Consider the following 57,671-nt stretch of genomic DNA (forward strand, 5'->3'; position numbering starts at 1 on the left):
AAAATTTCAGATCGGTGCTCATTGATATCTCCTTTGTATAACCCTGAAAAGAGTGCGTTGCGGGGATTTTCCCACAACGAGCGACAAAAATCCTCCTGGATTTATGATGATATTAGCTTTCCCTCTTCCACTTTCCTGAAAGATGCGCCAAAATCCTTCGCTAATTTACTGCGTACTCTCAATTCAACGCCCTCCTCCCGCTGTATGTCGACTTCCCGACAGGCCCGCAACTCAAAAAGTTGCCCAGGAGTTAGCGAGCGCAAACGTTTAACAGAAGAATTATCAGGAGTTTATGATATGGCCTGGAGTGATATCTAATGGCGACAATCAAGGACGTGGCGAAGCGCGCAAACGTTTCCACTACAACCGTATCACATGTTATTAACAAAACCCGCTTTGTGGCGGAAGAAACACGCAACGCGGTATGGGCGGCTATTAAGGAATTACATTATTCGCCAAGCGCCGTGGCGCGCAGCCTGAAAGTGAATCACACCAAAACGATTGGCCTGCTGGCCACCTCCAGCGAAGCCCCTTACTTTGCGGAAATTATCGAAGCCGTTGAAAACAGCTGCTTTGAAAAAGGCTACACGCTGATTCTGGGCAACGCGCACAACAACTTTGAAAAGCAGCGCGCCTACCTCTCGATGATGGCGCAGAAGCGCGTAGACGGCCTGCTGGTGATGTGTTCGGAATACCCGGATAGTTTATTGACCATGCTGGAAGAGTACCGCCACATTCCCATGGTTGTTATGGACTGGGGCGAAGCTCGCGCCGACTTTACCGACTCAGTGGTGGATAACGCCTTCCGCGGCGGTTATCTGGCCGGCCGCTACCTGCTTGAACGCGGCCACCGAGAGATTGGTGCCATTCCAGGTCAGATGGAACGTAACACCGGCGGTGGACGCCATGCGGGCTTTATGCAGGCATTGCAGGAAGCCAACATTACCGTTCCTGAAAACTGGATAGTCCAGGGTGACTTCGAGCCGGAGTCCGGCTACCGCGCCATGCAGCAAATTCTCGGGCAGTCACACCGCCCGACCGCCGTGTTCTGCGGCGGCGATATCATGGCGATGGGGGCGATTTGCGCGGCGGATGAGATGGGCCTGCGTGTCCCGCAGGATATCTCTGTCATCGGCTATGACAACGTGCGCAACGCCCGCTATTTCACACCGGCGCTGACCACCATCCACCAGCCAAAAGATTCGCTGGGTGAAACGGCGTTCGGCATGCTGCTGGACCGTATCGTCAATAAGCGCGAAGAGTCGCAGACCATTGAAGTGCATCCGCGCCTCATTGAACGCCGCTCCGTTGCCGACGGCCCGTTCCGCGACTATCGCCGCTAAGCTTCATCAGGAGCCTGGACGCCCGTTTCAGGCTCTTTTAACCACTCCTGGTTCATCGTTTCACTGTCCCCCAGATACTCCAGCAGCCAGCTTAACGCCGGTGAGGCATCATTTTGCCGCCAGGTCAGGCAGCAGGCCGCATCCGGGAAGGGATTCTCCAGCGCCAGTTCGTGCCATCTCCCTGACTCTAACCACGGTTTGGCAATATGTGACGGCACCATGCCGATGCATAGCCCGGCGCTCAGGCAGTCCGATCCGGACTGCCAGTCCGGGACAACCACGCGATGCTGGTTATCCAGCAGCCAGGTAATTCGCTTTGGCAATGAACGAGAGGTATCCTCCAGCACCAGCGACGGCCATGCGCGCAGATCTTCATCGCTCAACGCCCCCTCCCGCTGTGCTAACGGATGGCTGGCAGCCACCACACACCGCCAGTTGAGCGTGCCCATATCACGGAACGCATAGCGCCCCCCGACGGGAATAGCCTGCGTGGCGCCAATAGCCACTTCCACGCGCCCGTCGGCCAGCGCGTCCCACACGCCGTTAAAGACCTCCTGGAAAATACGCAGTTCGATATCCGGGAAGTGACGATAAAAGTCGAGCACCAGCTGGCGGGTTCTCTCCGGCTTGACGATATTATCGACGGCGATGGCCAGGTGGCCGCGCCATCCGTTTGCGATCTGCTGGCACTGCTGCCGTGTCTCCATCATTTTTTTGATAACAGAACGGCCTTCTTTCAAAAAGAAGCGCCCTGCGGGGGTCAGTTCGACATCCCGATGACGACGTTCAAACAGCGGAACGGCCAGCCACTCCTCAAGCTGCCGCACCGTATAGCTGATAGCAGACGGAACGCGGTGCAGCTCCTGCGCCGCGCCGCTGAAACTGCCGTTGCGCGCAACGGCGTCGATAACTTCCAGCGAATATTCAGACCACATAATTTTTGCCTGCAAAATTTTTGAACGCAATCTACAAATATTAGCGTTTCACAAGCCAGTTTGCACTCCGTACACTCCGGCGCTGATTACCTGCAAATCATTCAAGAGATAACTATGCAACCATCAAAAGGATTTCTTATCTGGCTCGCCGGTCTGAGCGTGCTGGGTTTCCTTGCCACCGACATGTATTTACCTGCTTTCGCCGCCATCCAGCAAGATCTGAACACCGAGGCCTCTGCGGTCAGCGCCAGCCTTAGCCTGTTTTTAGCGGGCTTTGCCTTCGCGCAGCTGATGTGGGGGCCGATGTCCGATCGCTTCGGACGTAAGCCTGTGCTGCTTGCCGGTCTAAGTATTTTCGCCGCCAGCTGTCTGGGCATGCTGTGGGTGGAAAACGCCACCACGTTGCTGGTGCTGCGCTTTATTCAGGCCGTGGGCGTCTGTTCAGCGGCGGTAAGCTGGCAGGCACTGGTGACGGATTATTATCCGGCCAGCCGCGCTAACCGTATTTTCGCGACGATTATGCCGCTGGTGGGTCTTTCTCCGGCGCTGGCTCCGCTGCTGGGCAGCTGGATCCTCAACCATTTCGAGTGGCAGGCAATCTTTGCCACCCTGTTTGCTATCACCCTGGTGCTGATGGTGCCGACCCTGCGTCTAAAACCGCGTACCCAGCACCATCCACAGACCGAAGAGAATAAGGTGAGCTTTCTATCACTGCTGCGTTCACGCGTTTATAGCGGCAACGTGCTGATTTATGCGGCCTGCTCGGCCAGCTTCTTCGCCTGGCTGACCGGTTCGCCATTTATCCTGAATGAGATGGGTTACAGCCCGGCGGCCATCGGTCTGAGCTACATGCCGCAGACTATCGCCTTCCTGATTGGTGGTTACGGCTGTCGTAGCGCGCTGCAAAAATGGCGGGGAAAACAGATGCTGCCGTGGCTGCTGGCGCTCTACACGCTCAGCATTCTCGGCACCTGGGGCGTGGCGGTCAGCGGACACGCAAACCTGACTTTGCTTCTGATTCCGTTCTGCATCATGGCAATGGCCAACGGCGCGATTTACCCGATTGTGGTTGCCTCAGCCCTTCTGCCTTTCCCGCAGGCAACGGGAAAAGCAGCGGCCCTGCAAAATACCCTGCAGCTTGGTCTGTGCTTCTTTGCAAGCCTGATGGTCTCCTGGCTGGTCGCAACGCCGCTGTTAACCACCGCCAGCGTCATGCTGACCACCATTGTGCTGGCAACGCTGGGTTACCTGCTCCAGCGCAGCAAAAGCGAAGCGGCCTGGGAAGCTCGGGAAGCCCATCAGCAATCGTAAAATAACCTGGGCGATAATATAATAAACATGTTATTAGCCTGCTAACGATAAAGCGTTGAATCATCTGATTTCCAGGCTTATACTCATTAGCGGCTCGGTTAGCACTATTATAATGAATGTATAACGGGAGCCTTAGTGCTCCCGTTTTTTTATTTGTTTTCTCAATATATTTAGCGGGCATTTGCCCCTTTCTCTTTCCTACGTCGGATATCAGGCACGCGGATTTTTCCGTGAGATTTCTCACATACCCAAAATAGCGTCTACGCTGTTTTAAGGTTCCTCACACAGAAGGTGTTGGAGAAGCTATGAGTTCATCGTGTATAGAAGAAGTCAGCATACGAGATAACGAATGGTATCGTATTGCGAACGAAATGCTCACCCGGGCAGGGATCACCGTTAATGGTCCACATCCCTTTGATATTCAGGTAAAAAACCCCGATTTTTTTAGACGCGTCCTGCAAGAAGGATCGCTCGGCCTGGGCGAAAGCTTTATGGACGGCTGGTGGGACTGCGAACGCCTGGATGCTTTTTTCAATAAGGTCATTCGTGCCGGTCTGGAGCACCAGCTCCCTCGCCATTTAAAAGACACGCTGCGTATTGCCGCCGCCCGGGTATTTAATCTGCAAAATAAGAAACGGGCCTGGATAGTGGGCAAAGAGCACTACGATCTCGGTAACGATCTCTTTAGCCGGATGCTCGATGAGCATATGCAATATTCCTGTGGCTACTGGAAAGAGGCAACTACGCTTGGCGAAGCGCAGGATGCCAAGCTGAAAATGATCTGCGACAAGCTGCATATGGAGCCGGGCATGACCCTGCTGGATATCGGCTGCGGCTGGGGCGGTCTGGCGGAATACGCTGCCCGTCATTACGGAGTGAAAGTGCATGGTGTCACCATCTCGGCTGAACAACAGAAAATGGCTCAGGATCGCTGCGCCGGCCTGGATGTGACCATCCTGCTTCAGGATTACCGCGACCTGAACGAGCAGTTCGACCGAATCGTCTCGGTGGGCATGTTTGAACACGTCGGGCCAAAAAACTATGCCACCTATTTCAACGTGGTAGACCGCAACCTGAAGCCGGACGGTATTTTCCTGTTGCACACCATCGGCTCCAATAAAACAGATAACAATGTCGATCCGTGGATCGATAAATACATCTTCCCGAACGGCTGCCTGCCCTCCGTACGGCAAATTGCCGAAGCCAGCGAAGGTCACTTTGTGATGGAAGACTGGCACAATTTCGGAGCCGATTACGACAGAACGCTGATCGCGTGGGACGAACGTTTCCATGCCAGCTGGCCGGAAATCGCCGATAACTATTCCGAACGTTTCAAACGCATGTTCAGCTACTACCTGAATGCCTGTGCCGGTGCGTTCCGCGCCAGGGATATTCAGCTCTGGCAGGTTGTTTTCAGCCGCGGCGTTGAAAACGGACTGCGGGTGCCTCGTTAGCGTCAGGCCCCGGCGCTAGCCGGGGTTAGATTGCTGACAAAGAAGGAAAAAGCGTGGTTTTTCCTTCTTTGTGATAAGCAGGTGAAAATCAATGAATTGATTTTCCTTGTTATTTATTCGGTGAGATCTTTGCGAAGTGCATTCGCTTTAGGTTTGTCATCAGTCAGGCCCCGGCGCTGGCCGGGTTTTTTAACGTTTTATTGCAGCAAATTCATAACAAACAGTGATCATTATCACGCTTCTTTCGCGTAAAACACCCCGAGTTTGATCCCGCCAGCAATTCTCATCACAAGTCATGGAAACCGGTTTCCGTTTTGTTTCAAAATCGCTGAACTTTTCAAAACATCAGCAAGGATACCGCCATGAGCATGTACCAAAATATGGTCAATGTGATTGAGCAAAAAATTACACCTCTGGCAGGCGCAATGGGCTCACAGCGCCACGTTATTGCGATCCGCGACGGGTTTATCGCCGCCCTGCCGTTTATGATTATTGGTTCTTTCCTGTTGGTTTTTATTTTCCCTCCGTTTTCCCCGGACAGCAGCTGGCGCTTTGCCCGCGGCTGGCTTAGCTTCTCGCAGACTTACCGCGAGCAGCTCATGCTGCCGTTTAACCTCAGCATGGGCGTCATGACGTTCTTTATCTCGGTCGGTATCGGCGCAAGCCTCGGGAAACACTACAAGCTCGACCCGGTTATGACCGGGCTTCTGTCATTTATGGCCTTTCTTCTGGTCGCCGCCCCCTATAAAGACGGGCACATCTCGACGCAGTATTTCTCCGGCCAGGGCATTTTTACCGCGCTGATCACAGCGATATACGCCAGCGAAATGTACGCATTGCTTAAGCGTCGCAATATAACGATTCGTCTGCCAAAAGAAGTGCCAACGGGCGTTGCACGTTCTTTTGAAATCCTGATCCCCGTCGTGGTGATTGTTTTTACCCTTCATCCGCTCAACCTGCTGCTGGAAGCCACCACCGGCATGATTTTACCGGAGGCGATCATGCACCTGCTGGCGCCGCTGGTTTCGGCCTCTGATTCGCTGCCCGCCATTCTCATCTCCGTGTTTATCTGCCAGATCCTGTGGTTTGCCGGTATTCACGGCGCGCTGATTGTCACCGGCATTATGAACCCGTTCTGGATGGCAAACCTTTCGGCCAACCAGACCGCGCTTGCGGCGGGAGAAGCCCTGCCGCATATCTATCTGCAAGGCTTCTGGGACCACTACCTGCTGATTGGCGGCGTGGGGTCGACGCTGCCGCTGGCCTTCCTGTTGCTGCGCAGCCGCGCCGTGCATCTGCGTACCATTGGCAAAATGGGCGTTGTTCCCAGCCTCTTCAACATTAACGAACCCATTCTCTTTGGCACGCCGATTATTATGAACCCGGTGTTCTTCCTGCCGTTCACGCTGGTGCCGATGATTAACGCCACGCTTGCGTACATCGCCACCAAACTAGGCTGGATTGCCCAGGTCGTTTCACTGACGCCGTGGACGACGCCCGCGCCAATCGGAGCCTCATGGGCCGCAAACTGGGCGGTAAGTCCCGTAATCATGTGCCTGATTTGTATGGCGATGTCGGCTGTGATGTATTACCCGTTCCTGAAAGCCTACGAACGTACCCTGCTCAGGCAGGACGAAGAGCGTGGCGCGCAGGAACAAGAAAGCCCGATTACCGCCAACTGAACATTTATTGCCTGCCGGTCTGGCAGGCACGTCCAAAGAGGAAGAAGTAATGAAATATGCATTTCCTGATAATTTCTGGTGGGGCAGCGCCAGCTCCGCGCCGCAGACCGAAGGCGAAACGCTTAACTTTGGTAAATCGGAAACCATCTGGGATCGATGGTTTGCGGAGCAGCCAACACGCTTCCACAACGGCGTTGGCCCGGCGGACACCTCCACCTTTTACCAGAACTGGAAACAGGATATCGCCCTGCTCAAGGCGCTGAACCACAATACGTTCCGCACCTCGATTTCCTGGGCGCGCCTGATTCCACAGGGTCGTGGTGACGTCAATCCGGAAGCGGTCAAATTCTACAACCAGATTTTTGATGAGCTGCACGCACAGGGCATCACGCCGTTTATCAACCTCTTCCACTTTGATATGCCGATGGTAATGCAAGAGCTTGGCGGTTGGGAAAATCGTGACGTTGTCACGGCTTACGGCGAGTATGCGAAAACCTGCTTCGAGCTGTTCGGCGACCGGGTGAAGCACTGGTTCACCTTTAACGAGCCGGTTGTTCCGGTTGAAGGCGGCTATTTATACGACTTCCACTATCCAAACGTGGTGGATTTCAAACGTGCCGCAACCGTTGCTTACCACACGATGCTGGCCCACTCGCTGGCGGTGAAGGCCTATCACGAACGTAACGACAGCGGCGAAATTGGCATCATCCTTAACCTGACGCCCTCTTACCCCCGTTCGCAGAATCCTGCCGACGTGAAAGCAGCCAACATTGCCGATCTGATGTTCAACCGCAGCTTCCTGGACCCGGCGCTGCGCGGCGAATATCCGCAGGAGCTGGTTGCCCTGCTCAAAGAACACGGCCAGCTCCCGGCCTGTCAGCCAGAAGATAAAGCCCTGCTTGCCGCGGGCGTGGTCGATCTGCTCGGGATTAACTACTACCAGCCGCGCCGCATAAAGTGCCGCGACTCGCTAGTCAACCCGGACAGCCCGTTTATGCCGGAGTGGTTCTTTGAGGCCTACGAAATGCCCGGCCGCAAAATGAACCCTTATCGCGGCTGGGAAATCTATGAAGAAGGGATCTACGATATCCTGACCAACCTGCGCGAAAACTATAGCAATCCGCGCTGCTATATCTCTGAGAACGGCATGGGCGTTGAAAACGAAAAGCGCTTTGATGAGAACGGGCAGATTCAGGATGACTATCGTATCGATTTCGTCAGCGATCACCTGAAATGGCTGCATAAGGGCATCAGCGAAGGCAGCAACTGCCTCGGTTACCATATGTGGACGTTTATTGATAACTGGTCGTGGTGTAACGCCTATAAAAACCGCTATGGTTTCGTCTCGCTGGATTTGGCAACCCAGAAGCGCACCATCAAGAAGAGCGGCGAGTGGTTCCGCGAAACGGCAGCAAAAAACGGTTTTGAAGACCGGGGCTAAAAAATTGTGCGGGCCTGTGCGGCCCGCCTTATGTCGTGCAGGTAACAAGAATGTCGAATATCAATGATGTTGCGCGCCTTGCGCAGGTTTCGAAAGCTACCGTCTCAAGGGTACTGAGCGGCAGCCGCGGCGTAAAAGAGGACAGTCGCCAGGCCGTACTGCGCGCCGCTGAAATTCTGAACTACACGCCCAATGCCATCGCCCAGTCGCTGAGCAGCCAGTCGACAAACTGTATCGGGGTGATTTGCGCGACCGAACATATCCAGCAGTCTACCGGTTATCTGCAGGCGCTGGAAAAACAGCTAAAGGAGCATCGCAAGCATCTTCTGCTGCGCTTCGCTAACGACGCGGAGAGCGTCCTGAACGCGGTGGACGAGCTGTCACATGGCCTGTGCGATGCGCTGGTCGTGGTGGGTGCCAGGTTCACTCTGCCTGCGCTTGACGGCGACGTCGTTCTGATCGACAGCCTGAGCGCTTCAACGGCTAACAGCGTGCAGTGCGACCGGGTATTTGCCGTAGAAACGGCCGTGCATTATCTATGTTCACAGCAGCGCAGACATATTGCGCTGGTTAACTTTTCCGGTGGTGATGCGGCTTTACAGACCATTGACGGCTACCGCCAGGCGCTGCATAACTATGCGGTGCCGTTTAATCGCCAGCTGGTTATCGAAAACGAACCGTCGGTGCGTATTGCCCTGCAAAAACTGGTCAACAGCGGGGTGAAATTTTCTGCGCTGCTGGTCACCAACGACAGCCAGGCGCAGGAAGCCATCACGATGCTCAATCAATACCAGCTCTTCGTGCCGGAAAAAGTGCTGGTCTTTAGCCTGGACGGCTCAACTCGCCTGCCGGGGACAAACGCTATTCCGGCCATTGAGTATTCGCTGGAAAATATCGCCCGTCGGGCCGTGGCGTTGCTGCTGGGCGAGCGCCATGAGAGCGATCTGGTGCGGGGAAGTTTATTGCTTGCCTGACTGAAGGCGGGTAAGAGCTTACCCGCCTCAGAAATTATTCTTTTGCCAGCATGGCTTCCAGCGCTGCTTCACGCTGCGCCAGTACGCGCTCAACCGTATCGACTATCGCCTGAGTTTGCGGGTCGATTTCGATATTAATGCGGCTGCCGAGCTTCTTTGCACCCAGCGTCGTGCGCTGCAAGGTTTCCGGAATTAAATGGACGCAGAATCGGGTCGCGGTCACTTCCCCTACCGTCAGGCTAATGCCATCAATACCGATATAGCCTTTGTGCAGGATATATTTCATCAGGCTCTTGTCCTGAATCTTAAACCAGATTTGACGGTTATTCTCTGAGGTTAAAATCTTCGCCACTTCGGCGGTAGTCATGATATGGCCGGACATCAAATGGCCGCCGATTTCATCATTAAATTTCGCCGCGCGCTCAACGTTCACGCAGTCGCCTGGCGCCAGCTCACCCAGATTAGTGATGCGCAGCGTCTCTTTCATCAGGTCAAAGCTCACGTGATTGCCGTTAATCTCCGTAACGGTCAGACAGCAACCGTTGTGGGCGACCGACGCACCCGTTTCAAGGCCAGGCAACATCTCTTCTGGCATCTCGATAACGTGGGTGCGGAAATTTGGTTTTTCATCGATGGAAACCAGGGTCGCGGTACCCTGTACAATACCAGTAAACATCCTAAAGCTCCGGGCAAGTCAATAAGTGGCACCGTTTGCCAGATAAAGCAAACGCATGCATCCGTGAGCAGCACAATAGCAGTTGGAAAAAAAGCTTGCCAGTCATCATCACTGCCCCACCATTATTTGTCTGGCGATTTAATTAACTGCCGCTACAATAGTCTGGATCTTTCCCCTGTTTGTCCTTTTTGCTGCCAACTATGGCGGCCTCTTAGTGTTCCTAATACTAATAATAATCAGGTGTATTTATGCAGAAGTACTTTATAGAAGCTCGCCAGCTTTTAGCGCTGGCGATACCCGTCATCCTTGCCTCCGTCGCTCAGACGGCGATGGGCTTTGTCGATACGGTGATGGCCGGCGGCTACAGCGCCACAGACATGGCCGCGGTGGCCATCGGGACCTCCATCTGGCTGCCCGCAATCCTTTTCGGCCACGGCCTGCTGCTGGCGTTAACGCCGGTTGTCGCGCAGCTCAATGGCTCCGGCCGACGCGAGCGCATTGCGCATCAGGTTCGCCAGGGATTCTGGCTGGCGGGCTTTGTCTCCGTGCTTATCATGGTGGTCCTCTGGAACGCCGGCTACATCATCGGTTCGATGAAAAATATGGATCCGCTGCTGGCAGAGAAAGCCGTGGGCTATCTGCGTGCGCTGCTGTGGGGCGCGCCGGGCTATCTGTTCTTCCAGGTTGCGCGTAATCAGTGTGAAGGCCTGGCAAAAACCAAGCCGAGCATGGTCATGGGATTCATCGGCCTGCTGGTTAACATCCCGGTGAACTACGTCTTTATCTATGGCCATCTGGGGATGCCGGAACTGGGCGGCGTCGGCTGCGGCGTTGCGACCGCCGCGGTTTACTGGGTCATGTTCTTCAGCATGATTTCCTATGTGCGCAAAGCCCGTTCAATGAGGGATATCCGTAACCCTGCTGGTTTCAGCACGCCGGACTGGCAGGTGATGAAACGTCTGACCCAGCTCGGTTTGCCGATAGCGCTGGCGCTGTTCTTTGAGGTCACCCTGTTCGCCGTGGTGGCGCTGTTGGTTTCGCCGCTGGGCATTGTGGACGTTGCGGGACACCAGATAGCCCTTAACTTCAGCTCGCTGATGTTCGTTCTGCCGATGTCGCTGGCAGCCGCGGTGACCATTCGCGTCGGTTTCCGTCTTGGCCAGGGCTCCACGCTGGACGCACAGACCGCGGCCCGCACGGGATTAGGCGTTGGCGTCTGCATGGCCGTCTGCACCGCGCTGTTCACCATTACCCTGCGCGAACCTATCGCCCTGCTCTACAACGACAACCCGGAAGTCGTGGCTCTGGCAGCCCAGCTGATGCTGCTGGCGGCGGTCTACCAGATTTCCGACTCCATTCAGGTTGTCGGCAGCGGCGTGCTGCGCGGCTACAAAGACACCCGCTCGATCTTCTTCATCACCTTTATTGCCTACTGGGTGCTGGGGCTGCCGAGCGGCTATATTCTGGGGCTGACCGACCTGGTCGTCGACCGGATGGGGCCTGCCGGCTTCTGGATGGGCTTTATTATCGGCCTGACCTCCGCGGCAATCATGATGATGCTGCGCATGCGCTGGCTGCAGCGTCAGCCGTCCATCACAATTTTGCAGCGCGCGGCGCGATAAAAATCCGTCAGCCAGCTTTGTCGTGGCTTTTGAATAATATTCGTAGGTCGGATAAGCGCAGCGCCATCCGACACAGCAGCCGTTAACAATGGATGATGTTCACCCGCTGGGCGGCTATTTTTTCGACGTGCTGCGCAGTTGCTCAGTATTCGTAGGTCGGATAAGCGCAGCGTCATCCGACACAACAACCGTTAACGATGGATGATGTTTATGCTCATCCACGGATATCGGCCCGTTGGGCGGCTACTTTTTCAACGGACTGCACAGTTGCTCAGCAATCGAGTGAAAACTTAGTGATAATTAAGGATTTCAGCTTGCAAGCAGCGGGGGCTGCCGCTAATATTCGTCCCCGTTGTCGCCAGACAACATGATGCGTCCGTAGCTCAGTTGGTTAGAGCACCACCTTGACATGGTGGGGGTCGGTGGTTCGAGTCCACTCGGACGCACCATTTAATATTTCATACAGTGCGTCCGTAGCTCAGTTGGTTAGAGCACCACCTTGACATGGTGGGGGTCGGTGGTTCGAGTCCACTCGGACGCACCATGATGAAAATACTCAGCCGCTTTACCACCTCGATTAAAAAAACACCCCCTGCCTGCCCTCTGCTTTCAGTTAATCCGCAAAAGCATAGCCATCTTATTCTCTGTAAAAAACTTTATCTTCCTCCGGTTTTATCGATTGCTCCCGTAACGCCCCCAGGAAATACAACGCTGCATTTTTTATTAACACGGATGCCATAACCTTTCGCTCAACGTAGCCGTCCCCACGCAACATCCTCATTCCATCTGCCAGTTTATGCCCCTGTCGAGTCACTAAGTGCCAATATTTCTGTTGGCTAGTGTGAACCATTAAACCTAATCAACTGATAATAGAGATCTTTTAACTTTGGCACACCCTTTGCTTTCTCAGGATATGACTAGCTGAATGAAAGGGGAAACGAGTGCGCCATGTCTATGTAGCCAGCCACGGCCAGTTCGCGCGTGGCCTGGTTGACAGTTTATCGCTGCTGATAGGTGACGAACACGGCATCAGGCCGGTCTGCGCCTACGGCGATGATATCACCACCACGGAACAGCTTGACCAGACGCTTGAACAGCTTATCGCTGAGGCCAATGGCGAAGAGGTCGTGGTGTTTACCGATCTGCTGGGCGGCAGCGTGAACAACTGTGCCACCAGGGCGCTGATGCTTCACCGCAACGTATACGTTGTGGCGGGCGTCAATCTGACCCTGCTTCTGGAATTTTTACTCTGCGAAGAGGAAAGCACAGAAGCTGCGGTTGTTTATGCCACCCATGCGGCCCGGGAATCGATAGTTTTCATCAACGCATTGATAACACAACAATCTTCTGACTAACGGAGAGAATCACATGATCAAATTAGTGCGCATTGATTACCGCCTGCTGCACGGCCAGGTGGTCTTCGCCTGGACCCGTGCGCTGGATATAGACCATATCATCGTTGCCAATGATAAAGCCGCCGGCGACGCCTTTCTGACTATGTCGTTAAACCTGGCAAAACCGGCCGGCGTAACGCTGGATATCAGCACCGTCGAACAGGCTGCCGAGAAACTGAACGGCGGCAGGCTGGACAATAAAAAAGTGATGGTGGTGCTGGGGAATACGGCTGAGACCCTTGCCCTGGTTGGCAAAGTCACCGGCATCAGCGCAATCAATTACGGCGGCCTTCCCCAGAAGGAGGGAGCCACGCAGTTCGGCAAGGCGATCTATCTTAACGCCGAAGAAATTGCTGACAGCAAGGCACTGAAAGAGAAAGGGATCCGCCTGGAAATGCGTCAGGTCCCTGCGCATTCCGTTGAACTGCTTAACGATAAACTCTGATACAGGAGGTCACTATGTTGCTCACGGCAACGTTACTCGGCCTGATAGCCGCGCTGGGCATCCTTGACGGGCGTTTACTTGGCGTATCGATGATCGACCGTCCGCTGGTGATGTGTACCCTAACCGGCCTGGTTTGCGGAAATCTACAGGAAGGTATTTTAATCGGCGCAACGCTCGAGCTTATTTTTTTGGGCAATGTCGCTATCGGTGCCGCCCACCCACCGGATATCGTCACCGGCTCAGTGCTGGCGACGGCGTTTTCAATTATGTCCGGGCGAGGACCGGAAGCCGCGCTGACCATAGCTATTCCGGTCTCCATGCTGGCTCAGACGCTGGGTATTCTGGTGCGTATTCTCAACGCCCGCTTTGGTCACATGGCCGATCGTTACGCGGCCAAAGGGAATACCCGGATGGTGGCGCTGATGCACCTTGGTGGCCCGACGGCGCTGTATTTCCTTAACGGGTTTTTACCGGTGTTTTTCGCCATTCTGCTCGGCTCTTCCGCCGTGAACTGGTTCCTTGAGGCCATTCCTCCGGTGATCACTAACGGCCTGATTGTTGCCAGTAAAATTCTACCCGCGCTCGGATTTGCCCTGTTAATTAGCATGATGCTCAGCAAAAAGCTGATGCCCTACCTGGGGCTGGGTTTCCTGATAGCGGCCTACACCAAACTGGATATTATCGCCATCGCCCTGTTTGCCGTCGTGCTGGCCTTCATCATTAGCCAGTTTATTAACCTTAACCAACAGGAGAGTTAGCGATGAGCGAGATGACGCAAACCCTGGCTGACGGCCCGAAAGCGCAGGCGCAAAGCGAAGCTCACGACAGAGTCACTCCGCGTGATTTGCGCAGCGTTTTCTGGCGTTCATTTACCCTGCAAGGCTCGTGGAACTATGAGCGGCAGCAGCACATGGGCTATGCCTACGCCATGACGCCCGCGCTAAAACGTATCTATCAGGATCCGAACGAGTTAGGACGCGCTTTGCAGCGCCACCTGGTGCTGTTTAACACGACGCCGCATCTCTCGACGTTTATGTTTGGCCTGTCCATAGCCATGGAGGAAGAGAACCAGCGCAACCCGGAATTTAACGAAGAGTCTATCAATGCCATCAAGACCAGCCTGATGGGGCCGCTTGCCGGTATCGGTGACTCAATCTTCTGGGGTTCGCTGAAGGTGATCGCCGCCGGCATGGGGATCTACTTTGCCCAGCAGGGCAGCATTCTGGGGCCAATCCTCGCGCTGTTTGTCTACAACCTGCCGCATATTCTCTGCCGCTGGTATGGCCTGAAGCTGGGGTACCGTGCGGGGACAACCTGGCTGATGCGTATCTACCAGAGCGGCCTGATGGATAAAGTCACCTATATAGCGTCGATTGTTGGGCTGATGGTCGTTGGCGCGATGACGGCCAGCATGATCGATATCTCCACGCCGCTGAGTTTTACTACCGGGCAGACCACCATGAAAGTTCAGGATTTCATCGACAAAATCCTCCCTTCTTTCCTGCCCCTTCTCTTCACCTTTGGGATGTTCAGGCTCATCCGTAGAGGGGTGAACATTAACTGGATCCTGTTAGGTACGGTGGTGTTTGGCATGGTTGCCAGCGCGCTGGGCCTGCTTTGACGAGAGGTAATAAAAATGCTGGTTAAAGACTATATTGACGACACGCCTTCCCGCCTGCTGGCGATGCTGACGCAGACGCGGGACGATCTCCGGCAAATCGCGCAGGCGCTGCCGGAGGCGGGGGTAACCCGAATCATTCTCACCGGCTCAGGAACGTCTTACCACGCAGCCCTGACCGCCCGGCCATTTATGCAGCGCTGGTGTGGTATGCCGGTGGATGTTTACTGGCCATTCTTGCTAAATGACGCTGCGCTCGCTCTCGGCAGCAAGGCGCTGGTTATCGGTATTTCACAGGGTGGCGGAAGCCTGTCCACCTTTGAGGCTATGAATCGCGCGCGTAAGGCTGGTCATCTCACGGCATCTATGGCTGGCGTTGCCCCAGCGGTCATCGACCGGGCAGCGGATTTCGTTCTGACCGTGCCCTGCGGTGAAGAAAAGGCGGGTGCAAAAACGAAAGGTTACCACTGTACCGTGCTCAACCTCATGCTGCTGGCGCTCGCCCTTGCCGGGCAGCAGGGCCTTACCGCAGATGAACATCAACAGTTGCTGGCCCGCATGGAAGAGACGTTCCGCCACCTCCCCGAACTGATTAAGGCTGCCGGTGAATGGGCCATGACAAAAGCCCGTCCGCTGTTGCAAAGCGCGGATATCCGGCTGGTTGGGCCGTTCACGCTTTTCGGAACCGTGCAGGAAGGGGCACTGAAAATGCTGGAGACATTTCGCTGTCCGGTGTCCGGCTACGAATTCGAGGAGTTTATTCATGGTGTTTATAATGCATTCAACGAGAACGCTACCCTCATCATGCTCTCTCCGTGGCAGGATGAGCGAGAATCAAGGCTGGCAGAAATATTAGGCGGCTGGACCAAACATATTTACCGCATCGGCCCGCAGGTGGAAAATAATGCTCTGAACCTGAGCGTCCCTTTTATTAATGATGAAGATTTCTCTGTTTTTGAATATATCATCCCTCTGCAAATGCTGTGCGCCACGCTACCGGAACTAAAAGGCATTGACCCGGCAACGCCGAAAGATCCTTTCTTTCATCAGAAAATGAAAAGCAAACAAGAAGTGTAATTAGCATTAATAAAATTTCATCCGCCCCTCTGCGGAGGGTGCCCTATATCCTAAGGAGAATAAAATGTCTGTCGCTCATGATACCGTTAATAAAATTATTGCTGATGTTTTAACAAAACAAAAAATTGAACGCGTCTGGTTTGTCGGCTGCGGCGGCTCGCTGACGGGATTCTGGCCGGGTAAATATTTTCTGGACTGCGAGGCGAATCATCTTGCAGTCGGGTATATGACCAGCAATGAGTTTGTTCACGCCACGCCTGAAGCCGTCGGTAAAAATAGCGTGGTGATACTGGCATCTCAGCAAGGAAATACCGCAGAAACCGTGGAAGCTGCCCGTGTTGCCCAGCAGAAAGGTGCTGCGACTATTGGGCTGGTTTATACGCCTGAAACGCCGCTGTGCAAATACAGTGATTACACGATTAATTATCAGTGGGCCAGATACCCGGAGAAAGTCGATCCGGCGCAGCAAAAAGCGGCCTACAGCCTCTGGCTGGCCGTAGAGATCCTTAAGCAAACCGAGGGTTACGCCTGCTACGACGCAATGATTAGCGCCTTCAGTCAATTCGCAGGCGTCGTCAACCATGCCCAGCAGCAGGTAAAAGAGGATGCGCTGCGCTTCGCCGAACAATGGAAAGATGAAAAGGTCATCTACATGATGGGGTCCGGCCCCTCTTACGGTGCGGCTCATCAGGAATCCATCTGTATTCTCCTTGAGATGCAGTGGATCCATTCCGCCAGCATTCACAGCGGTGAATATTTCCATGGTCCGTTCGAGATTACCGAACCCGGTACGCCGTTTATTCTGCTGCAAAGCGCGGGACGCACTCGCCCGCTCGACGAACGGGCTATTCGTTTTATCGAACGTTATCAGGGAAAGCTGCAGTGCATCGATGTTGAAAAACTGGATATTGCCGCCCTGCCCGCGAGCGTTAAAGAGTATTTTTGCGGTCTGCTGCATAACTGCGTGCTGGATGTCTATAACCTGGCGCTGGCGACTGCCCGCAACCACCCCCTGACAACCCGTCGCTATATGTGGAAAGTTGAATACTAGTCGTTTGCCCTCCCGGGCAGTGCAAATATCTGCCCGGGAAACTACCAGTCAAATGCCTCAATTCTTAATTCAAAAATGTCGTGAATATAGCCAATCTCGGCAACCGGTAACGCAACATTATATAAATTCTTGAGCTGCTGAAAAGAGTGGTTAACCATCGTAATAAATTTACCATGCTGGCTGTTAAACTCGGCGAGGTTCTTATAATGCGTAATCTCATTGCGCATCACTAACCTTTCAATCATGCAGCTTAAGTGAACATATAAGCCAAGCGTTAAATTATTATTAAAAGTAAAGCCCAGCGTGTTTTGCCACTCGGCAATAATTGTTTCAATATGCCCCATGGTTTTCGCGGCATTAAGGATCGTGAGCGAATTAACAACGTTATGCAAAGAGAATTCACGCACCATATTTTTATTAATCAGCTCGATTTGCTTATTATTAAGATAATCACTCAATAGCTGCGTTAGATGTGCGTAGCCCTTTTCGCCAAGCAGCTCTTCAATGCCCACCCAGGGGACGCCCGCAAGCTGGGGATCGTGTGTCCCGACCACGGCTATCACCTCATACTGATTGAGCAGAGATGCCGCCATCTGGCTGCTCTTGAGCCGGATGTATTCGCAGGCGATGATATGGATATCAAAGTCGGTCAGCTGGCTTTTTTCCATCAGCGTCTTGAACTTAAAGGCTGTTCCGATACCGGTGATGCAGGAAACCAGCAGTACACGTTTCTTTTTCTTCTCGGGCCAGTACAGATCCCAGCTTGACTGATTAAGCGGGACTATCTCCTCGGCGATCTGTTCAATACTTTTTTGCGCCACGATTTCGCTGGCAATATTCAGTGCCAGACGGGTTGTCACATTGTTCACCACCACCAGCGGCCCCTGAATCACACCCAGCAGGGCATCGGCAATCTCTTTACTGTATCCCATATCTATCAGCACCATCACCCCGGCCTGGGTATCGGTATGCTTCAGATAGTCGACAATCGATCGGCTGACGTCACTGAAAGCGACCTCCATTGGCATGTCCATCGCCTGGTATATTTTCTCGCCGATCAGACGGTTTGATAATCCGGCGATGCTGCTGGCGGTAGAGTAGCCGTGAGCGATAATCACCGCCTTCACTTTGCCATGGGTGGTGGCGTCAATGGCATTATTTACGATGGCAGCAATTGCCACCTGGTCGAGCGTATCAATAAGCAGATCGTACTTGTTGACGACGACAGAGAGTAACTTCCTGGTAATGCGCTGGGCTAATCCCGAAGAGTCCTCCAGCCAGCGCAGCATAACCTGCCGCGCTGCGGTTGACGTTTCTCGCGGGGTCAGAGGAAGGCTGGTCAGGTAGCGCCCGGTCAGATAAGCAAATTCGGCGTTCAAATCCAGATCGTAATTGGCTGCCAGCGCCTTACCCACGTCTTCAATAAACCGTAGCCGCTTATCCTGGTGTGAAACGGTACTTTCTTTATTCATTAAGGCATCAAGGTAGAACGTGACATTCTGATAGGTCAGCTTCTCAAACATACGAATGCTGATATCGTCCCGGTCCAGCTCTTCACACAGCCCGCAGATATTTTCTGTCAGCCTCCGGTACGCCTGGTGCTGCACAGGAACCAGCGGAAAGATGCCTCTGTCGCGATATATCATTATCCGCCCTGGCGATTCCATCAGGCTAAAAGGCCTCTCTGACACAATCTCATCGGGCAGATGCCCGGCTTTGACTTCAAGCACCTCCCCCTCGCGCTGACCGAACGTCCATGCGCTGGCACAAACATTACGAATCAGATTCTCAAGCCCGCCGACGTTGCCTTCCAGCGTTTTTTGCATCAGCAGGCTGACAATTTCTTCGTCAAGCGCAAGGTCGTGGTCCAGCCTTTGCGCCTCGCTGCGGAAAAAATGCTGGATAAACGCCAGCCGCTCGTGCTGTCCCCGCTCCGCAACGGGCAGAATCTGGACGATGACAGGGATCCGGCGAATAAAAGTCGCAAGAAAGTGTTTTTCCAGATCCTCAGTAGAGGCGAAAATCAGCCGCACCGTTGCGCAAAGCTCCTCCCTGCTGTCGCCCAGCCGTCGCCAGCTGCCGCTATCCATAAAATGGAATAACTTCTCCTGGCCTTCAGGCGGTAAGCGGTGAACTTCATCGATAAACAGTATGCCCCCATTACTGGTCTCTATCAGACCTGCAACCTCCCGATCGGCTCCGGTAAATGCGCCTTTCACATGGCCAAATAGCTTTGAGGTCAGCAGCTCCGGGTTATTAGCATACTCGGCGCAGTTGAAGACGGTAAAGGGGGCGTCAGAGGACAAAATTCCCTGTTCAATGGCGTACTGCCAGAGGCGGCGAGCGAGAAAGCTCTTTCCCGTTCCCGTCGGCCCGTGAAGCAACAAGGGCAGCCCGGCGCCGGGGTAGCTGATTGCCGCCTTGCACTGGCGCAGCGCATCCTGCAGGCTTCCCTGAGCGCCAATCAGCAATTCGAGATTATCCTGACGTTCCTCGTACAGTGCCTGCAGCGAGGGATATTCCCGATGCCGCACCGCAAGATGATGTTGGGTACGCAGTACCTCAACGGGCAAAAAAAGGACCGGGCGTCCATTGACCTTGATAACCCGTTGTTCCCGATGCAGATTGTTAAGATGGTGACTGATGATGCTACGTTTTTGTTTAAGGCTGCTGGCAATCGTCATCGCGCTGAATTCGCTCAGCGCTTCTGTAGTGAGCGGTAGCCTGATGAGACGCTGCTCAAGCTGACGAAATACTGACTCCTTATTCATCACTTTTTCCCCTGCCAAACGCTGGAGATTCGCTTATACGACAAATTAAACGCAGCGTCACAGGGGGCGCCCACATTTCTGGAAATACACTATTTTTCAGTGAATCAGGGCCAGTGGGCTCCTGGGAGGACGCCACTGACCTTTAACATTAAGGCTTCCTGAACAGCGCCATGCTGCGCCCTTCCAGCTCAAAATCATCTTCCTGGTCAACGACGATGCCCGGATCAGCTGATACAGAAGGACTTAATCCCAGCACCCAGGTGGGCCTGAGCACGCTGCATATTATTAACGGCGACAGCTATCGCACATTCATGCAGTCTCGGAGCACCACTTTTTAATGACCGATACGAATTATGGGTTTGATTGTTTTGCCCCGCTCGCTGTCTTTTGCCGCCTGATTAATCTCCTCGAAAGGATAAAAGCGCATCAGTTTATCCATCGGGAAGCGCCCCTGGAGATAAAGATCCACAAGCTGCGGGATAAAGATATCGGGAATGCTATCGCCCTCGACGATCCCGCGCAGCACTTTGCAATTTTGCATGACATCGTTCATATCCAGCTCAAAGGTCGTTCCCGGTTTTGAGGCTCCGACGATGCCGCAGGTGCCACGCGGGCGCAGCGCTTCGACGGCCGCACGCACAACGTCGGCTCGCCCCGTAGATTCCAGACTGAAGTCAACTCCCTTGCCTGTAATACGCTGTATGGCGACAACAGGCTCTTCCTCATGGCTGTTGATGATATGCGTCGCGCCCAGCTCCATCGCCAGTTCCAGCCTCTCCGCCACCACATCTACAGCGATGATTGTCGTAGCGCCGGCAACGACGGCGGCCATTACACCGCTTAAACCTACCGTTCCACCGCCAAAAGCAGCGAACGAGCTGCCCGCTCCCACCTTCAGGGCATTCAGCACGGCACCTGCACCGGTCTGTATGCCGCAGCCTAATGGGCCAAGCATCTCCAGCGGTGCATCGGCGCGCACCTTCACCACATTACGCTGATTGACCACCGCAAAGGCGGCAAAAGATGATTGACCACCGCAAAGGCGGCAAAAGATGATTGACCAAAAAAGCGATCGTGCAGCAGCTGACCATCCTCGCCACAGAGGGCATGACTACCATCGCGGCGCTGACCAGAAAAATTCAGCTCATTGAATTTTTCACAGCTTGCCGGGGATCCTTCCAGACAGGGACGGCAGGTGCCACAGGATAAATATGTCAGTACGACATGATCACCCTCGGCAACTTTATGAACTTGCTGGCCGACGGCAACGACCACTCCCGCCCCCTCATGCCCAAGCACAACGGGTTGTGGCACAGGATAGAGCTGGTCACGGGCGACCATATCGGTATGGCACATACCCGTTGCAACGATGCGCACCAGTACCTCATGTTGTTGTAGTGTATTGAGACGGACCGTTTCCAGTTCAAACGCCCCCCCAGGACGACGGACTACGGCAGCCTGAAAGGGATCAGGGTGGACATGATTATCAGACATATCTCCTCCTTGTGTTGTACGCTATTTTTCCAGAGCGACATCAACCAGCACTGAACAATGCCGGGTATGAATAATGTTGACCGCTTCCTCAAGGGTAGCCAGCAGCGCCTCTGCGCGATTAACCGCAAGCGCAGCAGCCCCGCCCGAGGCAGCAATCGCGGACATATCTGGGGAAGAGGTAAAGGACGTCGCCGGGATCTGCGCCATGTTTGCCGCATAGCCCTCCGGGTAAAGCGCCAGGGTGCCGCCAGCCACCGCACCCCATCCTGAATTATTGCCAACCACGACCAGCACCGGCAGCCTCAATATTTGCGCAATGTGGTGGCAAACCGCCGGGTTTGAAAACAGATAAGATCCATCTCCGACTGCAGCAATAATTAAGCCGTCGCGGTCGGCAAGCTGTAGCCCAAGCGCAATGGGAAAAGCCTCGCCAAGCCCACCTGACAGCGCCTCCTGATAATAACTGTCTGCCCGTGTCAGCCCGGTAAACTCCAGAAGCGTGGTCAGCTCAGAGACGATTTTACCGTGATATTTGTTGGCAACGATGCCCAGGCAATGGCTCAGCCAGGGTTTGCCGATGGGGCCGCGGCTTGCGGCATTAATCATGCAGTCCCGCTGATAGCGCGCTTCTTCGTGATGCTTTACCACTTGCGCATAGCGTTCTTCCACCCTGCTTTGTTTTAGAGCGCCTGCGGGTTTTAGCGCCTCGGCCAGCAGCCTGAAAATGGTGTCAGTGTCGCCCGCGAGATTGACATCAGCCTGATACCCTCTTACCGGGTAGCGTGAAAATAACGGGTCGGGTCCAAGCTGGATGACCTTGCAGGCCGGGCTGATATTTATGTCATCGATCATCCACGGCGCCTGCGAATCCACCACAATCACAAGGTCAGCTTTTGACAGCCAATAATCTGGCTCATTACCGGCATACATAGGGTGCCCGGCGGACAGCGTGACTTCGGTCCCCCAATATTCCACCACCGGGATAGACCACTCCTCAACCAACGCGCTGATAAGTTCAAATGCTGTCCGGCCTCGTGCCCCCCGCTGAGAGAAAATGACCGGACAGCGGGCACCGGCAATAAGCGAAGCGGCGGCAGCAAGCGAATCAGGCGTTGGAGCATATGAAACTGGCTGCTGAGAAGGGCCAGCGTGGAGGAATGAATCCTCGACGTCGAAGGTTTCACACAGGGGCTCACGCGGTAAACTTAGATAGACAGGGCCTCTGGGTAATGAACTGGCAATCGCCCATGCGCGGTCGATATGTTCCCCGACCTGGTCTGCCAGACGTAATTCGAAATCCCATTTAACCGATTCCCTTACCAGCGCGGCCTGGTCGCGCATTTCCTGTCCATAGCCAATTGGCGTGTTGCGGCAGCCGAAATGCGAATGCTCGCTAATGGGCGTGCGCCCACCGAAGATCAGAACCGGGATATTATTACACGCCAGATTAATCACTCCGCAGGCGGCATTTGCCAGCCCTACATTGGTATGCACCATAACGGCCTGCACTTTACCTGTTGCCAGGTAATAGCCGTGCGCCATACCGATGGCGGCATTTTCATGGGGACAGACGACCAGTTCCGGTACTTTTTGTCGCTCGCTTATTGCCTGGGCATACGCCTCCACCAGCGGAGGATAGTCGGTACCCGAATTAATAAAAATAAACTCAACGCCGAGCGCCTGCAGACGATGTAAAATCATCGCTGCGGCGGAAACCTTAACCAATGCCATAACGACACCTCATTAAATAATTTTTATTAAAAAGTCAGGAAAATAAACGCCCCCATTGTCAGGATCGACAAAATAATACTCAGCGCCATTGTTGAAGCCATCTCCTGCTCGCCGGTTTTATATTGCATCGCAATAATAATGGCGATGGATCCCACCGGAATAGCCATAGTCAATACGACCTGTTTTATCTGTTCCATAGATAATCCCAGGGCAGAAAGGATAAAAAAACAGGCGCCCGGCACGATAATATTTCTGGCAATAACGGTAATGATGGTTGGTACCGTTATCAAGATACTTCGCGAGTAAAGGACAATACCGGCTGAAAACAATGCCAGACCGCCGGTGGCTTTACCAAGCAGACCAAGCGCCATGGCGACTGTTTCGGGAATATGAACGTTGAGGATAACCAGAAGCAAAGCCAGTACCGGTGACCAGACGACGGGCTGCTTGACGGCATCGATGACGCTACCGATGAAAGAGCTATTCTTTTTATCCCCTGCGCCCCAGGACATTAAGATCATCACCAGAGGGAGCTGGAAAACATTCTGAGTAATACTGGATACGGTAATCAGAGACGCGCTGACCGTCCCGAATAAAAATGCCAGTACCGATGTACCAATAAACGGCACGGCGGGGGAACCAATAGCCAGCGCCTGCAGAGTACTTAACGAGAGATCGCGCTTGAAAATATAACGAATAATAATTAACGGCAGGACAAAACTGATGATTAACGCAACAACAATGGCGGCAGCAACAGGCCCCATGCTCATCACCACGCTACGCGGCGTCATGACCATGTTGCTGAAGATACTCAACGGTAACGCATAGAGCATAACCAGCTTATTAATTGCCCCCGCCTGCTCCCAGGCAAAATCATTACGCTTACCGCTAATATAGCCAAGGAGCACGGTGACAACCACCGGTAAAATAGCACCAGGTATCAAAATAAAATTTCTGCTTTCCATAATAAAATTTTCCCATAGCAATCCATACTGTTCCAGAAATAAAAACAGAACTTGCTTTTAACTATCACGATGAGCTTTTAATGCGATCCCCCTGATAATAAAATTTATTTTGACCGCCCTCGAAATCAGGTGATTAATCATAAGGTAGAATTGCTGTGAAATATAATGCAGAAATGTACTGTTTAATGAGTATTTGTCATGCCTATCAAAATGAAACAGATTCAGGCCTTTCTTCAGGTGTCCAGCGACGGAAACTTTACCCTGGCCGCGGAGAAACTGGGTATTACCCAGTCAGGCCTGAGCCGCCTGTTGGCGGGTCTTGAGTCAGATCTGGAAACGCTTTTATTCGAAAGACACAAGCATGGCGTTTCATTGAGCGAGGCTGGCGCTGCCTTTCTTCCGCACGCGCTGACAATGATGAATACCGAACGAAAAGCGCGACAGGAGCTGGCGTTGCTGAATGGCTCCGGGAAAGGAATAGTACGAGTGGGATGCGTAGCCAGTTTTCTGTCGAGTCATTTTATTGACAAGATCAATAGCTTCCACCAGGCCTGCCCGGATGTGCATATAAAAATTCTCGACAGAATTGACTCTGAGCTCTTCAAGCTTCTCTTGCTGCATGAGATTGACCTCGCCGTCTGTGGCCAGTTACCTCATGACGAAAAAGTTCTGGCACGAGGAAAAATAAACTTTCAGGACCGTTTTCGTATCATATCCCGAAGCGACCACCCGTTGCAGAGCGTAAAAAACCTGAGCCTGCACGATCTGAAGACCTACGACTGGATCATGCCCCCAATGGACAGTACGCCTGTGCGAATTTTATCCGGCGTTTATAGTGAAAATAATATCCCTGTTCCACAACCGATCGTTGAGTGCGCATCTTCGGCAGCGATAAAATCATTTATTTGTCATACCGATCTGTTAACCCTGATGCCAGCCCCCATTTATCGTCTGGAGGAAGCGACAGGTCTGATTAAACCGCTGGCAATAGATAACAGCGAATTTGTCAGAGATTTCCATATTTACAGCCACTATGGCGTGCTTTCCGGCACCTCTTTGAAATTTATCCAGTTTCTAAAAATGTGATCTTCTGCGCGCCACGGCAAAAAATGGTGCGGAAGTGGGTATTGGGTATAGGGTGTATTAGCTCAGACCGGGATATCACGCACCTCCGCTGCCGCGTGATATCCCTCTGCTTAGCTCAGGGGAACGGGTGTAGCCCTGAACGCATTCGCCGTTTTGTCCATGACAACCTGGCCGTCACTGCCTGAATCCAGCACGGTATTCTGACTTGACGCCGGGTCTATCTGCACGGTGGTAACGTCCAGCGCCTGTAGCCCTTCTCGCGCCAGAAGCGCGCTTACCTGCGTCGAATAACAGGAGCCTGCCGCAGCAGACGAAGCCTGCGAGACTTCAGTGGTGGCGACGATATGGTTATCAGAGATGTAGTTTCCCTGCCCTGCCACCACGCGAATAATCACCGGCGTTGCGCCAGCCGGGGTGATGTACTGTTTCTCAATAGTTTCCGAAATATGGTTGGCAATAATCGAGTTGCTATCGCCGCTGATATTCAGCAGGCCATATAAATCATCGAGGCCGTTGTTATACGCCTGCATAGGCCCCCACGGCTCGCGCTCCCGGAAGAAATGGTTGGCCGTTACCAGGTTCTCCGAGCAGTTTTCACTGAACACCAGCATCCCCGGATAAAACGAGTGGAAGCGGTTGCTGCTGATGGAAGAGCGCACCACACCGGAAAACTGCACGCTGCTTTTCCCGCGCGGGAAGATGTTATTGGCAGTGATTAGCAGCCCGCCGAAGTTCTGCGCAAATATCGAATAGCCCCGGTAGCCTGCGCCAATCAGGTTATCCGTAATTTTTGAGGCCTGGCCCGCCTCTCGCAGTTCGATGCAGTTGCCGCATTCCGCGATGAAGTTGTTGTGGATCGCCAGCGCGTCGGCGTTGTAGATGGTCACGCCGTGCTCCAGATAAACCAGCCCCATGCCGTTGATGCGGAACGAGTCCTGCGCGCTGGCGATGTAGATGCCGGTCTTGCCGTTGAGATAGGTGTTTTCCGGGTCGTTGTTGCCTGAGCCATCGTCCACAAAATGCAGGCCGTCGATGCAAAAATCACTGAATTCAACCGAGCTGATACGCGGATCTCCGTCGCGGGCGACGTAAAATGCGGCGCCAGCCGACTCCTCTGCGTCCGCCTCCGGCGCGAGCTTAACCAGTATGCGGCTTCCGCCCGGCCAGAGCTCGTGCCAGTTTGGCCACTCGCTCTGCGGGGTATTAAAGCGGATGCTCGAAGAGGTGAACCCGTGCCCGCTGCCCATAATTTTCAGGTAGCTGATGTCTATCACAACCTGGGTCAGCAGGGGGTAGTCACCCGGCGGAATATAAATGACCGCGCCGGGCTTACCGCCATCGTTGACGTCGGTCTCGGTTTGCCTGCTTTTAATATCAGCGATGATGCTGTTAATAACCTCGCCAACATCCTCGCAGGGGTTGCCCTGATGCCACTGCGTGACATCGTAATAGTTGTTGCTCGACATTCTTTGATTCCTTCTTTGACGGTAATACACTTAATTAAATTGCCGGAGCGTCTTTATATTCCGCCGTCGGGGCCGGATTTCTCTCCAGCTCACGCTTGGCAAGATCGACCTTTATTTTTTCCAGGAAGGCATTATTCAGCTTAAAGTAGCGCACCATAAACGCGCTGATGAAATAGCTCACCATCGGCAGCAGCGAGAACATAATAATTATGCCCTGCACGGTTTGGGGGTTTTGCTGCGACTGGTTGGCAATATAGCCGCTGAAGGACAATATCCAGGCCACAATTGCACCCGCGACCGCCAGTCCCATCTTCAGCATAAATAAATTGCCCGCAAACGAGATCCCCGTCAGCCGCTTGCCGAATTTCCAGTCGCCGTAGTCGTCAACGTCGGACATCATCGCCCACAGAATTGGGCCGGACTGAATAAGATGCAGGATATTAATAATGACAAACAGCGTCAGCAGCGGCGTCAGTGATTTCGGATCAACGAACCACAGGGCGAAAGAGAGCACGCCGAGAATAATATTAATAATACGGAACAGCTTCACCTTATCAAAACGGTCGGTCAGCGGTTTTGCAATAACGCTGCCCAGCATATTACAGGCCACGCCCAGCGCCATAAAGAAGGTAATAAAGCCGACGGAGGCCTGCATCACGTAGGTGGCGTAATAGATAGTTACCGCCCCGCGAATAAACGCCGGGAAAACGTTGAGGAAGGTAATTGAAATCATCAGCAGCCACTGGTCATTTTTGGCAATGTCTTTCAAATCTTTCATCAGCGAGTCGTTAGATTTCACGGCTACCACGCGCTCTTTAATACTCGCAAAGCAGAACAGGAACATTAAGGTCGCGGCACCGCCCATGATGATCATCGTCATCTGGAAGCCGGACGCCCGGTTGCCGTTGCCCAGCCAGTCCGTCAGCGGCAGGATGGATGACGAGATAATCAGCGTCGCCAGGCCGTTGAGGAAAAAACGCCAGGAGAGGCAGCCCAGCCGCTCTTTCTGGTTGAGGGTTATCACCCCGGCGACCGAGCAGTAGGGAATATTGATAGCCGTATAAATTAATGACATGACAAGGTACGTCACCCAGGCATAGATAATTTTGCCGTTCATGCTCAGGTCGGGCGTGGTGAACATTAATATCGCCCCGAGGCCGAACGGCAGCGCCATCCATAATAGCCAGGGGCGGAATTTTCCCCAGCGGCTTTGGGTGCGGTCGCAGATTGCCCCCATAACAGGATCGCTGAAAGCATCAAAAATACGAATAACGAGAAATAACGTTCCCACGATGCCGGGGGATAATCCATACACGTCGGTATAAAACCAGGTCAGATAAAGCGCCAGCACGCTCCAGATCATACAGGAGCCTGCATCGCCCATGCCGTAGCCGATTTTTTCTTTCAGGCTTAATTTTCCGTAAGCGCTGTGCTTTTCCATTGCGACACTGGGCATATTCACACCTCTGAATTAGGCTGACATAACTATAAGGCGGCGGCTATTAAAACCGTCGCGTGGGAAATAGAGTTTCGGTATTATTTACTAATACATTTAAATTATAAGGTTGTAATAGTCATATTCATGCTGCTTTCCCGAACAATTAGCCGGGAGACAATTTCATACATCTCAATGCTGTCCTGCCCCTCTTTATGATTGACCATCTGAAAGGCCAGGTGGGCAATTTCACCGATCGGCTGCGCAATGCTGGTGATCTTTTTTGTCTGCGCCAGCAGGGTATTATCGAAGCTGGCAATGGCAATATCCTGAGGAACCGCAATGCCTTTCTCTTTCAGGCCATCGATAATATAGCTGGCGGCGACGTCGTTATAAACCCACAGGCAGGAGCAGGCTTTTTTCCGGGCGGATAATTTTTCGATAATTTCGTCAAGAATAGCGATGTGCCCGGAGATTTTTTCCCCTGCCCCCTTTGCTATCCAGAACTGGTTCTCTTTATCGTCGGCTAATCCCCGGCCCGCAATCTTTTTACTCCAGGCGGACACCTTACGGTTATCTACCCCTTCCTGGGCCACAAAGCCAAAGGAGGTGTGCCCGGTCTGGATAAAGTGTTCGGCTATGCTTTCGGCCCCTTTCGCCTGATCGATGGAGACCGAATTAAAAAAGCGGGAAACCTGCGTCACTACCGCCACCGGAATAGCCGTCGCCGTCAGCCACTCTGACAGCCCGGCTTCCGCCTCCGTCGGCACCCACAGCAGGCTGTCGATACCCATGCCAATCAGGGTATGGATAATCTGCTTATCCTGCTGCGGCTGGTTCTGATGCGTCTTGACGATCGCCGATTTGCCAATGTAGCGGGCCTCTTCTTCGAACGTCGCCAGCAGCTCGCAGAAGTGGGGATTCACCAGGTTTGGCACCACCACGCCAATCAGCCCCGAACATTTCCCGCTCAGCTGAAAGGCGCTTTTGCTGGGCACATAGCAGAGATAATCCATGGCGTCCCGCACCGCCTGCCGCGTCTGCGGGATCACGCTGGGATGGTTGTTCAGCACCCGCGATACCGTGGCGGTGGATACGCCGGCTTTCTTTGCTACGTCTTTAATGGATGCCATGATGATAAGGATGTCGTCTGACCGTGCCGACACTATAAAGTGTGATGAAGGTCAAAAATGTTAGCGCGTTCACATGTTGTTTCGTTACATGAAAACCCTGTTCAGCTCTCTCATCCTGCTGTTTTGCGGAGAACTTCAGAACGGCCGCGCACATAGCGCGCGCGGCAACAGATAGCCTAGCGAATTTCATACTTCGGCAGCGGAACCCTTGCCATAAACTGCCTGACGGCATCCCTGTCCGGGACGGCGGCCAGCGCCCCTTTTTGCGTGGTGGCTAACGCTCCGCAGGCGCTGGCCTGCGCTATCGCCTGGTGAAGCTGCGTGAAATCCTGCGCGATGCCTTCCTCTGCAATACTCGCCAGCAGGCCTGCCATGAAGGCATCTCCTGCTCCGGTGGTATCCACGCTGTCCACGGCGTAGCCGCTGAAATGAATCACCCTGTTCTGCCACTGCACCATTGAACCGCGTGCGCCGAAGGTGACGAGCTTCAGGCGGGCGGGAAGCGTCGCTAACGCCGTCATCGCCTGACTGAGATCGTGGGTGCCGGTGAGCCAGTACCACTCCTCTTCGGAGAGCTTGAGAATGTCGGCCTGGGTGGCGAAATGGCGCACGGTAGCCAGCATCGTCTGGCGGTCGGGCCACATCTGCTCGCGCAGATTGACGTCAAAGCTCAGCAGCCCCCCCGCCTGCTTGATGCGGCCAATGGCGCAGGCCAGCGTCTCCCGGCACGTCTCGGCCACCAGCGCCAGCGAGCAAAAGTGCAGAATATCCGCGCCAAACTCGGGCAGGGCTTCCGCCGTCACGAACTGATCGGCGGACGGATTCACTAAAAAGGTAAAGTCGCGCTCGCCGTCCTGGCCCAGCGAAACCAGCACCGTGCTGGTGCGGTGGTCGCAGTCCAGCTGCAGGGACTGCGTGCCTACGTCGTATTCGACGAGCGTGCGCTGTAAAAAGTGGCCGAAAGCGTCGTCGCCCACCCGCCCGATAAACCCGCTCCGGCAGCCAAGCCTGGCGCAGCCTGCCGCAACGTTAACGGGCGCGCCTCCGGCACAGGCGCGATACTGCATGTCGGCAAGCGGCAGAAGGTCTACTACCGCGTCACCCAGTGTCCAGATAGTCATTATTGCTCCTTAAATAAACAGATCGTTTAAAACAGATATTTGAACCGCAGCCGCGCGCCGTATCGCGCCTGATTATCCCCCTGCTGTTCCGCAGAGGAATCGAGCCAGGAAGCGTACGCTCCCAGATAAATATTAAAGTTGCGCATGTCCATTATATTCGGCAGCTGCCAGGAGGTATGAAAGGTGTGAATATCATATTTACCCGGCGCGAGAATGGCGCAGTCGCTTTCACATTCGCTGCTGACGCCGGAGATATTAAAATCATTGATATTGTTGTGCGCGTAGATATAGCCCAGCTCGACGCGGTGCCAGAGCGCGTTAATTCCGGCGCTGAAATCTTTTTCTTCTTCCGCGTCCATATAGGCGGTATTGAGATTAACCACCACCCCGTCAAGGGGATCGTCTTTAAGCGTGTTCCAGCTCATCGTCAGGCCGTAGCCGGTGCGCCCGGACTGGTCGTGCCAGTTGCCCGCGGCATCGTTGTAGCCATAGGCGTTATTGACGAGGTTCGTTTCCATCGCCGCCGCCACGGAATAGCTGCCCTGACGCCAGGCAATGACCGGGCGGACGTAAACCACGTTCTTCTGATTATCCAGCTCGCTGCCGTGATAGCGGCGGTCGACGTACAGCTGGCTGCCGTCTTCCACCAGGGTGTTCAGCTCGAAGTACCAGTTATCCAGCGTCTGGCTGAACAGCAGGTTGCCGCCGCTGTTGCTGCGCCCGCGCGCCTCTTTCATCATGTAGATGTAGCCATAGCCGTCGCTGTAGAGGTCGTTGGCGGTATTGCCGGAGTACTCAATAAAGGTATCCTGATTCAGCGGGAACATGTCGTAGGCCTCGAAGCGCCCGACCTTCACCAGCCAGTTTTCCTGCTGGCCGAAGAAGAAGGCGGCGTCGTCGAGGTTCATCTTGCCTCTCATATCCGCCAGCGGCTGGACGCTGAACCCGGCATACTTACCGTTATCCGCATGCTGGATGCCGTCGAAGCCCAGCAGGATCCGGCCGTTGATATCCCAGCGTTCGCCGCTGCCGGGCGCCCAGTTTTTATCGCTGCTGGTTTTTAGCGACGTCAGGCTTCCCGTGCGGCTGGCCGCATCGAGGTTAAACTCCACGTCGCCGTAGAATTTCAGCTCCGCGTCGTTATTTTTTAATGCCAGCTGCGGAGGACTATTCTGGCTGCTGGCCTCGATTTTATTTTCGTGGGCGGCATCGGGGACATCTTTTAATTGGGCGATTTCCGCCTCGGCCCTGTCGGCCCGCTTTTCAGCCTCCTGCAAACGCTGTTCAAGCAGGACAAAACGTTGTTCGGTAGTTAAAGAAGATTGTGCAAAAACAGAGGCAGAGAATAAACCGGCGCAGGTCGCCAGTCCGATTATTATTTTCATCGAATGAATCCTTGCGAATCTTATTTAAATAATAAGGATGTGACGCCGGGGATAATTCCCCGTGCGTCTTTTATAATTATTCTAAATGCCAGGCTCCGGCTTCCTGCAGGACCGCACTCCCTGACCAGGCAAACAGGCTCAGCTGGCGCGACTGCGGATAGATCCGGCTGCTGAGGCAGGCTTCGCCGTCGTTAACGAAAACCTCCACCGACGAGCTGTCGAAGAAGATCCGCAGCTCAAGCGTGGCGCTTTGCGGCAGCGGAATGCTGCGCTGGCCGCAAAGCCCGTACTGCGGATAGTGCCGCTCCAGCACCAGGCGCTGCGCCTGGCCGTCCACGTACAGCCGCATGCCGTCCTCCAGCGCGAGGCCAAACTGCTCCGCGTCGCTGGCGGCAAGATCCCACTTCAGGATCACTTCCCCGGTGATGCACTCTTCCATCACCCTTTTCGCCTCGTTGCGAAGCTCGCCGACGCGCCAGTCGGTTCTGTTCTGCCGGAGGCTTTCAAGCTCTTTCACCGGCCGCATCTGCAGGCGATTGTCGTCGGTGAGGGTCAGCTCCCTCGGCAGCGTCAGCATGCCCGCCCAGCCGTCCTCCTGCTCCGGCATCGGCGACTCCCACATCGCCATCCAGCCCATCACGATGCGGCGGCCGTCCGGGGCAAGGAAGCTCTGCGGCGCGTAGAAATCATGGCCGCGATCCATTTCCTGGAACGCGCTTTCCTGCCGGAAAGGCTCTCCCGGCTGCCAGCCGCCGACAATGTAGCCGCTCTGGAACAGATTGCGCCGGTCGTAGCCGCTGGCGGCCATGCCCTGAGGCGAGAACATCAGGATTTGCTTGCCGTTCAGCGTAAAGAAGTCCGGGCATTCCCACATAAAGCCCTGGCCTGCCTGCGCCTCGGCCAGCACCCCGCAATCCTGCCATTCACGCAGATCCTCTGAACGATAGAGGCGCACCTGGCCTGTCTCTTCGTCCCGCGCGCCGACCACCATGTACCAGGCGTCCCCTTCCCGCCAGACTTTCGGATCGCGGAAATGGTGCATCCCCGCAGGGGTATCAATGACCTGCCCCTGACGCTGGAACTCCCTGCCGTCGCGGCTGGTTGCCAGGCACTGCACCTGATACAGGTTGTCGTCGCTGGACGGGTCGCCGTGAAACTTGTGCCCGGTATAGATCAGCGCCAGCTCACCGTCCTTCACCACGGCGGAGCCGGAGAAGCAGCCGTCCTTATCCTCCGGCCCTTCGGGGGCCAGCGCGATGGGCAGATGTTCCCAGTGGAGCAGATCCCGGCTGCGGGCGTGGCCCCAGTGCATTGGCCCCCATTTTGTGGACCAGGGGTGGTGCTGGTAAAACGCGTGATACCAGCCGTCGAACCATACCAGGCCGTTTGGATCGTTCATCCAGCCCGCGCGCGGCGACAGATGATAATGGGGGTACCAGCGCAGGTTGAGCTGGTCACGCTTCTGGCTAAGGGCCAGTTCGGCTTTCTCAATTAATGACGTCATAAAAATTCACTCTTTGATTCAAAGGGCGGAGGGTTGAGACAGCAATCCTTCCGATGAAGACTTATTGCCGCGTAAAAGGAAGATCGAAATAAAAGTCGTGCAAAACACCATCAGCCCCATGATTAAGTAGGACTCGGCGAAGCCATATTTTTCGTAGCTATACCCGGCCAGCGGCGACAGCACGGCGGCGATGACGGAGCTGGTGCAGGCAAATCCCACCAGGTAGAGCGTGGAAGAGAGGCGCTTATCGAAATTGAGGCTGTTGTACTTAAAGATGGCGACCAGCAGGATCGGCAGCTCCACGGCGTGCAGCAGCTTGGTAATGGAGATGAGCACCGGCCCTTCCACCAGGCCCGAGGCGATCATGCGCAGGGCCATCGCCATCCCGGCGAAGATAAGCCCGTTTTTTGCCCCGATGCGGTTGACCAGCCAGGGCGCGCAGAACATCCCCGCCGCTTCAAGAAACACCTGGAACGAATTGAGATAGCCGTACATCGCGTTGCCTTCGTGCAGGGTGGCAAACTGCGAGGCGAAATAAACCGGGAACTGCTGGTCGTAGACGCCGTAGATACAGGTGCCGATGACAAAGAAGACCAGCGCCCGGAAGCGCGGCAGCGTCACCAGCCGCAGCGCGTCCGCGAGCGTCACCTTCCCGGCCCCTACCTCCACCTTTTCAAGGCTTGCGGCGGTATTCACTTTCAGCTGCATCAGCAGGAAGAAGAACACCAGGCCCGAGCACGACGCGACGAGAAAGTTAAGCTTCGGGTTGATATTAAAAAGCAGCCCGGCAAAGAAAGTGGCGACGGCCCAGCCCAGCGACCCCCACATGCGTGCCCGGCCAAATTCAAAGGTGCTCTGGCGCGCCACCCGCTCGGTGTAGGACTCCAGCACGCCGATGCCGCCGTTAAAGGTCAGCCCCACGAACAGGCCGCCAAATACGCTGCCCAGCAGGATATTAATTTGCAGCAGGTAGCCAAACAGCAGATAGGCCGGGCCGGACAAAATAAGCAGCGCGGTCATATACCACAGCAGGTTTTTTTTCAGCCCCAGCCGGTCCTGAATAAAGCCGTAGCAGACCTGGGCGCAGAGCGCTGAAACCGAAAGCACGGAGAAAATGATGCCGGTATCCGCGGCCTTTAGCCCCACTTCCTGATGAAGCCAGATAGAAAGCAGCGAGCTGGACGAGGACCAGCTGACGAAAAAGAAGAACAGCAGCGCGCTCAGTAAGGGGTAGCTGCGGGAGTGATGTCTTTTCATCAATACGATCTCATGGAGGGACAGTGGCAAAAATGATAACGTTAACATTGTCGATTCTTCCCGCGCTTTTGTGACGAGATATGATGTTAATCACAAAAGTTAACGTTAACATAACAGGTGTGAGATCGGGATCAACTTTTCATGCCGCTTTTGGGCGACCGCGATCCACAAAATCGTGCGCGATCTTTTACTTCCCCGCCCGAGTTGTATAGCCTGACGCATACGGCTCAAAGCGTGTTTTTTCCCTTATTAAGACAGGAACTTATGGCGTCGTTAAAAGATGTGGCAAAGCTGGCAAACGTGTCGTTGATGACGGTCTCCCGGGCGTTAAACAATCCGGAACGGCTCAGGCCCGACACGCTAAGCCGCGTGCAGGCGGCAATCAGCCAGCTGAATTATGTCCCCGACCTGTCCGCGAAAAGGATCCGTGGCGCGCGCGCCACGCCGAACACCCTCGGCGTGCTGGCCCTTGATACCGTCACTACGCCCTTCTCGGTGGAAATCACCTTATCCATTGAAGAGACGGCCCGCGCCCACGGCTGGAACAGCTTCGTGGTCAATATGTTTTCGGACGACAGCCCGGAAACCACGGTGGATTTGCTGCTTTCCCACCGCCCCGGCGGCATAATTTATACGACCATGGGGCTGCGGCAGGTGCCCGTACCGGCGAAATTATTAACGCTCCCCTGCGTGCTGGCGAACTGCGAAAGCCTGCACGACCCGGTCGCCAGCTACATTCCCGACGACGAGCAGGGGCAGTATGAAGGGGTTAAAGCGCTGCTGGGGGCCGGTTTCCGGCATCCGCTGTGCCTGCACCTCCCGGCCAGGCATCTGGCAGCCGTTCGCCGCCGACGGGGCCTGGAGCGGGCCTGCCGGGAAGCGGGCGTCGATCCAGATACCCTGCAACACTACTATATGGAGTTCGGCGACGAACACTACCGTGACATCCCCGGCATGGTCGAAGCCCACATGCGCGGCGGCAAGCCGCAGTTCGACTCCGTGGTCTGCGGCAACGACCGCATTGCGTTTCTGGTCTATCAGGTGCTGCTCTCCCGTGGCGTGAGGATCCCTCAGGACGTCGCGGTGCTGGGCTATGACAATATGGTGGGCATTGGCGATCTGTTTTTACCGCCTTTATCCACGGTGCAGCTGCCCCATTACGACATTGGCCGCCTGAGCGCGCTGCATATTATTAACGGCGACAGCCACCGCGACACCGTCCGCGTCAACAGCCCCTTTTTGCAGCGGGACTCAATGTAAGCAAAGCGGGCATCCCTGCTCGCCCCTGCGGACCAGCGTCAGGCTTTGGCCTCTGAAGCCTCCGTCATGCTGACGGCCACCGGCGTCCGGGCCACCGGCACCTGCGGCTTACGGTATTTATCCAGCAGGTGAATTTGCACCCTGCGCAGCATATCGCCGTTCAGCTTGTACAGCCTGAAGTAGAGCAGCAGGGTTATCAGGAAGAACAGGGCTGGCAGCGCAATCATGATGAACTGCATCCCCACTATCGTCCCGGCTGCCTGGGTGACGTTCGGCACGTAGCCGATGATGCCGAGCACCAGCGCCATAAAGAACGCCGCAAACGCCGAGCCCCCCTTCACCACCAGCGTCTGCACCGAATAGGCAATGCTTTCGCAGCGCACGCTGAGCTTGTACTCGCCGTAATCCACGGTGTCGGCCACCATAATCACCTGCAAAACCCAGAACAGCGCGGTGCCCACGTTCAGCAGCACCCCGGCAAGGGAAATCAGCCAGACGTTGTGATACCCCGCCAGCGCTATCCCAAGCAGCACCCCGCCTCCCAGAATCGGCAGCACTGACGCACCCGCCCACAGCATACGACGCGAAAACGTTTTGACCAGGCGAGGGAAAAGAATCAGCGTTAACAGGTTTGCCGCCCCGGCGTAGGACATGTAATACGGGAAGAGATCGGCATCGCCAATCACGTAGGTGAAATAGTAGATCGCGAAGCCGGAGATAATATTCGAGGCGATGTTATAGGCCAGCGCCATGCCAAGCAGGCAGGAGAGCTGGTCGTTTTTATAGATAAGGGCGACGATGGCTTTCAGGGACAGGCGGCTGCTGTCTGCGGTAGCCTCATTCCCGGAGGAGTAGACCTCCTTCACGTTGCGCAGGGTGATAATCGTCGAGGCGATGAAAAAGGCGATCAGGATCAGGGTGAACATCTGAAAGCCGAAGCCACGATCGCCCCCGCCGACGTAGTTCACAAAGGGTAACGTCACCCCGGCGGTGATAAACCCCGACAGGCTGGCGAAGAATCGCGGGAACGGCACCAGCTGCTCTCGCTCGCGCTTATCCAGGGTGATCGTCGGCACCATCGACCAGAACGGGATATCCATAATGGTGTAGGTCATGCCCCATAAAATGTAGGTCACGCAGACAAACACCACCTGGGTCGTCCCTTCAAACAGGTGAGCGCTGAACAGTAAAAACAGCACGACAGAGTTAGCAATGGTGCCCACCAGGATCCACGGCTTGAACTTTCCCCAGCGCGACCGCGTGCTGTTAACAATCCAGCCCATTATCGGATCGTTAATGGCGTCCCAGATCCTGGCCACTAAAAACAGCGTGCCCACCACGCCCACCGACAGCCCAACGACGTCGGTGTAGTAATACATCAGGTACATGTAGACGATACCGATAGCGAAATCTTTACCAAACGCCCCAAATCCATAGCTGAGTTTTGTTGTAATCGATATGCTCATATAGGGTACAGGGTCGCTGTTGCCAGCGCCCTCCTTCTGTGGTCAGATACGTCAGGTGCCGGGCAGCGCGCCCGGCGTTCGCGGTCAGGCGCGGTGCAGCCACGCCGGTAACCAGCTGCCGTGCGCGGCAATCAGGTCGTCAACCAAAGCATAAATCTCTTCAATGCCCAGCACCGCCGCGGTGTGCGGGTCGAGCATCGCGGCATGATAAACCCGGTCGCGATTTTCGTTCAGAATGGCCTCGGTCAGCAGGGTCTGGACGTTGATATTAGTCTGCATCAGCGCCGCCAGGTGCGACGGCAGCGAGCCGATGCGCGTAGGCTGGATGCCGTTGGCATCCACCAGGCAAGGCACCTCCACGCAGCAGCCCTGCGGCAGGTTTTCAATCAGGCTGTCGTTGCGCACGTTGCCATAAATCACGCTCGGCTCCCCCGTCCACAGCGCATTCATGATGGTGCTGGCGTACTCGCGCGAGGGCTTAATATCGATACGTTCGGCGGTTTTGTACTCCTCCAGCTCTTTGCGCCAGGTGGCGAGCTGCTCGACGCAGCGTTTCGGGTACTCGTCCAGCGGCACCTTATAGCGTTCGATGAGGTCTTCACGTCCAGGCTTGATAAACCACGGCGTGTATTCCGCGAAGTGCTCGGAAGATTCGGTCACGAAGTAACCCAGCTTTTTGAACATTTCATAGCGCACGATGTTTTCGCAGCGTGGATTACCGTGAAGGTTGGGCTTCGGCGCCGTTCCGGCCTCATAGGCTTTCAGCAGGTCGGGATAGATGCTGACATAGTCGCCCTGCGCCGTTTTTTTCTCCAGCGACAGGTAAAACGCCATATGGTTAATACCGGCGCTGCGGTAGCGCAGCGAGCTGGGGTCAATGTCCAGGTCGCGCGCAAGCTCTTCCGCCGTACCCTGCACGGAATGGCACAGCCCCACCTGTTTAATGTGCGGATAGCGCGCGTACATCGCCCAGGTATTCATCGCCATCGGGTTCACGTAGTTAAGCATGGTGGCGTCCGGGCAGACGTCGGTCATGTCTTCACAAATCTGCCATAAATGCGGGATGGTACGCAGGGCGCGCATGATGCCACCCGGGCCGAGCGTGTCGGCAATCGTCTGCTCCAGGCCGTGTCGTTTACACACTTCAAAATCGGTGACCGTACAGGGCTGGTAGCCGCCGATCTGGAACGCCACCACCACGAAATCAGCGTCCCGGAGGGCGCTTTTCTGGTCGGTATGGCAGGTGATTTTGCCGCATGCCCCGGCTGAATCCATCAGCTTGCGCACAACGATGTGCGACTCTTCCAGACGGGTTTCATCGATGTCCATCAGGGCAACGTGGGCTGATTTCAGCGCCGGACGATGAAACACATCGCCGAGGATATTTTTAACAAAAATAGTGGAGCCCGCGCCGATAAACGTAATTTTAGGTGCTGACATGTTCTTTCTCCGTGGCGTAATTGAACACTGTCAGCGTGGCACGCGGGCCGCCGTTTCTCTTCCCCCTTCCCCGCTTAGCATTCCTGAAAACTCAGATTTTTTTGACAACGGATTTCGATCTTAGGTTTCAGGAGTTTTTAGCCAGGAAAGAAGAGAATTAAGGGAAAAGGGTTAATTTCACCCGCTCCGTACGCGCAAAATCTCACCTTCCTCACGGTAAATCCTGCCCCTCTGCGCCACAATTCTGATAATTCAGGAACCGGAGAGAACCATGGACACTATTGCCGCCCCTCTGCCCCCCGACCCGCACATGTGCAGCAGTACGGATAGCGAGACGCGCAGCCCCTTATCGCTCTATTCTGAATACCAGCGCATGGACATCGAGCTGCGCGTGCCGCATTACATGGAGTCCTGCCACTGGCATGGCCAGGTAGAGGTGAACGTGCCGTTCGACGGCGACGTGGAGTATCTGATTAACAACGAGGTCGTGCAGATTAAACAGGGGCATATCACCCTGTTCTGGGCCTGTACGCCCCATCAGCTCACCCGTCCGGGGGAGTGTAAAAACATGGCGATATTCAATCTGCCCATGCACCTGTTTCTCTCCTGGCCGCTGGACAGGCAGCTTATCAACCACGTCACCCACGGCATGGTGATTAAGTCGCTGGCCGCCCAGCAGCTCAGCCCCTTTGAAGTGCGCCGCTGGCAGCAGGAGATCGGCAGCCCCAACGAGCAGGTCCGCCAGCTGGCCATCGACGAAATAGGCCTGATGCTCAAGCGCTTTAGCCTGTCGGGCTGGCAGCCCATCCTGGTAAACAAAACGGCACGCGCACGCAGCAGCGGCAATAACGTTTCGCGCCACGCTCAGTTTTACGTCAGCCAGATGCTGGAGTTTATCGGGGCGAATCACGACCGGGCGCTGACCATTGAAAACGTGGCGGAGCACGTCTCGCTCAACCCCAACTACGCGATGGGGATCTTTCAGCGCGTCATGCAGCTGACCATGAAGCAATACATAACCGCGATGCGGATTAACCACGTGCGGGCGCTGCTGAGCGACACCGACAAGTCCATTCTCGACATCGCCCTCACGGCGGGCTTCCACTCCAGCAGCAGCTTCTACAGCACGTTCAATAAGTATGTTGGCATGTCGCCGCACAGCTATCGCAGGCTCAGGCAGCTGAGAGGGGTGGCAGAGTAGACTTGCCCGCAGCGCATTTTCAAAACGGGAGAAAATAATGAAGGCTATTTAGCTGGCCTGAGGGTTTTGTTCCGGGATTTACCGATAGATTCTCTCGCACTAAGTGATTATTTCATCCTGAGCGGCGACGCGCCCTGACCCAATGCTCAACGGCCATCAGGAGTGGCTTGATGGCCTGGTCGCAGCGGCGATAAAAAAAGATCCTCGCTTTTGCGCATAGCGGCCCAGGCGGCAAACGCCGAGCAGACAAGCAGCCCCAGCCCGAGGGCAAAGGGGCTCCACCAGCCAACGGCGTCGAACAGCAAACCGCCGAGGCCCGCGCCAAGCGTAATGGCCAGCTGGATTGTTGCCACCATCAGGCCGCCGCCCGCCTCCGCATCGTCGGGCAGCGCTTTGCTGAGCCACAGCCCCCATGCCACCGGGGCCGGAGTAGCAACCAGCCCCCAGACCGCCAGCAGCACGCCCGCGGCCAGGGGGGCGGTCCCCCACTCGATCAGCAGCCCGGCGATGGCGGCCATCAGCAGCGGAATGGCAATCAGGTAGGCATAGAGCCTGCGCTGTAATAAATGGCCGATAAGCCAGGTTCCCACCAGCCCGGCTGCGCCCAGCAGCAGCAAAACCACTGACAGCTGCGTGACGCTAAGACGGGTCATCTCCTCCAGAAACGGGCGCAGGTAGGTGAAAACCGCAAACTGCCCCATAAACAAAAACAGAATCCCCGTCATGCCCAGCGCAACCTGGGGAATGCGCAGCAGGCCAAAAGGATTAGCGGCAGCGCGACTGACTCCGTCAGAAGGCAAAGAGGGAATGCTGCGCCACTGCCAGATAAAGGCGATGACCGCCAGCGGCACGACCACGAAAAATGCGCCGCGCCAGCCGATATACTGCCCGAGGTAGCTGCCGAGCGGCGCTGCCACCGTCGCCGCGAGCGCGTTGCCGCCGTTAATCAGCGCCAGCCCTTTCGCCACCGCCCCCGGCGGCACCAGCCGCATCACCGTGGCGGTAGACATCGACCAGAATCCCCCGATAGCCACGCCCAGCAGCGCGCGCCCGGCCATGAACATCGTCCCGTTTGCGGCAAAGGTGACCATCAGCCCTGAAAAGGTGAGCAGCAGCGTAAACCCCAGCAGCACTTTCTTGCGGTCCAGCCGGCCTGTCAGGGGCGCGTTGAGCAGGCTGGCGATCACGGCAAACAGCCCGGAAACGGAGATCGCCTGCCCGGCATGGCCCTGGCTGATGCCAAGATCCAGCGCGACGGGGGTAAGCAGGCTGACGGGCATAAATTCAGAGGCAATCAGCACCACCACGCCCAGCGCCATGGAGAAAACGGCCCCCCATATCGGCCGCCCGTCACGAACTTTCAGGGCTGACGTTTTCACTGCATTCATTGTTTTATCCTCTGCTGAAACGAGGGAAGTATCCTAAAGCAGCTGGAGTATTTTGATTAGCCGAGGTAATTTGGATGTACTTGTGAATTTATTTCAGCAATAAAGAGGCGCTATGAACGATATCCTGGCCTTTCTGGCCGTGGCCAGGGCCCAGAGCTTTACCAAAGCCGCGGCCCAGCTGGGCGTCAGCCCCTCGGCGCTTAGCCATACGCTTCGCAACCTGGAGGCACGCCTGGGGATACGTTTGCTGACACGCACGACCAGGAACGTTGCGCCGACCGAAGCGGGCGAGCAGCTGATGTGCTCGGTTGGCCCTCTTTTCGAGCAGATTGCCAGCGAAATAGAGAAGATTGGCGAGCTGCGGGATAAGCCGGCGGGCACCATCAGGATCACCTGTTCCGACGACGCGGCAGAGCAGCACCTGCGCCCCGTCCTTGCGGATTTCTTTAAAACCTATCCCGACATCAACGTTGAGATCTGTATCGACTACGGCTTCACCAATATCGTGCAGGAGCGTTTTGACGCGGGGATCCGGCTGGGGGAATCGGTCAGCCAGGATATGATTGCCGTGCGGCTGGGGCCAGACTGGCGCCTTTGCGTAGTCGGTTCTCCCGCTTATTTCGCGAGCCGCCCGATACCCGCAGATCCACGAGAATTAACGGACCATAACTGCATCAATATCCGCCACTCCATCAACGGCGGCGTTTACGTCTGGGAGTTTGAAAATAAGGGACGCAAGGTCAACGTGCGGGTCAGCGGGCAGCTAACCGCCAACAGCAATATCCCTATCCTCAACGGCGCGCTGGACGGGATCGGGCTGGCTTATATCCCGGACTTTATGGCGCAGCCGTATATCGAAGACGGAAGGCTGGTAGAGGTGCTGGCCGACTGGAGCCCCTACTTTGATGGATTTCATCTTTATTACCCCAACAGGCGTAATACCACCCCGGCCTTTGCGGCGTTTGTTGAGGCGGTCAGGTATAAAGGTAAATAAGCCGGGAAAACAACTGCTCAGGGCGCAGGCTGTCGGGCCACAATCCCCGCATACTCCCTGCGATCGGGCTCGCTGAAGCCTGCGATAAATAACGCCTCGCGCACCGCCTGACAGGCCGGGTCCGTAACCAGCCTGTGCAGCGCCCTTCTCAGGGCAGCCAGATCTTCTGGCGTCGTTCGGGAAGATGTGATTAGCGGCAGTCCCGGCGTCAGCGGCGTTTGCCCAATGACGATAAGATTTTGCAGCGCATCCGGCTCATGGCGCATGAACAGCGCCCAGCTGACGCAGTCGATAGCGGCCAGATCCGCTGAATCCTGCTGCAGCGCCGCCAAAGACTGCCGGTGACTGCCGCTGAAGGTAACGTCTGAAAAGAAACGGCCCCGGCGTGCAAGCGGCGCAACCGCGTTTTGCAGGGCGTTGAACCCGGACTGGGAGTCGGCAGAGTTGCAGACGGCCCGGCGGCCAAAAAAATCTTCGGGCGTGCTTTGCGCATCTTCAAGCCGGGCCACCAGGAAACTGCTGTAGCGGTATTCATCGCACCCCGGTACGTCATAATGAAAAGCCCCCACCAGCTGCACGTCCGGCAGCTGCGTCGCCAGCGGGTAGCCGCAGGTCTGGCTTAGCAGCAAATTTTCTTCCCGCCAGTGCGACAGCAAATCCGCTTCTGGCCAGGCGATATCCAGCCCGTCCGCATCCAGCCCCTCCTCCACCAGCAGGGGGATAAGCGCGGACCAGAGCGCCTGGGTGTCCGCACGGCGAACGTCGTACATCGGAAGTGAAACCATTTTATTCATGCTGCGTGATTACCCTGTTTTCGACCGCTGCCGAGGGATGCTGCTCAACGTCCAGCGGCCTGACAAAAAACTGCCGCAGCCACTGCCCGTAGCCCTTAACCACAAACCCCTGGTTACGCTGCCGGTAGTCCTCTTTATAAAGAAGATAGATTTTGCGCAGCCCGTACCACGGCACCCCAGGGAGATCGTGGTGCACTGAATGATAGTTAAGATTCAGGAAAAGCAGGCGCCAGGGCAGCGAAGCTTCGTTAATAACGGAGCGCGCCAGCGGATCGTCTGCCGCCCGGTGCTCAAAGAAGGAGCGGATTTTAGTCAGGGCCAGCGCGGGATAGCTGACCGCCAGCAGGTAGTACCAGACCGGGAAATCATAATGTGCCATAAGAGCAAAGACCCCGGCCAGCAGCACGCCGTGGACGATCCACATCACCATAGCCGCCCCTTTTTGCTCCCGAAATGCGCGAATCATTGTCACCAGGGTTTGCAGGATATCCATAGCGGGTGCCAGCAGCAGCCGCCCGGCAAAAGTATTGCGCAGACGCACCAACCGTCGCTGCCAGCCGCTGAAGCCCTGCCATTTTCGGACGGAAAAATAGTACGTTTCAGGATCTTCATCCGGCATCGTCAGGGCGTCATTCTGATGGTGAACGAGGTGCAAATCCCGGTACAGGGCGAAGGGGTACCACACCGCCAGCGGCGCTATCCCCAGCAGATGGTTAACCGCAGGCCAGCGCGTCGGGTGCCCGTGGATGAGCTCATGCTGCACGGACAGGTACCAGGTCGTAAACCAGATCAGCAGCAGCGTTGCGGGAAAAAGCCCCAGCGCCTGCCAGTTCGCCAGCGTCAGGAACCAGCCGCCGTAAACCGTGGCGATCAGCAGCCAGGTCGGCAGTTCGCTGCGCCACAGCCAGCTGCGGTTTAACTGACGGACAACCTCGCGCTGCTTCGCGTCCAGATATGCTGCATTGCTCCCACCCATAGTCCTGTTCCCCACAGCCCTTCCTTATGATTTATGTTATTGAAGATGTGGGATAAATGTGGCTGAGACAACGAATAAGATCGGCTAACGATTGCCGAAAATTAGCTATGCGCTGCGTAAAAGATCGTCCTTGCCGACCTTGATTTTGAGCAGCCGCTCAAGTACCCTGCCAGACTTGAGCGGTTGCTCAAACAGCAATTTTCCCTTTCGCTTACCGAGGCTTTTTTATGTTCGTCCAAAATCGCTGGCTAATCCTGGCGATCGTTACCAGCACGCTTTTTTTGATCATCATCGACATGACCGTCCTGTATACGGCCCTGCCGCGCCTCACCCAGGCGCTGGACGCCACCGCATCTGAAAAACTGTGGATCGTGAATGCCTATCCGCTGGTGGTTGCCGGGCTGCTGCCGGGAGCGGGTATGCTGAGCGACCGCTTCGGCCATAAGCTGATGTTTATGTCCGGCCTGCCCGTGTTCGCGCTGGCATCGCTTTGCGCCGCCTGGTCCCCGACGGCCGAGCTGCTGATCGCCTCGCGGGTCTTTCTGGCCCTTGGCGCAACCATGATGATGCCCGCCACGCTGGCGATCGTGCGCCAGGTCTTTACCGATGAGCGTGAAAGAGCGCTGGCTATCGGTATCTGGGCGGCGGTTGCCTCCGCAGCCGCAGCGCTTGGTCCCGTTGTTGGCGGCGTTTTACTCGAGTATTTCTGGTGGGGATCCGTATTTCTGATCAACGTTCCCATCGTCCTGACGGTCATGCCATTCGCCTGGCTACTCATTCCTCGCAGCAGGGGGAACGCAGAACGCCCGCTGGACGTTGCGGGCTCGCTACTCATCATGGCCGGGCTGGTTGGCGTGATTTACGCGCTGAAAGAGCTGAGCAAGCTCGATGCTTCCCTGCTGACCATGGCAGGCTCCGCCACCGCGGGCGTGATCTTCCTCGGGCTGTTTGTCCGGCGACAGCAGCGGTCGGCCCAGCCGATGATAGATTTTTCGCTGTTCCGCAATCGTCAGTTTACCAGCGGCGTGTGCGTGGCCGTCGTCTCGATGATCGCCCTGACCGGCGTTGAGCTGGTGCTGACCCAGCGGCTGCAGCTGGTGCTGACCCAGCGGCTGCAGCTGGTGCTGGGCCTGACGCCGCTGATGGCGGGCCTGACGATTTTGCCGATCCCTGTTGCCAGCGCCCTGGCCTCTCCGCTGGCCGGGCTGCTGTTGCCTCGCACGGGTGGTGCGCGAATGATGGTCGCCGGTTTACTGTTGACAGCAGTGGGCCTGCTTTGCCTGCTCCTGACCACCCATAGCGGAGCGATAGCGCAGCTTGTTGCGCTGGCCGTTATTGGGTTGGCCCTGGGGGCGACAATTACCGCGGCCTCGACTTCCATTATGCTTAACGCACCGGAAGAAAAAGCCGGCATGGTTGCCGCTATAGAAGATGTGGCGTGGGAGCTGGGCGGTGTGCTTGGCGTAACGTTGCTCGGCGGTATGATGACCGCAGTTTACAGCGCAACGCTCGTTCTGCCAGCGGGACTGGTTAGCGGCAACGCGGCCTACGACAGTCTGGATGAAGCACTGCGCCTTGCCGCCGATCTCGGCCCGGCGCAGGCGACACAGCTGACTGAACTTGCGCAAGGTGCCTTTGAAAACGCCTGGTTCGTTGTTCTCGTTTGCGCAACGGCTCTCACTGCCGTCAGCTGTTTAGCGCTGAAATTGTTACCCCGCCAGCGCTCGTCTCTGTAGTTTCCCCGTAGCCCGCAGAGTGCGGGCTACGGGCCTGGTTTGCGTTAATTTGCAACTCAACGCGACGAAGGACTATCCGTTTGTCGAAGCTGCTGCTCCTTCAGCAACGCAATGTTTCTCCCCTGTCTGAGAGGGAGCTGTCTCAGCGGTTTTCAGCGCGCACCAGGTGGAAAGCACGCCCAGAAGAGAAAAGAGGATGGCCGGCCCGATCCAACCAATCATGCTATATAGCCAGGTAGCAATAAAGGGCAGCAACCCTGCGACAACGGATGCCGCATTATACCCCAAGGAAATACCCGAAGAACGAACATGGGCCGGGAACTGTTCAGAAAACCAGCTTGATTCCACGGCAAAAATGGGGTCGTGGCTCAGTAGCAGAGAGAAGGAAATCGCCACAATCACCAGCATGACAGCGCCAGTATTAATCAACATAAACATCGGGATGCCAAACGCTATAGTGAACAAGGAGCCGATCAGAAAGACGCGGCGTCGGCCCACTCTGTCACTCAGCGCGCCGTAAAGGAGATGGCTGACCAGGCCAAGTGCCGAGCCGATGAGCGTGCCCCATAAGACGTGGCGGGTATCGGTAATATCGGCAAGGACAACATAGGAGAGCATGAAACTAGTGGTAATGTAATAGCCGCCGGTTTCAGCCAGCCGCAGCCCGACAATATTCATAATGGTTCGCCAGTCCCGACGAATCACTTCAAGCGCGGGCTGCTTGACGATACGCTTCTCCGCCTTCACTTTTTCAAATTCCGGCGACTCCGCGACGCTCAGACGAATAAATATGCCGATAGCCACCATGATGAATGAAATCAGAAACGGCATTCGCCATACCCAGTCGCCCTCGAACAGTGCGCCAGAGAGAAGAAAAGCGCCGTTGGCCAGCAGCAGGCCTAGCGGAATACCGAGCTGGGGAACGGCACCGTAAAAACCACGTTTCTTCTCCGGTGCATGTTCAAATGCCATCAGCACCGCACCTCCCCATTCAGCACCAAAACCGATGCCCTGAATCATTCGGAGCAGAATCAATAAAACGGGTGCCAGCAGACCCGCCTGCTCATAAGTCGGCAGCGCGCCTATCAGCACCGTTGCAAGCCCCATCGCCAACAGCGACCAGAACAAGACCGCTTTACGTCCATAACGATCGCCAAAGTGTCCGGCCAGATAACCGCCGACTGGCCGCATCAGAAAGCCCACCGCCAGCGTGGCGAAAGCAGCCATAATACCGACAACAGGCTCCTCGGTATCGAAGAAGACTTTTCCAAACCATGCAGCCGCCGCCGTACCGTAAATAAAGAAATCGTAGCTTTCCACGGCCGAGCCTATCATCGATGCGACGGATACTTTTACAGGATTATTTTTAGTATTAACTGGTACAGAGTGAGTTTTCATGTTTACCCCGTTTCGGTAATTTACCCGCAAAATTCGGGTCAGTACTTATGTCTGCTGCCAGGTTTCGATAACCCGGCTGTCATCACGTTGTCCCAGGCCAGCTTTTGCTGCGGCCTCATAGCGGGCGTTAGCGACTTTCAGCAGCGGAATCTCTGCCTGGCACGCCGTTGCAGCATCCACCACCAGACCGCTGTCTTTAACGAAGATGTTAATGGCGCTGGAAACTGCCACATCCGTACTCAGCAGCATTCGCGGCCCCCTATCTGACAGCATCCAGGAGCCCGCCGCGCCTCCCTCCACCAGCGGTAAAACCTGCGCCGGATCTAATCCGAGCGATTGCGCAAGGCTCAGGGCTTCGGCCGCGGCCACAATGTGGATGGAGCAGAGATGCTGGTTAATCACTTTGATGCCCTGCCCGTCACCGGCCCGTTTGCCGACCATCTGCACCCTGCCCATAGCACTCAGCACCGGCGCGACGTGGTTGACCGCATCCTCATCACCTGCCGCAAAGATCACCAGCTCTCCTGTACTGGCTCGGGCGGTGCCGCCAGTCACCGGGGCATCTATCACCCTGGCACCTGCCTGCTGTAGCTGGTCTGCGGCTACAATTATTGCGGCGGGGCCGACCGTGGACATGATCGCCCAGTACTGGCCGGACACATTCGGCAAAGCCTCCTCAACCAAAGCTGCCAGCTGTTGTGGCGTGGCAACCATGACCACGACGACATCAGCTTTCCCTGTCAGGGTGTATCGCTCTACCGACGCTATCCCCTGCTCGCTTGCTCGCTGCCGTGAAGCTTCAGCGACATCAACACCCTGTACTTCATGCCCCGCCGCCTTTATCTGTAATGCCATTGGCAGCCCAATGGCCCCTACGCCGATGAATACAACTTTCATTTCGTGCTCCTTATACAAGCCAGCCTTTAACAGCGCAGACCAGAGATGAAGTAGAGAGACCATAGCGATCGTGTAGCGTAGGCAGCGCGCCGGCGGCCAGAAACTCGTCCGGAAGTCCGATATGACGGAACTCGGGCATGACCTGCGCCCGCATTAATGCAGCCGCTACCGCCTCGCCAAGGCCCCCCACTACGCTGTGGTTTTCAACCACGACGACCAGCCGTCCGCTGCGGCGGCACAATTCGAGAATAGTGTCGGTATCAAGAGGCTTGATGGTAGGCACGTGCAGCACGGCGACGTCGACATTGTCCCGCGCCAGGGCCTTTGCTGCTTCCAGCGATCGCATCGTCATGATGCCGCTGGAGATAAACAGTACGTCGCGCCCGTCCTGCAGCAGTTTGGCTTTCCCCAGCTCAAACTGATAATCGTACTCATCCAGTACCAGCGGCACTTTCCCGCGCAGCAGACGCATGTACACCGGGCCTGGGTGATCGGCCGCCGCGGCGACGGCCTGTTCGGTATCAAGCGCATCGCAGGGATCAATGATGGTCAGATTCGGGATGCCGCGCATCAACGCAATATCTTCAGTTGCCTGATGGCTGGAGCCATACCCGGTAGTGAGGCCGGGCAGCGCCGCGCAAATCTTCACATTAAGGTTTTCTTCGGCTATCACCTGATGAATGAAATCGTAAGCGCGCCGGGTGGCAAACACAGCATAGGTTGTCGCGAAGGGAATCATTCCCTCTTTGGCCATGCCACCGGCAGCGCCCATCAGCAGCTGCTCCGCCATTCCCATCTGAAAATGGCGCTCCGGGTAGGCCCCGGCGAAGATGTGCAGGTCGGTGTATTTCGATAAATCTGCGGTAATCCCTACGATAGCTGGCCGTGTCCGCGCCGCCTTGACGAGCGCATGCCCAAAAGGCGCTGATACGGTTCTCTGCCCCTCTGACGCAATGGAAGCAATCATGGCCGAGGTGGTTAAACGTGGTTTCTTATCTGCAACGTTGCTCATGTGCGTGCCTCCTCAGCCCGATCAAGAATCGCTATGGCCTTTTGCCACTCATCTGCATCAACCCGAATGAAGTGGTTCTTTTCCCGCTCTTCAAGAAACGGAACGCCCTTGCCCATCAGCGTATCGAGCAGAATGACGCGAGGTTTGGGTTCTTTCAGCTGGCGGGCGCGGTCAAATGCCGCTTTGACAGCCGCGATATCGTTGCCGTCGACGCGCTGGACGTGCCAGCCAAATGCCTGCCACTTATCGGCCAGAGGCTCAAACCCCATAATTTTTTGGGAGGGACCGTCAGCCTGCTGCTGATTGATATCAACCAGCGTAATCAGGTTACCGAGCTGATGATGTGCGGCTGACATTGCCGCCTCCCAGGTAGCACCTTCATCAAGTTCACCATCAGACATTGAGTTGTAGACAAAGGCTGGGTTCCCTTTATGACGCAGCGCCAGCGCCATACCCACGGCGATGCTAAGACCCTGGCCGAGTGACCCCCCGGAAATCTCCATGCCTGGCGTATAGGTCGCCATCCCTGACATAGGCAGCCGGCTGTCATCCGATCCGTAAGTTTCCAACTCCTCTTCCGGGATCACCCCGGCTTCGATCAGCGCCGCGTAAAGCGCAATGGCATAGTGCCCATGGGACAGCAAAAAGCGGTCCCGACCTTCCCATTCAGGGTTTTGCGGATCGAATCGCAGGGCGTGACACCACGCCACAGCCAGCATATCGGCAAGCCCTAACGCCTGGCCAACGTATCCCTGCCCCTGAACTTCCCCCATCCTTAAGGCGAAGCGGCGTATGCGCCTCGCATGCCGTGCAAGTCGGGTAAGCGCCTCAGTCGATGCTGCTTCGGGATTTGCAATCGTGCTCATCTGCTGCTCCTTTTACTGGTTGAACATAAAACACAGGCTTCTCGGGTAGGTGTTCCCTCGACATGGTGCTAACTTATTCATGCATGTCGTTCATCTCTCATTAGTTCGAGGGGGGTTACTGAATGCGTAACTCACTGAGAATCCCTGTCTGTCGGTGCAGAAGATGAGGTTATGCTGTTTGGGTTCATGCTGACAAAAGCATTTAATGCAACTACTGGTGAAAAGGATTCATGAATGTCACTCCTGCGAAAAGCCCCTCTTAATCTGTTACGTGCCTTTGAAGCGGCGGGCCGCACGGGCGCTTTTTCACTGGCAGCAGCTGAGCTGGAACTCTCGCCCAGCGCAATCAGCCATGCCATTCGCAAGCTGGAAAATTTGATAGAAATCAGGCTCTTTCAGCGCAGCACGCGGGAAATCAAACTGACGAAAGAAGGGGAGATACTGTTTGAACATATCCAGCGCGGGTTTAACGAAATGCAGCAGGGGCTGTCATTAATCACGGCCGATGAATCAAGACCTCTGCGCCTTCATACCTCGCCCAGTTTTGCTCACCAGTGGCTGCTGCCGCGCCTCGGTAGTTTCATCCGCGAGAACCCCAACATTGACCTGCGGCTCTCAGCCAGCACGGACTATGCTCGTTTTGAGCAGGATGATTTTGACCTCGATATCATCTACGGCGAACCCGCCCCATCCCCCTATGAGAAGATCCCCCTCGCGGTTGAAGAACTGACGCCACTATGCTCGCCACTGCTGGCTGACAGGCTTCAGAGACCAGAAGATCTCTACGCAATGACACTGATTCAGTGCGATGTGCAGCTGTACCAATGGAAAGGATGGTTTCAGGCCAATGACATGAAGCCTCCCCGTCATTACGGACTTCGTTTCGACCGCAGCTTTATGGCGATTGCCGCAGCGGTGGACGGGTTAGGCGTAGTTCTGGAGTCAAACTTACTTGCAGAGCGCGAAATAGCGAGCGGCAGACTGGTTTGTCCGCTGTTGAAAAGCACAAGTGAAATTCATTATATCGGCCACTACCTGGTTTTCCCGCGGCACCAGCACATGCATTTTGCGCTGGAAGTGTTCAAAACGTGGCTGCTTAATGAGCTCAATCTGGCGCAGCTCAGATGATCGTGCTCACATTTTTTAGCGTTATATGAATGATGCTTTATTGTTAATTAATAGTTTTTTTGTGAGGATTCTCACCTCTTAATCCGCCAGGCCTCGTCAGTAAAGTGCAGATTGATATTTGCTGATGCGACAGACATCACAGATGACATGCCCGCAGCAGCAATCGGCTCTGCTGCTGCATCTCCTTCTATGGTTTTCGCGTGCTCCTCTGCGAAATAACAGGATAAATTTTTAAGCTGTGCCTCCTCGGTCGTTGTTACGCTGATGTGTACATACTGCGGCTTTCAGACGTAAAAAAACCGGGAATTGAGAGGAAAAATCATAGATGGGAGCTTAAATTGTAGGCCTCGTTCTTATATCGTTTTATTCACTGCAAACTCATCAATATTCCCATAACACCCTGATAACAGGCGACGTAAAACTGCACAACCCGTGCTCTGAAACAGCGTTTTTAATTCCTTTCCGGGTAACTTGCCTCTATAATACGCGCGTTCCTAACTTGAATGGTTTCAGCGCATTGGACTGCCTTTATAATAATCAAAATCGCACTTCCTTCCGGCAGGCTGAACCGCAAGCACACTTTCCTCTGCACGCTTTATGTCTGTCACCTATCCTTACCTGGTGTCGCTATAACATTATCAGCTTCAATTTCCGCTCCGGCGGCAGTGTCCACCGGAACCAGCTTTTAACAATCCTTCTCAACTTACAGATAAGACTGTCATGAAAAAGACTAAAATTGTTTGCACCATCGGTCCAAAAACCGAATCCGAAGAGATGCTGACCAAAATGCTCGACGCGGGCATGAACGTTATGCGTCTTAACTTCTCTCACGGTGACTATGCTGAACACGGCCAGCGCATCAAAAACCTGCGCAACGTGGTGGCTAAAACTGGTAAGAAAGCAGCTATCCTGCTGGATACCAAAGGTCCTGAAATCCGCACCATCAAACTGGAAGGCGGTAATGACGTCTCCCTGAAAGCTGGCCAGACCTTCACCTTCACCACGGACAAAACCGTTGTGGGTAACAGCGATATCGTTGCTGTGACTTACGAAGGCTTCACCAGCGACCTGAGCGTGGGTAACACCGTGCTGGTCGATGATGGCCTGATCGGTATGGAAGTGACCGCTATCGAAGGCAAAAACGTTGTTTGTAAAGTACTGAACAACGGCGACCTGGGCGAAAACAAAGGCGTTAACCTGCCGGGCGTTTCCATCGCGCTGCCAGCCCTGGCCGAGAAAGACAAACAAGACCTGATCTTCGGTTGTGAGCAAGGCGTTGACTTCGTTGCGGCTTCCTTTATCCGTAAGCGTTCTGACGTGGTTGAAATCCGTGAGCACTTAAAAGCCCACGGCGGCGAGAAGATCCAGATCATCTCCAAAATTGAAAACCAGGAAGGCCTGAATAACTTCGACGAAATCCTCGAAGCTTCTGACGGCATCATGGTTGCTCGTGGCGACCTGGGCGTTGAAATCCCGGTTGAAGAAGTTATCTTCGCGCAGAAGATGATGATCGAGAAATGCGTGCGCGCTCGTAAAGTGGTTATCACTGCGACGCAGATGCTTGACTCCATGATCAAAAACCCACGCCCTACTCGTGCAGAAGCGGGTGACGTTGCTAACGCCATCATCGACGGCACGGATGCAGTCATGCTGTCTGGCGAATCTGCGAAAGGGAAATACCCGCTGGAAGCTGTGACTATCATGGCAACCATCTGCGAACGTACTGACCGTGTGATGACCAGCCGTCTGGACAACAACCAGGACAGCCGTAAGCTGCGCATCACCGAAGCGGTATGTCGTGGTGCAGTAGAAACCGCTGAGAAACTGGAAGCGCCGCTGATTGTTGTGGCAACCCAGGGCGGTAAATCTGCTAAGGCCGTGCGTAAATACTTCCCGAACGCCACTATCCTTGCCCTGACCACCAACGAAGTTACCGCTCGTCAGCTCGTGCTGAGCAAAGGCGTTGTGCCACAGCTGGTGAAAGAAATTGCTTCTACCGATGATTTCTACCGTCTGGGTAAAGATGTGGCGCTGGAAAGTGGTCTGGCTCGTAAAGGCGATATCGTCGTGATGGTTTCCGGCGCGCTGGTTCCAAGTGGCACCACCAATACGGCATCTGTTCACGTTCTGTAATTAACCTTGCGAACGAATATTTTGTTAAAAAGCGCCTGCGGGCGCTTTTTTTATTGCCGCTTTAGACAAAAATAATAAAAAAGCAAATCGGCCTGAACTATTTAAGCGCGATTTTATTAAGATGAATCCGATGAAAACTCCCTGTTTTCTTAGTTTTTTTTAACTTTTCGCGCCGGTTCGGTGTTTCTTTGAGCGAACGATCAAATTTAAGTGCTTTCCCATCAAAAATTTATTCTCAACTCAAAAAACTTTGTGTAATACTTGTAGCGCTACATGGAGATTAACTCAATCTAGAGGGTATTAATAATGAATCGTACTAAACTGGTACTGGGCGCGGTAATCCTGGCTTCTACTATGCTGGCAGGTTGTTCTTCTAACGCTAAAATCGATCAACTGTCTTCTGACGTTCAGACTCTGAACGCTAAAGTTGATCAGCTGAGCAACGACGTGAACGCAATGCGTTCTGACGTTCAGGCTGCTAAAGACGACGCAGCTCGCGCTAACCAGCGTCTGGACAACCAGGCTCACTCTTACCGTAAGTAAGAGTACCTGTAATGAAAATGGCGCACATTGTGCGCCATTTTTTTTGCCTGAATCATTCCCGCCCTGAATATCTCCTCTAACGCATCACCACGCTACTTTGACCGCTGACCATGGTGTTTGTCGCCTCCGTGTCTGGCGCAGCGCCTGGAGCCGCCCTGACGCTCTGTACAGGCGCAATATTCACAGGTTGTGACGGAACACCCTGCTGCGCGTTCACCAGCACCGGATAACCAGCCCTTCTGACTATCGCACTGTCTACCTGTGCTTTATCACTTAAAGGATTGTCTATAAAGGCCCCAAAGGTGGCTGAGATGGCAATCGGAACAGTTTGAGGATTTTCCCAGTCATTACGCGACAGCGGCTGATGCACTTCCACATAGCGTTTGCCATCCGGCTCGGTGGTAAATTTCACTGGCTCATTGATGATTTCCACCCGTGTTCCCCAGGCGACCTGGCTGAATAGCGCTTTAATATCCGGCGCTCTCATCCGCATACATCCTGAGCTGACCCGTAGCCCGATACTGTTGCGGGCATTTGTCCCATGAATAAGATATTCCCCGCCCCCTTTCTCCAGACGCAGCGCGTAACGCCCCAGAGGATTGTTAGGCCCGGCGGGAACGACCGCAGGTAGACTGATCCCCTGAGCCAAAGAACGAGCGCGAATGTTCGCGGTAGGTGTCCAGGTAGGATTAGGGATCTTCTGGCTGATACGCGTGACCATTACCGGCGTTTCTCGGCCTAACTGGCCAATGCCTAATGGATAAACTTCTACGCGGTTTTGCCCGGGCGGAAAATAATACAGACGCAGCTCCGCCAGATTAATGACAATGCCTTCTCTTGGCGTATCCGGCAGAATCATTTGTGACGGAATAACTAACTCACTGCCCGCTTTTGGCAAAAAAGGATCTACCGTGTTGTTCGCTTCAAGCAATAACAGCACCCCAGTGTTGTATTTTGCCGCTACGGCTTCCAGATTTTTACCGTCATTCGGGACAACGTACGTCTGATTTTCGCCAATTATCCGGCTGCCCGGAGGGGGTAATAAATAATCAACGGCCCATGCCGACTGGCTTGCTGCCAGAGCGCTGAGAAAAACGAGAGTTATTTTCGTGAACGCGCATTTCATATTGTATTCCTGTATTCACCGGCGAATGCCGGAATGCTGAAGATCTGCGAGGTAATAAATTACCTCGCGTTAACAGGATGAAAGCTGTTCTTTAAGTTTAGCTAAGATTGGCGGCTTTGGTGCGGATGGCGCGGATCATTGCCTCCAGCCCCTGAGAGCGGGAAGGCGTGAGGTGCTGGGCAAGCGCCAGCTTTTCAAACCAGGGACGCACGTCGAAAGCAACAATATCCTGCGGCGTCATCTGGTGATAAAGAATAAACACGACTGCAATCAGCCCTTTGACAATGGCAGCGTCACTGTCTCCTTTAAGCGTTATGACGCCGTCCGGCTGCTGCTCCATCACAATCCACACCTTGCTCTGGCAGCCCTGGATGATATTGGCAGGCGCGTGCTGTTCCGGCGCAAGCTCCGGCAGGCGCCCGCCCAGCTCGATGATGTACAGATACTTCTCTTCCCAGTTCGCACAGCGGCTGAAGTTCTTCAGCAGTTTCTCTTTGTCTGGCAGCGTGGCCATAGCGTTCTCCCTGTCAGCCCAGCAGACGGTGGATGCGTTGCAGCCCGGCCACCAGCCTGTCCACCTCTTCTTCGGTGTTATACATCGCAAAGGATGCGCGACACATCGCCGGAACCTGATAATGTGCCATCAGCGGCATTGCGCAGTGGTGCCCTGTTCTTACGGCGATGCCGTAGTTATCCAGGAAGCTGCCCACGTCGTACGCATGATGTTTGCCAAGGTTAAAGGCGATGACGCCAAGCCGGCTGTCCGGCCCGTATACTGTCAGGTCCGACACGGTTTTTAACGCCTGCTGAGCATAGCGCATCAGCGTTTGCTCGTACTCGCCAATCTCCTGCAGCCCCAGGCTCTCTACGTAACGCAGCGCGGCGCCCAGGCCGATAATCCCTGCGGTGTTTGGCGTACCTGCCTCAAAACGCCAGGGCGCGGCGGCATACGTCGTGCCTTCGGTCAGGCTGACGGTGGCGATCATCGAGCCGCCCCCTTCCCACGGCTGCATGTCCTGCAAAATTTCGTCGCGCGCATAGAGGACGCCAATACCTGTTGGGCCGTAAATTTTATGGCCCGAGAACAGATAGAAATCGCAGTCCAGCGCCTGCACGTCAACCGCGTGGTGCATGATGGCCTGCGCGCCGTCCACCAACACTTTAATACCCGCCTGATGGGCGGTGGCAATCATTTCGCGAACCGGGTTTTCAGTGCCCAACACGTTCGAAACGTGGGTTATCGCCAGCAGCCTGGTCCGCTCGTCAATCAGCGTCGGGAACACTTCCAGCGCCAGGGTGCCGTCAGCATTGAGCGGGATCACCCGCAGCGTGGCTCCCGCCTGTTCGCAAAGCATCTGCCACGGCACGATATTCGCGTGGTGCTCCATGGCGGAGATAATAATGTTATCCCCGGCCCGGACGTTCGCCCGCCCCCAGCTGTTCGCCACCAGGTTAATGCCCTCGGTGGTGCCGCGCACGAAGACGATCTCCTCCGGCACTTTTGCATTAACGAAGCTGGCAACCTGATTGCGGACGCTTTCCATCAGCTGCGTAGCTTCCGCGCTCAGCGTGTGTATACCGCGGTGCACCGCAGCATAGCCGTGGCTGTAGAAATCCAGCTCGGCGTCAATCACCGCCTGCGGTTTCTGAGCGCTGGCGGCGCTGTCGAGATAGACCAGCGGCTGGCCGTTGACCTCCCGGCTTAAAATCGGGAAATCGGCACGCACCTGGTCGATTGAAAAACTCATGCTTCGCCCCCTGCAAAGCGCTGGCCGATCCTCGCCAGCACCTGCTGTTTTAACGCCTCGTCGTGGATGCTTTCCGTCAGCTCAGCGGCAAAGGCGTAGATAATCATCTGCTGTGCGGCCCGCTCATTGATGCCGCGCGAGCGCAGGTAGAACATCTGTTCATCGTCGATGCGGCCAATGGTTGCGCCGTGGCTGCACTTAACGTCATCGGCATAAATTTCAAGCTGCGGCTTGGTATCAACCTCTGCCAGACGCCCTAACAGCAGGTTGTTGTTGGTCATCTGCCCGTCGGTTTTGATCGCATGCTGCGCCACTTTAATCATGCCGTTAAACACCGCACGCCCTTTGTCACGCACTATGGTTTTATGCAGCTGGCGGCTGTTGCAGTAGCCTTTGTTGTGCTCAAGCCAGGTGCGCGTATCGCACACTTCGTTGTTCACCGGCAGCGCCAGGCTGTTCATGCGCAGCGTGGTATTTTCGCCGTTGAGCTGGGTGCTGGTGTTGTGGCGCAATACTGCGGCCCCGAGCAGGAAGCTGTTGCTTTCCACCGTTGCGTCCTGCGCAACAACCAGATCGTTGTGGGCAAAGTGGTAGCCCCGCGCGTTTTCAAACGCCAGCTTGTAATGCCGGAGCTGGGCGTTGGCCGCTACATCGGCAGTCAGGCGCGAACCGGTAAAATGCGGCTGTTCATCAAAGCTGACGTAATGTTCGATGACGGTCGCACGCGCGCCTTCCCCCAGCGTCAGATGATGCCGGTAGTGCGCGGTATTCATCTCACCCTGCCCGCTGCCCCGGCTGATATGCATCAGCAGCAATGCTTTGGCAGGATTGTGATTGCGCGCCACCTGAATGTGAGTGACCTTTTCGGCCAGGCTTTCCGTCAGATGCAGGAAAACCTCTCCCTGTACCGCCGCAGGCAATGACTGACGTGGGGCATCGAAATTAATCTCATAACCGCTATTGGTCAGATCGTCGCTAAGCTCTGCGCTGTAGCGCCCGTCAACAAAGACCAGCCGCCACGCATCTCCCGGCAAGGCGAGCGCATCGCGCTCCGGCTTCGTTACCGCCTGCGGGGCTGGCAGAACAAACTGATTATTCAGCAGGCCTTCCAGCGGCGTGTATTTCCAGTTCTCGTGCTTGCGGGTTGGCAGGCCCAGACGCAGCATCTGCTGCATGTGTTCCTGGGCCTCTTTG

At 55.2% G+C, this 57,671-nt stretch carries 49 protein-coding genes and 2 tRNA genes (2 of these 51 cut by a window edge); 23 read left to right on the forward strand and 28 right to left on the reverse strand.

Going from position 1 to position 57,671, the window contains the following annotated elements:
- On the reverse strand, positions 1 to 22 hold the 5' end (the start) of the coding sequence (gene cydH, locus HYQ67_RS14205; RefSeq protein ID WP_202304335.1) for a cytochrome bd-I oxidase subunit CydH. Its footprint begins 68 nt before the window's first position; only the first 22 of its 90 coding nucleotides appear in the window; its start codon is at positions 20 to 22; the stop codon falls past the left edge of the window.
- Between the two features lie 295 nt (positions 23 to 317).
- On the opposite strand from cydH, the gene purR reads away from it, so the two are divergent.
- The gene (gene purR, locus HYQ67_RS14210) at positions 318 to 1,343 is read left to right on the forward strand and encodes an HTH-type transcriptional repressor PurR (RefSeq protein ID WP_202304336.1); all 1,026 of its coding nucleotides are present in this window, start codon (positions 318 to 320) and stop codon (positions 1,341 to 1,343) included.
- On the opposite strand, the gene punR is transcribed toward purR, so the two are convergent.
- The gene (punR, locus tag HYQ67_RS14215) at positions 1,340 to 2,278 is read right to left on the reverse strand and encodes a DNA-binding transcriptional activator PunR (protein ID WP_202304337.1); all 939 of its coding nucleotides are present in this window, start codon (positions 2,276 to 2,278) and stop codon (positions 1,340 to 1,342) included. The two genes, purR and punR, sit on opposite strands and share 4 nt — an antisense overlap.
- 114 nt (positions 2,279 to 2,392) lie before the next feature.
- On the opposite strand from punR, the gene punC reads away from it, so the two are divergent.
- The 5 genes from punC (at position 2,393) to HYQ67_RS14240 (ending at position 9,140) form a co-directional block, all read left to right on the forward strand.
- On the forward strand, positions 2,393 to 3,589 hold the full coding sequence (gene punC / locus HYQ67_RS14220; RefSeq protein WP_202304338.1) for a purine nucleoside transporter PunC: 1,197 nt from the start codon (positions 2,393 to 2,395) through the stop codon (positions 3,587 to 3,589).
- Between the two features lie 305 nt (positions 3,590 to 3,894).
- Complete coding sequence (cfa, locus tag HYQ67_RS14225; protein ID WP_202304339.1) at positions 3,895 to 5,043, forward strand: cyclopropane fatty acyl phospholipid synthase; 1,149 nt, start codon at positions 3,895 to 3,897, stop codon at positions 5,041 to 5,043.
- Between the two features lie 362 nt (positions 5,044 to 5,405).
- Positions 5,406 to 6,725, forward strand: a complete 1,320-nt coding sequence (locus tag HYQ67_RS14230) for a PTS sugar transporter subunit IIC (protein ID WP_202304340.1) — start codon at positions 5,406 to 5,408, stop codon at positions 6,723 to 6,725.
- Positions 6,726 to 6,774: 49 nt separating this feature from the next.
- Positions 6,775 to 8,166 carry a glycoside hydrolase family 1 protein gene (locus HYQ67_RS14235; RefSeq protein WP_202304341.1) on the forward strand — a complete coding sequence of 464 codons (1,392 nt, stop codon included), beginning with the start codon at positions 6,775 to 6,777 and terminating at the stop codon, positions 8,164 to 8,166.
- A gap of 50 nt (positions 8,167 to 8,216) precedes the next feature.
- On the forward strand, positions 8,217 to 9,140 hold the full coding sequence (locus HYQ67_RS14240; RefSeq protein WP_202304342.1) for a LacI family DNA-binding transcriptional regulator: 924 nt from the start codon (positions 8,217 to 8,219) through the stop codon (positions 9,138 to 9,140).
- A 34-nt stretch (positions 9,141 to 9,174) separates the two neighbouring features.
- Here the strand turns inward: HYQ67_RS14240 and HYQ67_RS14245 are convergent, their stop codons facing one another.
- Positions 9,175 to 9,816 (reverse strand): riboflavin synthase subunit alpha, encoded by a 642-nt coding sequence (locus HYQ67_RS14245; RefSeq protein WP_202304343.1) that lies wholly within the window; start codon positions 9,814 to 9,816, stop codon positions 9,175 to 9,177.
- 248 nt (positions 9,817 to 10,064) lie between these two features.
- Between HYQ67_RS14245 and mdtK the strand changes: the two genes are divergently transcribed.
- From mdtK to HYQ67_RS14290, 9 genes are all read left to right on the forward strand, one after another.
- Positions 10,065 to 11,438 carry an MdtK family multidrug efflux MATE transporter gene (mdtK, locus tag HYQ67_RS14250; protein ID WP_202304344.1) on the forward strand — a complete coding sequence of 458 codons (1,374 nt, stop codon included), beginning with the start codon at positions 10,065 to 10,067 and terminating at the stop codon, positions 11,436 to 11,438.
- 372 nt (positions 11,439 to 11,810) lie between these two features.
- Positions 11,811 to 11,887: transfer RNA gene (locus tag HYQ67_RS14255), tRNA-Val, on the forward strand.
- A gap of 18 nt (positions 11,888 to 11,905) precedes the next feature.
- Positions 11,906 to 11,982: transfer RNA gene (locus HYQ67_RS14260), tRNA-Val, on the forward strand.
- Between the two features lie 397 nt (positions 11,983 to 12,379).
- The gene (locus HYQ67_RS14265) at positions 12,380 to 12,793 is read left to right on the forward strand and encodes a PTS sugar transporter subunit IIA domain-containing protein (RefSeq protein WP_202304345.1); all 414 of its coding nucleotides are present in this window, start codon (positions 12,380 to 12,382) and stop codon (positions 12,791 to 12,793) included.
- 13 nt (positions 12,794 to 12,806) lie between these two features.
- On the forward strand, positions 12,807 to 13,277 hold the full coding sequence (locus tag HYQ67_RS14270; protein ID WP_202304347.1) for a PTS sugar transporter subunit IIB: 471 nt from the start codon (positions 12,807 to 12,809) through the stop codon (positions 13,275 to 13,277).
- Positions 13,278 to 13,291: 14 nt separating this feature from the next.
- Complete coding sequence (locus tag HYQ67_RS14275) at positions 13,292 to 14,035, forward strand: PTS mannose/fructose/sorbose/N-acetylgalactosamine transporter subunit IIC (RefSeq protein ID WP_202304349.1); 744 nt, start codon at positions 13,292 to 13,294, stop codon at positions 14,033 to 14,035.
- Positions 14,036 to 14,037: 2 nt separating this feature from the next.
- Entirely contained in the window at positions 14,038 to 14,898 is an 861-nt protein-coding gene (locus HYQ67_RS14280) for a PTS system mannose/fructose/sorbose family transporter subunit IID (protein WP_202304351.1), read from the forward strand.
- 15 nt (positions 14,899 to 14,913) lie between these two features.
- Positions 14,914 to 15,972 carry an SIS domain-containing protein gene (locus HYQ67_RS14285; protein ID WP_202304360.1) on the forward strand — a complete coding sequence of 353 codons (1,059 nt, stop codon included), beginning with the start codon at positions 14,914 to 14,916 and terminating at the stop codon, positions 15,970 to 15,972.
- Between the two features lie 64 nt (positions 15,973 to 16,036).
- Positions 16,037 to 17,023, forward strand: coding sequence for an SIS domain-containing protein (locus HYQ67_RS14290; protein ID WP_202304361.1), 987 nt, complete (start codon positions 16,037 to 16,039; stop codon positions 17,021 to 17,023).
- A 41-nt stretch (positions 17,024 to 17,064) separates the two neighbouring features.
- On the opposite strand, the gene HYQ67_RS14295 is transcribed toward HYQ67_RS14290, so the two are convergent.
- The 5 genes from HYQ67_RS14295 to HYQ67_RS14310 all read right to left on the reverse strand — a co-directional run bounded on the left by HYQ67_RS14295 (position 17,065) and on the right by HYQ67_RS14310 (position 23,984).
- Positions 17,065 to 19,794 carry a sigma 54-interacting transcriptional regulator gene (locus HYQ67_RS14295; protein WP_202304362.1) on the reverse strand — a complete coding sequence of 910 codons (2,730 nt, stop codon included), beginning with the start codon at positions 19,792 to 19,794 and terminating at the stop codon, positions 17,065 to 17,067.
- Positions 19,795 to 20,128: 334 nt separating this feature from the next.
- Positions 20,129 to 20,782, reverse strand: coding sequence for a zinc-binding dehydrogenase (locus HYQ67_RS24010; protein WP_348519214.1), 654 nt, complete (start codon positions 20,780 to 20,782; stop codon positions 20,129 to 20,131).
- Positions 20,776 to 21,288 (reverse strand): alcohol dehydrogenase catalytic domain-containing protein, encoded by a 513-nt coding sequence (locus HYQ67_RS24015; protein WP_237391248.1) that lies wholly within the window; start codon positions 21,286 to 21,288, stop codon positions 20,776 to 20,778. Before HYQ67_RS24015 ends, HYQ67_RS24010 begins: the two co-directional genes overlap by 7 nt.
- Positions 21,289 to 21,309: 21 nt before the next feature.
- A complete protein-coding gene (locus HYQ67_RS14305; RefSeq protein WP_202304363.1) occupies positions 21,310 to 23,019 on the reverse strand; it encodes a thiamine pyrophosphate-requiring protein in 1,710 nt (569 codons plus the stop codon).
- Between the two features lie 26 nt (positions 23,020 to 23,045).
- Positions 23,046 to 23,984: an AEC family transporter gene (locus HYQ67_RS14310; protein ID WP_202304364.1), complete on the reverse strand. Its 939-nt coding sequence runs from the start codon at positions 23,982 to 23,984 to the stop codon at positions 23,046 to 23,048.
- Between the two features lie 198 nt (positions 23,985 to 24,182).
- Here HYQ67_RS14310 and HYQ67_RS14315 point away from each other — a divergent pair, with 198 nt between their 5' ends.
- Complete coding sequence (locus HYQ67_RS14315; protein WP_202304365.1) at positions 24,183 to 25,070, forward strand: LysR family transcriptional regulator; 888 nt, start codon at positions 24,183 to 24,185, stop codon at positions 25,068 to 25,070.
- A 110-nt stretch (positions 25,071 to 25,180) separates the two neighbouring features.
- Here the strand turns inward: HYQ67_RS14315 and HYQ67_RS14320 are convergent, their stop codons facing one another.
- The 7 genes from HYQ67_RS14320 to HYQ67_RS14350 all read right to left on the reverse strand — a co-directional run bounded on the left by HYQ67_RS14320 (position 25,181) and on the right by HYQ67_RS14350 (position 34,374).
- Positions 25,181 to 26,536: a NosD domain-containing protein gene (locus HYQ67_RS14320; protein WP_202304370.1), complete on the reverse strand. Its 1,356-nt coding sequence runs from the start codon at positions 26,534 to 26,536 to the stop codon at positions 25,181 to 25,183.
- A gap of 34 nt (positions 26,537 to 26,570) precedes the next feature.
- Positions 26,571 to 27,992, reverse strand: a complete 1,422-nt coding sequence (locus HYQ67_RS14325) for a glycoside-pentoside-hexuronide (GPH):cation symporter (protein ID WP_202304372.1) — start codon at positions 27,990 to 27,992, stop codon at positions 26,571 to 26,573.
- Between the two features lie 101 nt (positions 27,993 to 28,093).
- Positions 28,094 to 29,104: a LacI family DNA-binding transcriptional regulator gene (locus HYQ67_RS14330; protein ID WP_202304374.1), complete on the reverse strand. Its 1,011-nt coding sequence runs from the start codon at positions 29,102 to 29,104 to the stop codon at positions 28,094 to 28,096.
- Between the two features lie 176 nt (positions 29,105 to 29,280).
- Positions 29,281 to 30,225, reverse strand: coding sequence for a PfkB family carbohydrate kinase (locus HYQ67_RS14335; protein WP_202304376.1), 945 nt, complete (start codon positions 30,223 to 30,225; stop codon positions 29,281 to 29,283).
- Between the two features lie 26 nt (positions 30,226 to 30,251).
- Positions 30,252 to 31,610, reverse strand: coding sequence for a carbohydrate porin (locus tag HYQ67_RS14340; RefSeq protein WP_202304378.1), 1,359 nt, complete (start codon positions 31,608 to 31,610; stop codon positions 30,252 to 30,254).
- Between the two features lie 76 nt (positions 31,611 to 31,686).
- Complete coding sequence (locus HYQ67_RS14345; RefSeq protein WP_202304380.1) at positions 31,687 to 33,114, reverse strand: glycoside hydrolase family 32 protein; 1,428 nt, start codon at positions 33,112 to 33,114, stop codon at positions 31,687 to 31,689.
- 18 nt (positions 33,115 to 33,132) lie between these two features.
- Positions 33,133 to 34,374 (reverse strand): MFS transporter, encoded by a 1,242-nt coding sequence (locus HYQ67_RS14350; protein WP_202304382.1) that lies wholly within the window; start codon positions 34,372 to 34,374, stop codon positions 33,133 to 33,135.
- 261 nt (positions 34,375 to 34,635) lie between these two features.
- Here HYQ67_RS14350 and HYQ67_RS14355 point away from each other — a divergent pair, with 261 nt between their 5' ends.
- Entirely contained in the window at positions 34,636 to 35,631 is a 996-nt protein-coding gene (locus HYQ67_RS14355) for a LacI family DNA-binding transcriptional regulator (RefSeq protein ID WP_202304384.1), read from the forward strand.
- A gap of 38 nt (positions 35,632 to 35,669) precedes the next feature.
- Here HYQ67_RS14355 and melB read toward each other — a convergent pair whose 3' ends face one another.
- Both melB and HYQ67_RS14365 read right to left on the reverse strand, forming a co-directional pair.
- On the reverse strand, positions 35,670 to 37,097 hold the full coding sequence (gene melB / locus HYQ67_RS14360) for a melibiose:sodium transporter MelB (RefSeq protein WP_202304386.1): 1,428 nt from the start codon (positions 37,095 to 37,097) through the stop codon (positions 35,670 to 35,672).
- An 84-nt stretch (positions 37,098 to 37,181) separates the two neighbouring features.
- Positions 37,182 to 38,537, reverse strand: a complete 1,356-nt coding sequence (locus tag HYQ67_RS14365; RefSeq protein WP_202304388.1) for an alpha-glucosidase/alpha-galactosidase — start codon at positions 38,535 to 38,537, stop codon at positions 37,182 to 37,184.
- A gap of 271 nt (positions 38,538 to 38,808) precedes the next feature.
- Between HYQ67_RS14365 and melR the strand changes: the two genes are divergently transcribed.
- Complete coding sequence (melR, locus tag HYQ67_RS14370) at positions 38,809 to 39,738, forward strand: transcriptional regulator MelR (RefSeq protein WP_202304390.1); 930 nt, start codon at positions 38,809 to 38,811, stop codon at positions 39,736 to 39,738.
- Positions 39,739 to 39,884: 146 nt separating this feature from the next.
- On the opposite strand, the gene HYQ67_RS14375 is transcribed toward melR, so the two are convergent.
- Positions 39,885 to 41,126, reverse strand: a complete 1,242-nt coding sequence (locus tag HYQ67_RS14375) for an MFS transporter (protein WP_202304392.1) — start codon at positions 41,124 to 41,126, stop codon at positions 39,885 to 39,887.
- 112 nt (positions 41,127 to 41,238) lie between these two features.
- Here HYQ67_RS14375 and HYQ67_RS14380 point away from each other — a divergent pair, with 112 nt between their 5' ends.
- Entirely contained in the window at positions 41,239 to 42,120 is an 882-nt protein-coding gene (locus HYQ67_RS14380) for a LysR family transcriptional regulator (RefSeq protein WP_202304394.1), read from the forward strand.
- A gap of 17 nt (positions 42,121 to 42,137) precedes the next feature.
- Here HYQ67_RS14380 and HYQ67_RS14385 read toward each other — a convergent pair whose 3' ends face one another.
- Both HYQ67_RS14385 and HYQ67_RS14390 read right to left on the reverse strand, forming a co-directional pair.
- Positions 42,138 to 42,914 carry a phosphate/phosphite/phosphonate ABC transporter substrate-binding protein gene (locus HYQ67_RS14385; protein WP_202304396.1) on the reverse strand — a complete coding sequence of 259 codons (777 nt, stop codon included), beginning with the start codon at positions 42,912 to 42,914 and terminating at the stop codon, positions 42,138 to 42,140.
- Complete coding sequence (locus HYQ67_RS14390) at positions 42,907 to 43,890, reverse strand: fatty acid desaturase (RefSeq protein WP_202304398.1); 984 nt, start codon at positions 43,888 to 43,890, stop codon at positions 42,907 to 42,909. The genes HYQ67_RS14385 and HYQ67_RS14390 overlap by 8 nt, the downstream gene beginning before the upstream one ends.
- A 227-nt stretch (positions 43,891 to 44,117) precedes the next feature.
- Here HYQ67_RS14390 and HYQ67_RS14395 point away from each other — a divergent pair, with 227 nt between their 5' ends.
- Positions 44,118 to 45,626 carry an MFS transporter gene (locus HYQ67_RS14395; protein ID WP_202304400.1) on the forward strand — a complete coding sequence of 503 codons (1,509 nt, stop codon included), beginning with the start codon at positions 44,118 to 44,120 and terminating at the stop codon, positions 45,624 to 45,626.
- 72 nt (positions 45,627 to 45,698) lie between these two features.
- Here the strand turns inward: HYQ67_RS14395 and HYQ67_RS14400 are convergent, their stop codons facing one another.
- From HYQ67_RS14400 to HYQ67_RS14415, 4 genes are read right to left on the reverse strand one after another with little or no spacing between them, the layout of a single operon-like run.
- Positions 45,699 to 47,024: an MFS transporter gene (locus tag HYQ67_RS14400; RefSeq protein ID WP_202304402.1), complete on the reverse strand. Its 1,326-nt coding sequence runs from the start codon at positions 47,022 to 47,024 to the stop codon at positions 45,699 to 45,701.
- A 45-nt stretch (positions 47,025 to 47,069) separates the two neighbouring features.
- Positions 47,070 to 47,921: an NAD(P)-dependent oxidoreductase gene (locus HYQ67_RS14405; RefSeq protein WP_202304404.1), complete on the reverse strand. Its 852-nt coding sequence runs from the start codon at positions 47,919 to 47,921 to the stop codon at positions 47,070 to 47,072.
- Positions 47,922 to 47,931: 10 nt separating this feature from the next.
- Positions 47,932 to 48,933 carry a transketolase family protein gene (locus HYQ67_RS14410; RefSeq protein WP_202304406.1) on the reverse strand — a complete coding sequence of 334 codons (1,002 nt, stop codon included), beginning with the start codon at positions 48,931 to 48,933 and terminating at the stop codon, positions 47,932 to 47,934.
- Positions 48,930 to 49,799: a transketolase gene (locus tag HYQ67_RS14415; RefSeq protein WP_202304408.1), complete on the reverse strand. Its 870-nt coding sequence runs from the start codon at positions 49,797 to 49,799 to the stop codon at positions 48,930 to 48,932. The genes HYQ67_RS14410 and HYQ67_RS14415 overlap by 4 nt, the downstream gene beginning before the upstream one ends.
- A gap of 234 nt (positions 49,800 to 50,033) precedes the next feature.
- Here HYQ67_RS14415 and HYQ67_RS14420 point away from each other — a divergent pair, with 234 nt between their 5' ends.
- The 3 genes from HYQ67_RS14420 (at position 50,034) to HYQ67_RS14430 (ending at position 53,603) form a co-directional block, all read left to right on the forward strand.
- Entirely contained in the window at positions 50,034 to 50,927 is an 894-nt protein-coding gene (locus tag HYQ67_RS14420) for a LysR substrate-binding domain-containing protein (protein WP_202304410.1), read from the forward strand.
- Between the two features lie 720 nt (positions 50,928 to 51,647).
- Positions 51,648 to 53,060 carry a pyruvate kinase PykF gene (gene pykF / locus HYQ67_RS14425; RefSeq protein WP_202304412.1) on the forward strand — a complete coding sequence of 471 codons (1,413 nt, stop codon included), beginning with the start codon at positions 51,648 to 51,650 and terminating at the stop codon, positions 53,058 to 53,060.
- A 306-nt stretch (positions 53,061 to 53,366) separates the two neighbouring features.
- Positions 53,367 to 53,603, forward strand: coding sequence for a major outer membrane lipoprotein (locus HYQ67_RS14430; RefSeq protein ID WP_034455915.1), 237 nt, complete (start codon positions 53,367 to 53,369; stop codon positions 53,601 to 53,603).
- Between the two features lie 76 nt (positions 53,604 to 53,679).
- On the opposite strand, the gene ldtE is transcribed toward HYQ67_RS14430, so the two are convergent.
- The 4 genes from ldtE to sufD all read right to left on the reverse strand — a co-directional run.
- Positions 53,680 to 54,729, reverse strand: coding sequence for a L,D-transpeptidase LdtE (ldtE, locus tag HYQ67_RS14435; protein ID WP_202304414.1), 1,050 nt, complete (start codon positions 54,727 to 54,729; stop codon positions 53,680 to 53,682).
- 97 nt (positions 54,730 to 54,826) lie between these two features.
- Positions 54,827 to 55,243, reverse strand: coding sequence for a cysteine desulfuration protein SufE (sufE, locus tag HYQ67_RS14440; protein ID WP_202304416.1), 417 nt, complete (start codon positions 55,241 to 55,243; stop codon positions 54,827 to 54,829).
- A 13-nt stretch (positions 55,244 to 55,256) separates the two neighbouring features.
- Positions 55,257 to 56,477 (reverse strand): cysteine desulfurase SufS, encoded by a 1,221-nt coding sequence (sufS, locus tag HYQ67_RS14445; RefSeq protein WP_202304418.1) that lies wholly within the window; start codon positions 56,475 to 56,477, stop codon positions 55,257 to 55,259.
- Positions 56,474 to 57,671 carry the 3' portion of a Fe-S cluster assembly protein SufD gene (sufD, locus tag HYQ67_RS14450; RefSeq protein WP_202304420.1) on the reverse strand. Its footprint extends 83 nt past the window's final position, so 1,198 of the gene's 1,281 nt are visible here — the last part of the coding sequence; the start codon falls outside the window, past its right edge; the stop codon is at positions 56,474 to 56,476. Before sufD ends, sufS begins: the two co-directional genes overlap by 4 nt.

This window comes from Dryocola clanedunensis subsp. sulfonylureivorans (assembly GCF_016756775.1).
GTDB lineage: Bacteria > Pseudomonadota > Gammaproteobacteria > Enterobacterales > Enterobacteriaceae > Dryocola > Dryocola clanedunensis.

Excerpts from the sequence above, each read along its gene's own strand:
- mdtK (WP_202304344.1), top strand. The coding sequence starts at position 10,065 with ATGCAGAAGTACTTTATAGAAGCTCGCCAGCTTTTAGCGCTGGCGATA.
- HYQ67_RS14410 (WP_202304406.1), bottom strand. The coding sequence starts at position 48,933 with ATGAGCAACGTTGCAGATAAGAAACCACGTTTAACCACCTCGGCCATG.
- HYQ67_RS14235 (WP_202304341.1), top strand. The coding sequence starts at position 6,775 with ATGAAATATGCATTTCCTGATAATTTCTGGTGGGGCAGCGCCAGCTCC.
- HYQ67_RS14320 (WP_202304370.1), bottom strand. The coding sequence starts at position 26,536 with ATGTCGAGCAACAACTATTACGATGTCACGCAGTGGCATCAGGGCAAC.
- HYQ67_RS14345 (WP_202304380.1), bottom strand. The coding sequence starts at position 33,114 with ATGACGTCATTAATTGAGAAAGCCGAACTGGCCCTTAGCCAGAAGCGT.
- HYQ67_RS14245 (WP_202304343.1), bottom strand. The coding sequence starts at position 9,816 with ATGTTTACTGGTATTGTACAGGGTACCGCGACCCTGGTTTCCATCGAT.
- melB (WP_202304386.1), bottom strand. The coding sequence starts at position 37,097 with ATGAGCATATCGATTACAACAAAACTCAGCTATGGATTTGGGGCGTTT.
- HYQ67_RS14340 (WP_202304378.1), bottom strand. The coding sequence starts at position 31,610 with ATGAAAATAATAATCGGACTGGCGACCTGCGCCGGTTTATTCTCTGCC.
- HYQ67_RS14365 (WP_202304388.1), bottom strand. The coding sequence starts at position 38,537 with ATGTCAGCACCTAAAATTACGTTTATCGGCGCGGGCTCCACTATTTTT.
- pykF (WP_202304412.1), top strand. The coding sequence starts at position 51,648 with ATGAAAAAGACTAAAATTGTTTGCACCATCGGTCCAAAAACCGAATCC.
- HYQ67_RS14415 (WP_202304408.1), bottom strand. The coding sequence starts at position 49,799 with ATGAGCACGATTGCAAATCCCGAAGCAGCATCGACTGAGGCGCTTACC.
- punC (WP_202304338.1), top strand. The coding sequence starts at position 2,393 with ATGCAACCATCAAAAGGATTTCTTATCTGGCTCGCCGGTCTGAGCGTG.
- HYQ67_RS14315 (WP_202304365.1), top strand. The coding sequence starts at position 24,183 with ATGCCTATCAAAATGAAACAGATTCAGGCCTTTCTTCAGGTGTCCAGC.
- sufS (WP_202304418.1), bottom strand. The coding sequence starts at position 56,477 with ATGAGTTTTTCAATCGACCAGGTGCGTGCCGATTTCCCGATTTTAAGC.
- ldtE (WP_202304414.1), bottom strand. The coding sequence starts at position 54,729 with ATGAAATGCGCGTTCACGAAAATAACTCTCGTTTTTCTCAGCGCTCTG.
- HYQ67_RS14380 (WP_202304394.1), top strand. The coding sequence starts at position 41,239 with ATGAACGATATCCTGGCCTTTCTGGCCGTGGCCAGGGCCCAGAGCTTT.
- HYQ67_RS14335 (WP_202304376.1), bottom strand. The coding sequence starts at position 30,225 with ATGACTATCTGGACACTGGGTGACGCGGTAGTAGACCTTCTGCCGCTT.
- cfa (WP_202304339.1), top strand. The coding sequence starts at position 3,895 with ATGAGTTCATCGTGTATAGAAGAAGTCAGCATACGAGATAACGAATGG.
- HYQ67_RS14290 (WP_202304361.1), top strand. The coding sequence starts at position 16,037 with ATGTCTGTCGCTCATGATACCGTTAATAAAATTATTGCTGATGTTTTA.
- HYQ67_RS14230 (WP_202304340.1), top strand. The coding sequence starts at position 5,406 with ATGAGCATGTACCAAAATATGGTCAATGTGATTGAGCAAAAAATTACA.
- HYQ67_RS14305 (WP_202304363.1), bottom strand. The coding sequence starts at position 23,019 with ATGGCATTGGTTAAGGTTTCCGCCGCAGCGATGATTTTACATCGTCTG.
- HYQ67_RS14390 (WP_202304398.1), bottom strand. The coding sequence starts at position 43,890 with ATGGGTGGGAGCAATGCAGCATATCTGGACGCGAAGCAGCGCGAGGTT.
- HYQ67_RS14385 (WP_202304396.1), bottom strand. The coding sequence starts at position 42,914 with ATGAATAAAATGGTTTCACTTCCGATGTACGACGTTCGCCGTGCGGAC.
- HYQ67_RS14355 (WP_202304384.1), top strand. The coding sequence starts at position 34,636 with ATGGCGTCGTTAAAAGATGTGGCAAAGCTGGCAAACGTGTCGTTGATG.
- HYQ67_RS24015 (WP_237391248.1), bottom strand. The coding sequence starts at position 21,288 with ATGTCTGATAATCATGTCCACCCTGATCCCTTTCAGGCTGCCGTAGTC.
- sufE (WP_202304416.1), bottom strand. The coding sequence starts at position 55,243 with ATGGCCACGCTGCCAGACAAAGAGAAACTGCTGAAGAACTTCAGCCGC.
- purR (WP_202304336.1), top strand. The coding sequence starts at position 318 with ATGGCGACAATCAAGGACGTGGCGAAGCGCGCAAACGTTTCCACTACA.
- HYQ67_RS14280 (WP_202304351.1), top strand. The coding sequence starts at position 14,038 with ATGAGCGAGATGACGCAAACCCTGGCTGACGGCCCGAAAGCGCAGGCG.
- melR (WP_202304390.1), top strand. The coding sequence starts at position 38,809 with ATGGACACTATTGCCGCCCCTCTGCCCCCCGACCCGCACATGTGCAGC.
- HYQ67_RS14395 (WP_202304400.1), top strand. The coding sequence starts at position 44,118 with ATGTTCGTCCAAAATCGCTGGCTAATCCTGGCGATCGTTACCAGCACG.
- HYQ67_RS14375 (WP_202304392.1), bottom strand. The coding sequence starts at position 41,126 with ATGAATGCAGTGAAAACGTCAGCCCTGAAAGTTCGTGACGGGCGGCCG.
- HYQ67_RS14420 (WP_202304410.1), top strand. The coding sequence starts at position 50,034 with ATGTCACTCCTGCGAAAAGCCCCTCTTAATCTGTTACGTGCCTTTGAA.
- HYQ67_RS14240 (WP_202304342.1), top strand. The coding sequence starts at position 8,217 with ATGTCGAATATCAATGATGTTGCGCGCCTTGCGCAGGTTTCGAAAGCT.
- HYQ67_RS14405 (WP_202304404.1), bottom strand. The coding sequence starts at position 47,921 with ATGAAAGTTGTATTCATCGGCGTAGGGGCCATTGGGCTGCCAATGGCA.
- HYQ67_RS14275 (WP_202304349.1), top strand. The coding sequence starts at position 13,292 with ATGTTGCTCACGGCAACGTTACTCGGCCTGATAGCCGCGCTGGGCATC.
- HYQ67_RS14325 (WP_202304372.1), bottom strand. The coding sequence starts at position 27,992 with ATGCCCAGTGTCGCAATGGAAAAGCACAGCGCTTACGGAAAATTAAGC.
- HYQ67_RS14430 (WP_034455915.1), top strand. The coding sequence starts at position 53,367 with ATGAATCGTACTAAACTGGTACTGGGCGCGGTAATCCTGGCTTCTACT.
- HYQ67_RS14295 (WP_202304362.1), bottom strand. The coding sequence starts at position 19,794 with ATGAATAAGGAGTCAGTATTTCGTCAGCTTGAGCAGCGTCTCATCAGG.
- HYQ67_RS14310 (WP_202304364.1), bottom strand. The coding sequence starts at position 23,984 with ATGGAAAGCAGAAATTTTATTTTGATACCTGGTGCTATTTTACCGGTG.
- HYQ67_RS14270 (WP_202304347.1), top strand. The coding sequence starts at position 12,807 with ATGATCAAATTAGTGCGCATTGATTACCGCCTGCTGCACGGCCAGGTG.
- HYQ67_RS14285 (WP_202304360.1), top strand. The coding sequence starts at position 14,914 with ATGCTGGTTAAAGACTATATTGACGACACGCCTTCCCGCCTGCTGGCG.
- HYQ67_RS14330 (WP_202304374.1), bottom strand. The coding sequence starts at position 29,104 with ATGGCATCCATTAAAGACGTAGCAAAGAAAGCCGGCGTATCCACCGCC.
- punR (WP_202304337.1), bottom strand. The coding sequence starts at position 2,278 with ATGTGGTCTGAATATTCGCTGGAAGTTATCGACGCCGTTGCGCGCAAC.
- HYQ67_RS14400 (WP_202304402.1), bottom strand. The coding sequence starts at position 47,024 with ATGAAAACTCACTCTGTACCAGTTAATACTAAAAATAATCCTGTAAAA.